This window comes from Bacillus sp. 16GRE42, assembly GCF_019837435.1.
Classification (GTDB): domain Bacteria; phylum Bacillota; class Bacilli; order Bacillales; family Bacillaceae_G; genus Bacillus_A; species Bacillus_A wiedmannii.
The window spans coordinates 1-57108 of the sequence record NZ_JADAXF010000008.1 but is presented as its reverse complement, the minus strand read 5'-3'; the positions used below and the strand labels follow the sequence as shown (position 1 = coordinate 57108).

Annotated in this window: 61 protein-coding genes, 4 tRNA genes and 1 riboswitch (1 of these 66 only partly in view); of the genes, 46 read left to right on the top strand and 19 right to left on the bottom strand. The window is 35.7% G+C overall.

Annotated features, from left to right (window positions below; translation table 11 throughout):
• Positions 1-220: the start of a YusW family protein gene (locus ILS93_RS26525; RefSeq protein WP_064474402.1), read on the bottom strand. The gene continues 248 nt to the left of window position 1, outside the view; the window shows 220 of its 468 coding nt (coding positions 1-220); its start codon is at positions 218-220; its stop codon lies beyond the left edge, outside the window.
• 172 nt (positions 221-392) lie between these two features.
• Between ILS93_RS26525 and ILS93_RS26520 the strand changes: the two genes are divergently transcribed.
• From ILS93_RS26520 to ILS93_RS26510, 3 genes are read left to right on the top strand one after another with little or no spacing between them, the layout of a single operon-like run.
• The gene (locus ILS93_RS26520) at positions 393-1292 is read left to right on the top strand and encodes a helix-turn-helix transcriptional regulator (RefSeq protein ID WP_064474401.1); all 900 of its coding nucleotides are present in this window, start codon (positions 393-395) and stop codon (positions 1290-1292) included.
• A gap of 11 nt (positions 1293-1303) precedes the next feature.
• A complete protein-coding gene (locus ILS93_RS26515; RefSeq protein WP_064474400.1) occupies positions 1304-1495 on the top strand; it encodes a hypothetical protein in 192 nt (63 codons plus the stop codon).
• 35 nt (positions 1496-1530) lie between these two features.
• Positions 1531-1839: an ABC-2 transporter permease gene (locus ILS93_RS26510; RefSeq protein ID WP_142314993.1), complete on the top strand. Its 309-nt coding sequence runs from the start codon at positions 1531-1533 to the stop codon at positions 1837-1839.
• Between the two features lie 42 nt (positions 1840-1881).
• Here ILS93_RS26510 and ILS93_RS26505 read toward each other — a convergent pair whose 3' ends face one another.
• From ILS93_RS26505 to modA, 7 genes are all read right to left on the bottom strand, one after another.
• Positions 1882-3522: a peptide ABC transporter substrate-binding protein gene (locus tag ILS93_RS26505; RefSeq protein ID WP_222661615.1), complete on the bottom strand. Its 1641-nt coding sequence runs from the start codon at positions 3520-3522 to the stop codon at positions 1882-1884.
• Positions 3523-3930: 408 nt separating this feature from the next.
• Entirely contained in the window at positions 3931-5571 is a 1641-nt protein-coding gene (locus ILS93_RS26500) for a peptide ABC transporter substrate-binding protein (protein WP_064474397.1), read from the bottom strand.
• A gap of 132 nt (positions 5572-5703) precedes the next feature.
• Positions 5704-5808, bottom strand: a riboswitch (SAM riboswitch).
• A gap of 153 nt (positions 5809-5961) precedes the next feature.
• Positions 5962-6795 carry an aldo/keto reductase gene (locus ILS93_RS26495; protein WP_064474396.1) on the bottom strand — a complete coding sequence of 278 codons (834 nt, stop codon included), beginning with the start codon at positions 6793-6795 and terminating at the stop codon, positions 5962-5964.
• Position 6796: 1 nt separating this feature from the next.
• A complete protein-coding gene (gene proC, locus ILS93_RS26490; RefSeq protein WP_222655843.1) occupies positions 6797-7600 on the bottom strand; it encodes a pyrroline-5-carboxylate reductase in 804 nt (267 codons plus the stop codon).
• A 212-nt stretch (positions 7601-7812) separates the two neighbouring features.
• Complete coding sequence (locus ILS93_RS26485; RefSeq protein WP_000353549.1) at positions 7813-8664, bottom strand: GRP family sugar transporter; 852 nt, start codon at positions 8662-8664, stop codon at positions 7813-7815.
• Positions 8665-8964: 300 nt separating this feature from the next.
• Positions 8965-9639, bottom strand: a complete 675-nt coding sequence (gene modB, locus ILS93_RS26480; protein WP_046956647.1) for a molybdate ABC transporter permease subunit — start codon at positions 9637-9639, stop codon at positions 8965-8967.
• A 5-nt stretch (positions 9640-9644) separates the two neighbouring features.
• Entirely contained in the window at positions 9645-10451 is an 807-nt protein-coding gene (gene modA, locus ILS93_RS26475; protein ID WP_137011016.1) for a molybdate ABC transporter substrate-binding protein, read from the bottom strand.
• Positions 10452-10584: 133 nt separating this feature from the next.
• Here modA and ILS93_RS26470 point away from each other — a divergent pair, with 133 nt between their 5' ends.
• Positions 10585-11532 (top strand): helix-turn-helix transcriptional regulator, encoded by a 948-nt coding sequence (locus ILS93_RS26470; protein WP_103656048.1) that lies wholly within the window; start codon positions 10585-10587, stop codon positions 11530-11532.
• 65 nt (positions 11533-11597) lie between these two features.
• Here ILS93_RS26470 and ILS93_RS26465 read toward each other — a convergent pair whose 3' ends face one another.
• Positions 11598-11699: a DUF3948 family protein gene (locus tag ILS93_RS26465; RefSeq protein ID WP_001060020.1), complete on the bottom strand. Its 102-nt coding sequence runs from the start codon at positions 11697-11699 to the stop codon at positions 11598-11600.
• A 255-nt stretch (positions 11700-11954) separates the two neighbouring features.
• Positions 11955-12821 (bottom strand): LysR family transcriptional regulator, encoded by an 867-nt coding sequence (locus ILS93_RS26460; protein WP_103656046.1) that lies wholly within the window; start codon positions 12819-12821, stop codon positions 11955-11957.
• 128 nt (positions 12822-12949) lie between these two features.
• Here ILS93_RS26460 and ILS93_RS26455 point away from each other — a divergent pair, with 128 nt between their 5' ends.
• Both ILS93_RS26455 and ILS93_RS26450 read left to right on the top strand, forming a co-directional pair.
• The gene (locus tag ILS93_RS26455) at positions 12950-13918 is read left to right on the top strand and encodes a DMT family transporter (protein WP_064474391.1); all 969 of its coding nucleotides are present in this window, start codon (positions 12950-12952) and stop codon (positions 13916-13918) included.
• A 21-nt stretch (positions 13919-13939) separates the two neighbouring features.
• The gene (locus ILS93_RS26450) at positions 13940-14080 is read left to right on the top strand and encodes a YrzO family protein (RefSeq protein WP_000894064.1); all 141 of its coding nucleotides are present in this window, start codon (positions 13940-13942) and stop codon (positions 14078-14080) included.
• A 60-nt stretch (positions 14081-14140) separates the two neighbouring features.
• On the opposite strand, the gene ILS93_RS26445 is transcribed toward ILS93_RS26450, so the two are convergent.
• Positions 14141-14233, bottom strand: a complete 93-nt coding sequence (locus ILS93_RS26445; protein ID WP_068967835.1) for a DUF3948 family protein — start codon at positions 14231-14233, stop codon at positions 14141-14143.
• Between the two features lie 336 nt (positions 14234-14569).
• Here ILS93_RS26445 and ILS93_RS26440 point away from each other — a divergent pair, with 336 nt between their 5' ends.
• Positions 14570-15175, top strand: a complete 606-nt coding sequence (locus tag ILS93_RS26440; RefSeq protein ID WP_000277789.1) for a lysophospholipid acyltransferase family protein — start codon at positions 14570-14572, stop codon at positions 15173-15175.
• A 73-nt stretch (positions 15176-15248) separates the two neighbouring features.
• Here the strand turns inward: ILS93_RS26440 and ILS93_RS26435 are convergent, their stop codons facing one another.
• A complete protein-coding gene (locus ILS93_RS26435) occupies positions 15249-15344 on the bottom strand; it encodes a DUF3948 family protein (RefSeq protein WP_001060010.1) in 96 nt (31 codons plus the stop codon).
• Positions 15345-15649: 305 nt separating this feature from the next.
• On the opposite strand from ILS93_RS26435, the gene ILS93_RS26430 reads away from it, so the two are divergent.
• The 5 genes from ILS93_RS26430 (at position 15650) to ILS93_RS26410 (ending at position 20131) form a co-directional block, all read left to right on the top strand.
• Complete coding sequence (locus tag ILS93_RS26430) at positions 15650-16627, top strand: LacI family DNA-binding transcriptional regulator (protein WP_064474390.1); 978 nt, start codon at positions 15650-15652, stop codon at positions 16625-16627.
• Positions 16628-16774: 147 nt separating this feature from the next.
• Positions 16775-17104 carry a PH domain-containing protein gene (locus ILS93_RS26425; RefSeq protein WP_064474389.1) on the top strand — a complete coding sequence of 110 codons (330 nt, stop codon included), beginning with the start codon at positions 16775-16777 and terminating at the stop codon, positions 17102-17104.
• Positions 17105-17221: 117 nt separating this feature from the next.
• Positions 17222-18058, top strand: coding sequence for a YitT family protein (locus ILS93_RS26420; RefSeq protein ID WP_000248056.1), 837 nt, complete (start codon positions 17222-17224; stop codon positions 18056-18058).
• A 138-nt stretch (positions 18059-18196) separates the two neighbouring features.
• Positions 18197-18553 carry a YxeA family protein gene (locus ILS93_RS26415; RefSeq protein ID WP_048563001.1) on the top strand — a complete coding sequence of 119 codons (357 nt, stop codon included), beginning with the start codon at positions 18197-18199 and terminating at the stop codon, positions 18551-18553.
• Between the two features lie 744 nt (positions 18554-19297).
• Positions 19298-20131, top strand: a complete 834-nt coding sequence (locus ILS93_RS26410; protein ID WP_098101581.1) for a TatD family hydrolase — start codon at positions 19298-19300, stop codon at positions 20129-20131.
• A 191-nt stretch (positions 20132-20322) separates the two neighbouring features.
• On the opposite strand, the gene ILS93_RS26405 is transcribed toward ILS93_RS26410, so the two are convergent.
• Positions 20323-21972 carry a DUF2334 domain-containing protein gene (locus ILS93_RS26405; RefSeq protein ID WP_088048230.1) on the bottom strand — a complete coding sequence of 550 codons (1650 nt, stop codon included), beginning with the start codon at positions 21970-21972 and terminating at the stop codon, positions 20323-20325.
• Positions 21973-22222: 250 nt separating this feature from the next.
• On the opposite strand from ILS93_RS26405, the gene ILS93_RS26400 reads away from it, so the two are divergent.
• The gene (locus ILS93_RS26400) at positions 22223-22756 is read left to right on the top strand and encodes a transglycosylase SLT domain-containing protein (protein WP_064474425.1); all 534 of its coding nucleotides are present in this window, start codon (positions 22223-22225) and stop codon (positions 22754-22756) included.
• A gap of 11 nt (positions 22757-22767) precedes the next feature.
• Here the strand turns inward: ILS93_RS26400 and ILS93_RS26395 are convergent, their stop codons facing one another.
• Positions 22768-23562 (bottom strand): DUF4931 domain-containing protein, encoded by a 795-nt coding sequence (locus ILS93_RS26395; RefSeq protein WP_064474386.1) that lies wholly within the window; start codon positions 23560-23562, stop codon positions 22768-22770.
• Positions 23563-23696: 134 nt separating this feature from the next.
• The gene (locus ILS93_RS26390) at positions 23697-23825 is read right to left on the bottom strand and encodes a hypothetical protein (RefSeq protein ID WP_064474385.1); all 129 of its coding nucleotides are present in this window, start codon (positions 23823-23825) and stop codon (positions 23697-23699) included.
• Between the two features lie 420 nt (positions 23826-24245).
• On the opposite strand from ILS93_RS26390, the gene ILS93_RS26385 reads away from it, so the two are divergent.
• Together ILS93_RS26385 and abc-f are read left to right on the top strand one after the other, a co-directional pair.
• Positions 24246-24380 carry an RAxF-45 family protein gene (locus ILS93_RS26385; protein ID WP_046956655.1) on the top strand — a complete coding sequence of 45 codons (135 nt, stop codon included), beginning with the start codon at positions 24246-24248 and terminating at the stop codon, positions 24378-24380.
• Between the two features lie 124 nt (positions 24381-24504).
• A complete protein-coding gene (gene abc-f, locus ILS93_RS26380; RefSeq protein ID WP_222661614.1) occupies positions 24505-26385 on the top strand; it encodes a ribosomal protection-like ABC-F family protein in 1881 nt (626 codons plus the stop codon).
• A gap of 245 nt (positions 26386-26630) precedes the next feature.
• Here abc-f and ILS93_RS26375 read toward each other — a convergent pair whose 3' ends face one another.
• Positions 26631-26828, bottom strand: coding sequence for a hypothetical protein (locus ILS93_RS26375; protein WP_000369259.1), 198 nt, complete (start codon positions 26826-26828; stop codon positions 26631-26633).
• A 237-nt stretch (positions 26829-27065) separates the two neighbouring features.
• On the opposite strand from ILS93_RS26375, the gene ILS93_RS26370 reads away from it, so the two are divergent.
• The 6 genes from ILS93_RS26370 to ILS93_RS26345 all read left to right on the top strand — a co-directional run bounded on the left by ILS93_RS26370 (position 27066) and on the right by ILS93_RS26345 (position 34688).
• Positions 27066-28766, top strand: coding sequence for an ABC transporter substrate-binding protein (locus ILS93_RS26370; RefSeq protein ID WP_222661613.1), 1701 nt, complete (start codon positions 27066-27068; stop codon positions 28764-28766).
• Positions 28767-29006: 240 nt separating this feature from the next.
• Positions 29007-30734 (top strand): ABC transporter substrate-binding protein, encoded by a 1728-nt coding sequence (locus tag ILS93_RS26365; protein ID WP_222661612.1) that lies wholly within the window; start codon positions 29007-29009, stop codon positions 30732-30734.
• A 108-nt stretch (positions 30735-30842) separates the two neighbouring features.
• Positions 30843-31799, top strand: coding sequence for an ABC transporter permease (locus ILS93_RS26360; protein ID WP_064474381.1), 957 nt, complete (start codon positions 30843-30845; stop codon positions 31797-31799).
• A 12-nt stretch (positions 31800-31811) separates the two neighbouring features.
• Positions 31812-32735 carry an oligopeptide ABC transporter permease gene (gene opp4C, locus ILS93_RS26355; protein ID WP_222661611.1) on the top strand — a complete coding sequence of 308 codons (924 nt, stop codon included), beginning with the start codon at positions 31812-31814 and terminating at the stop codon, positions 32733-32735.
• 10 nt (positions 32736-32745) lie between these two features.
• Positions 32746-33726, top strand: coding sequence for an ABC transporter ATP-binding protein (locus ILS93_RS26350; RefSeq protein WP_000030797.1), 981 nt, complete (start codon positions 32746-32748; stop codon positions 33724-33726).
• A complete protein-coding gene (locus ILS93_RS26345) occupies positions 33723-34688 on the top strand; it encodes an ABC transporter ATP-binding protein (RefSeq protein ID WP_098101587.1) in 966 nt (321 codons plus the stop codon). The genes ILS93_RS26350 and ILS93_RS26345 overlap by 4 nt, the downstream gene beginning before the upstream one ends.
• A 36-nt stretch (positions 34689-34724) precedes the next feature.
• Here the strand turns inward: ILS93_RS26345 and ILS93_RS26340 are convergent, their stop codons facing one another.
• The gene (locus ILS93_RS26340) at positions 34725-35597 is read right to left on the bottom strand and encodes a Cof-type HAD-IIB family hydrolase (RefSeq protein ID WP_142315334.1); all 873 of its coding nucleotides are present in this window, start codon (positions 35595-35597) and stop codon (positions 34725-34727) included.
• 451 nt (positions 35598-36048) lie between these two features.
• Between ILS93_RS26340 and ILS93_RS26335 the strand changes: the two genes are divergently transcribed.
• From ILS93_RS26335 to uvsE, 14 genes are all read left to right on the top strand, one after another.
• Positions 36049-36156: a DUF3948 family protein gene (locus tag ILS93_RS26335; RefSeq protein ID WP_000664237.1), complete on the top strand. Its 108-nt coding sequence runs from the start codon at positions 36049-36051 to the stop codon at positions 36154-36156.
• A gap of 41 nt (positions 36157-36197) precedes the next feature.
• Positions 36198-36305 (top strand): DUF3948 family protein, encoded by a 108-nt coding sequence (locus ILS93_RS26330; RefSeq protein WP_000664237.1) that lies wholly within the window; start codon positions 36198-36200, stop codon positions 36303-36305.
• 41 nt (positions 36306-36346) lie between these two features.
• Entirely contained in the window at positions 36347-36454 is a 108-nt protein-coding gene (locus ILS93_RS26325) for a DUF3948 family protein (protein WP_000664237.1), read from the top strand.
• 41 nt (positions 36455-36495) lie between these two features.
• Entirely contained in the window at positions 36496-36603 is a 108-nt protein-coding gene (locus ILS93_RS26320; RefSeq protein WP_000664237.1) for a DUF3948 family protein, read from the top strand.
• Positions 36604-36645: 42 nt separating this feature from the next.
• Positions 36646-36756, top strand: a complete 111-nt coding sequence (locus ILS93_RS26315) for a DUF3948 family protein (protein ID WP_001083700.1) — start codon at positions 36646-36648, stop codon at positions 36754-36756.
• Between the two features lie 310 nt (positions 36757-37066).
• Positions 37067-38185 carry a 4-hydroxyphenylpyruvate dioxygenase gene (hppD, locus tag ILS93_RS26310; RefSeq protein WP_098110814.1) on the top strand — a complete coding sequence of 373 codons (1119 nt, stop codon included), beginning with the start codon at positions 37067-37069 and terminating at the stop codon, positions 38183-38185.
• A 66-nt stretch (positions 38186-38251) separates the two neighbouring features.
• Positions 38252-39208 (top strand): fumarylacetoacetate hydrolase family protein, encoded by a 957-nt coding sequence (locus ILS93_RS26305; protein WP_076542525.1) that lies wholly within the window; start codon positions 38252-38254, stop codon positions 39206-39208.
• Entirely contained in the window at positions 39174-40346 is a 1173-nt protein-coding gene (locus tag ILS93_RS26300) for a homogentisate 1,2-dioxygenase (protein ID WP_064475237.1), read from the top strand. Before ILS93_RS26305 ends, ILS93_RS26300 begins: the two co-directional genes overlap by 35 nt.
• A gap of 231 nt (positions 40347-40577) precedes the next feature.
• Positions 40578-41993, top strand: coding sequence for a branched-chain amino acid transporter BcaP (gene bcaP, locus ILS93_RS26295; protein ID WP_000809356.1), 1416 nt, complete (start codon positions 40578-40580; stop codon positions 41991-41993).
• A 108-nt stretch (positions 41994-42101) separates the two neighbouring features.
• Positions 42102-43373 (top strand): MDR family MFS transporter, encoded by a 1272-nt coding sequence (locus tag ILS93_RS26290; RefSeq protein ID WP_064475236.1) that lies wholly within the window; start codon positions 42102-42104, stop codon positions 43371-43373.
• Between the two features lie 369 nt (positions 43374-43742).
• Positions 43743-44828: a D-alanine--D-alanine ligase gene (locus ILS93_RS26285; RefSeq protein WP_000161438.1), complete on the top strand. Its 1086-nt coding sequence runs from the start codon at positions 43743-43745 to the stop codon at positions 44826-44828.
• Between the two features lie 60 nt (positions 44829-44888).
• Positions 44889-46265, top strand: coding sequence for a UDP-N-acetylmuramoyl-tripeptide--D-alanyl-D-alanine ligase (murF, locus tag ILS93_RS26280; protein ID WP_064475235.1), 1377 nt, complete (start codon positions 44889-44891; stop codon positions 46263-46265).
• Between the two features lie 305 nt (positions 46266-46570).
• Complete coding sequence (cshA, locus tag ILS93_RS26275) at positions 46571-48157, top strand: degradosome RNA helicase CshA (protein WP_000206596.1); 1587 nt, start codon at positions 46571-46573, stop codon at positions 48155-48157.
• A 92-nt stretch (positions 48158-48249) separates the two neighbouring features.
• Complete coding sequence (gene uvsE, locus ILS93_RS26270) at positions 48250-49212, top strand: UV DNA damage repair endonuclease UvsE (protein ID WP_088048235.1); 963 nt, start codon at positions 48250-48252, stop codon at positions 49210-49212.
• Here uvsE and ILS93_RS26265 read toward each other — a convergent pair.
• Positions 49205-49777 (bottom strand): rhomboid family intramembrane serine protease, encoded by a 573-nt coding sequence (locus tag ILS93_RS26265; protein ID WP_064475233.1) that lies wholly within the window; start codon positions 49775-49777, stop codon positions 49205-49207. The two genes, uvsE and ILS93_RS26265, sit on opposite strands and share 8 nt — an antisense overlap.
• Before the next feature lie 92 nt (positions 49778-49869).
• Here ILS93_RS26265 and acpS point away from each other — a divergent pair, with 92 nt between their 5' ends.
• The 6 genes from acpS (at position 49870) to ILS93_RS26235 (ending at position 55812) form a co-directional block, all read left to right on the top strand.
• Positions 49870-50229: a holo-ACP synthase gene (gene acpS / locus ILS93_RS26260; protein ID WP_222661610.1), complete on the top strand. Its 360-nt coding sequence runs from the start codon at positions 49870-49872 to the stop codon at positions 50227-50229.
• A 156-nt stretch (positions 50230-50385) separates the two neighbouring features.
• The gene (locus ILS93_RS26255) at positions 50386-51336 is read left to right on the top strand and encodes a LolA family protein (RefSeq protein ID WP_142289421.1); all 951 of its coding nucleotides are present in this window, start codon (positions 50386-50388) and stop codon (positions 51334-51336) included.
• A gap of 118 nt (positions 51337-51454) precedes the next feature.
• The gene (gene alr, locus ILS93_RS26250; RefSeq protein ID WP_000390587.1) at positions 51455-52624 is read left to right on the top strand and encodes an alanine racemase; all 1170 of its coding nucleotides are present in this window, start codon (positions 51455-51457) and stop codon (positions 52622-52624) included.
• Between the two features lie 308 nt (positions 52625-52932).
• Entirely contained in the window at positions 52933-53220 is a 288-nt protein-coding gene (locus ILS93_RS26245) for an antitoxin EndoAI (protein WP_000004570.1), read from the top strand.
• Positions 53221-53224: 4 nt separating this feature from the next.
• Positions 53225-53575, top strand: coding sequence for a type II toxin-antitoxin system endoribonuclease NdoA (ndoA, locus tag ILS93_RS26240; protein WP_000635963.1), 351 nt, complete (start codon positions 53225-53227; stop codon positions 53573-53575).
• A 68-nt stretch (positions 53576-53643) separates the two neighbouring features.
• A complete protein-coding gene (locus ILS93_RS26235) occupies positions 53644-55812 on the top strand; it encodes a Tex family protein (protein WP_222661609.1) in 2169 nt (722 codons plus the stop codon).
• A 57-nt stretch (positions 55813-55869) separates the two neighbouring features.
• On the opposite strand, the gene cmpA is transcribed toward ILS93_RS26235, so the two are convergent.
• Positions 55870-55986 (bottom strand): cortex morphogenetic protein CmpA, encoded by a 117-nt coding sequence (gene cmpA / locus ILS93_RS26230; protein ID WP_001143642.1) that lies wholly within the window; start codon positions 55984-55986, stop codon positions 55870-55872.
• A 189-nt stretch (positions 55987-56175) separates the two neighbouring features.
• On the opposite strand from cmpA, the gene ILS93_RS26225 reads away from it, so the two are divergent.
• The 5 genes from ILS93_RS26225 to ILS93_RS26205 all read left to right on the top strand — a co-directional run bounded on the left by ILS93_RS26225 (position 56176) and on the right by ILS93_RS26205 (position 57086).
• Positions 56176-56640: a SprT family protein gene (locus tag ILS93_RS26225; protein ID WP_141669113.1), complete on the top strand. Its 465-nt coding sequence runs from the start codon at positions 56176-56178 to the stop codon at positions 56638-56640.
• A 114-nt stretch (positions 56641-56754) separates the two neighbouring features.
• Positions 56755-56829, top strand: a tRNA-Asn gene (locus tag ILS93_RS26220).
• Positions 56830-56832: 3 nt separating this feature from the next.
• Positions 56833-56923, top strand: a tRNA-Ser gene (locus tag ILS93_RS26215).
• Between the two features lie 8 nt (positions 56924-56931).
• Positions 56932-57006 (top strand) — tRNA-Glu (locus ILS93_RS26210).
• A gap of 4 nt (positions 57007-57010) precedes the next feature.
• Positions 57011-57086: transfer RNA gene (locus tag ILS93_RS26205), tRNA-Val, on the top strand.
• The last annotated feature ends 22 nt before the right edge of the window (positions 57087-57108 follow it).

Below are 57108 nucleotides of genomic sequence, written 5' to 3'. Positions count from 1 at the left end.
CTGCATTTTTATAATCAGCCTCGTAGTCTTTCTTCGTATCTTGATAGTCTGCATCTAAACTAAATTCATTGAAGTTAAGTTTTAAATCAGCAGGAGCTTCATTTTTTGCTTCTTCAGTAGTTTTCTTATTAGAAGTTGTATCTTCTTTCGCAGGAGCTTTACATCCTGTTAATACAGGTACTAGCATAAGCGCTAATAAAACTGATAGTAAAATTCTCATTATAATTTCCTCCTTATGTAAATTCGTTCTATACAAGTTTTTCCCAAAATCATGTAATTATGTATGTGTTGAAAATAAATTATTAACTTGTAGCCACAAAGTTTAATTCGCAATTTAAATCAAAAATGATTTGTATGTATATGGTAAATTAAGGTTGTGAGGGGGTACTAAAATGCATGAAGAATATAAAGAGATGATAAAACAAGCAATTGAATATATAGAGGATCACTTACATGAGGAGCTTACAACAGAAAGAGTGGCGTCTCACAGTGCAGTATCGATGTACCATTTTCATCGCATCTTTCAAAGATATGTTGGGATGAGTGTAACGGATTATATTCGAAAGAGAAGGTTAACTCATGCTGCGCAAGTTTTAGTGTCAACGGAGAGAGCTGTTATTGATATTGCAGTGCAATACGGTTTTTCCTCACAAGAGGCATTTACAAGAGCTTTTAAAAGAATGTTTCAATTGCCACCAAAGAAATATCGAAAGTACTTTCAGTCATTTTATATAGAAAGAGAGGGTGTTTCAATGCAAAAAGGTATACCGAAAGGATGGATCTTAAGTGGAAGTCATCCTGCTGAATATGAGATGGGTTTAGATTATGAAGTTGCCCATCAAGGAAAAGTATCTGCATACATAAAAGCAAAAGAGAATGTTACGCACGGAGGATTTTCAACATTAATGCAAATGTTCCGAGCCGATAGATATGTAGGTAAAAGATTACGTTTAACAGCATTTGTTAAGAGTGAGAACGTAAGAGATTGGGCAGGATTGTGGATGCGAGTAGACGGAAAAGATACAGAACCACTCGCTATGGATAACATGCAAAATCGCCCAATTAAAAATACGAATAACTGGCAATCGTATTCGGTTGTATTAGATATAAAAGAAGGAGCGCTTGGTATTGCATTTGGTGTCTTATTAGCAGGAGAAGGTTGTGTGTGGCTAGATAGTATTCGATTTGATGAAGTGGATGAAAAAATTCCTTCAACAGATTTGGCTGAAAACTTTTATGAAACACTCCTAGAAGAGCCGGTAAATCTGCAATTTGAAGAGATAGAAAAGTAAGGAGAAAAGATATGCTCAAATATGTAAAACTAATAAGTATTAGTTTAGTAGTATCGTCTTGTATTATGGGAATTAACTATTTCATTAGCTATCTTTGGTCAGGGCATATACCCTCTTTGACGTGGAGAACATATTTGATGTTTGTGTTTATATTTATGATGAGTTTTGGTTCAATGCAAAAAGAAGGGGAAGAGGATTATTAAAAATAGTCTTCTTCGCCTTTCTTTCATTAACACAAATGTTCATAACTGTTTTCGGAAATGCAGGTATGATCTTTAATATAATTTCACTATCGTTACAACTTGTAAGTTCGGGTGTAATTGTACCACACGAGATGCTTTCTAAAACATATGAAACAATCGGCGAATTATTTCCCGCAACATATGCAGCAAATGGCTATTATACAATAATATTCGGGGGAGTTAGTTTAGAAAAAAATATTATTTCATTATTAGTCATTATATTAGTTACACAATTGGTAGCAGTAATTACGGTATCTATAAAAGGAATAGTAAAGAGAAGAAGTCATGTAGTTAAAGAAGTATAAAATAAAAAAGGTATCCTGCGATTGGATACCTTTTTTATTTTATTATTTTGCAACTTCTGTCCACTTGTAGTTAAATTCACCGCCGAAGTCAGTTGTTACAAGCCCTTTAATAAATCCGCGTTGTAGGTAAGAACGACCTTGTTGGTATAAAGGAGCGACAGCACCGTCTTGTAATAGGATTTTTTCAGCTTGCTTCATTGCTTCAAAGCGAGCCTTTTCATCGCCAGCTAAATCTGTTTTCACTTTATGAATGAGCGCATCGTACTCTTTGTTAGAGTATTTATCGAAGTTATAAGCGCTATCTGTTGTAAATAAATCTAAGAATGTAATTGGATCAGCGAAGTCAGGGCCCCAGCCATCAATACCGATTTCATAGTCACCACTTAATAGTAGTTTCAGCTGTTGTTTACGTGGTTGTGGTTTTAACGTCACTGTTAATCCATCTAGATTCTTTTCTAGTTCACCTTTTAAATATTCACCAGTCTTTTTAGCTAAAGCATTATCACTTGTTAATAGTTCGATTGTTACTTTGTCAGTACCAAGTTCTTGTTTCGCTTTTTTCCAGTTTTCTTTTGCTGTTTTCACATCATCTTTGACTAGGTTTCCATTTTCTTTACGGAAGTCAGTGCCTTCTGGACTTTTCGCGAATTTCGCAGGAACCATTCCTTCAGCTGGAACAGCACCATTATTTAAAATTGTTTCTACGTATGCTTTTTTATTCATTGCTCCGTTAATAGCAAGGCGTGCATGTTGATTTTTTAATGTTTCATTTTTTTGATTGAGTCGTAAGAATTGAATACCAACTTCAGCGCGGTCCTTGAAGTTTGGATCGCCCTTATATTTATCAACAAACTCTGCAGTTAAAGCAACACGATCAATTTGTCCTGAATCGTATAAGTTAACTTCTGTAGACTTATCTTTAACGACATTGAAGTTGATTTCTTCTAATTTTACAGTTTTGGCATCCCAATAGTTAGGGTTCTTCTTCAATTGGAAGCTTTGCTCGTGTTTCCAGTTATCTAATGTGAAAGCACCGTTGTAAATTAAATGATTTGTTTCTAAACCATATTTATCGCCCTGAGATTTTAAGTAATCTTCATTAATTGGTAAGAATGTTGAGAATGTCGTTAAGCTTAAGAAGTAGGGAACAGGACGGTCTAGTTGTACTTCTAACGTTTTATCATCAAGAGCTTTGACCCCTAGTTGATCAATTGGTAATTGTTTCTGGCTTATTTGTTTCGCATTCTGTATATCGAAGAATAAGAATGCATATTCAGCTGCTGTATCAGGATTTACGGCACGTTGCCAAGCGAAGACAAAGTCCTTTGCTGTAACTGGAGTACCGTTTGACCATTTTGAATCACGCAGGTGGAATGTATATTTTGTTTTATCAGGACTAAGGTCAACCGACTCAGCAACACCAGGAATTGGTTTGTTATCTTCTCCCATTGCATATAAACCTTCAAAAACATTGCGCATTACGCTCATGGATTCCCCATCCGTTGCTTTTGCAACATCCATTGTTGGAATTTCTGAAGCGAATGATAAGTTAATTGCCTGCTTATCAGGTGCTTTATCATTTGCTTTCGCTCCGCTTGCATGATCTTTATTTCCCCCGCAAGCAGTTAGTAATAGACTTGCCCCTAAAACAGATGCAACAACAGGTACAACTTTTTTCTTCATTGTTCGTTCCTCCCTAAAAGTGTTGTTCGTAACGTCGTAATTTCCAAGTTTTGAAGTGTAGCTATAGAAGAAGAGAAAACCTATTATAGATATGTGTATGTAGTTAATCAGGTGTTCTATATGTATATACATGTTGAACTATAATCTATCGTTATATGTTTCAACGTAGTAGACGTTATATTTTGATGGTGAAATATTTCGTTTATTTGATTATTTAGAATATTAACACTGGAAATAACTATATGTCAATGATAAAAATAGATTGTTAATTTCTTAGAATAATATATTAAAAAAGCAGATTTCCTCGTATTAGGGAATCTGCTTTTCATATGTTTTGCTAAAAAAATAATTGGTGTGGGCTAATAATCAGTGGAGGATGAAGAAAAACCCACTGATTAAAGTTGCGCTTTATTTTTCAATTTTTGCCCATTTGAAGTTTAATTGACCTGCAAAGTCTACTTGCACAATTCCTTTCACATAAGAACGTTCTAAATAAGATTCGCCTTTTTGGTAAAGAGGAGCGATAACAGAGTCTTTAAATAATATTTTCTCGGATGCTAGTAATGCTTCCCAGCGAGCTTTTTCATCACCGGCTAAAGTCGTTTTCACTTTTGCTATTGTTTCATCAAACTCCTTATTAGAGTAATGATCTAAGTTGTAAGGGTTATTCGTTGTAAATAGCTCAAGGAATGTAATTGGATCCGCAAAGTCAGGGCTCCAGCCGTCAATTCCAATTTCGTAGTCACCTTTTAATAAAAGTGAAACTTGTTGTTTACGTGGTTGCGGCTTTATATTTACTGTTAATCCATCTAAATTCTTTTCTAGTTGTCCTTTTAAGAATTCACCAGTTTTCTTTTCAAGGTCACCGTCACTTGTTAATAGTTCTAACGTTATTTTTTCAGACCCAAGTTCTTGTTTTGCTTTTTTCCATAATTCTTGAGCAGATTTTGTATCAACCTTTGTTAAATCGCCGTTTGCAGCACGGAAGTCTGTTCCGTCAGGTCCTTTTGCAAAGTTTTTCGGCACGAGACTAGAGGTTGGGGTAGAGCCGTCATTTAATAACGTATTTACAAAGGATTTTCGATCAATTGTTTGATCGATTGCTTGGCGTGCAGAAACGTTTTGAAGTACTTTGTTTTGTTGATTCATACGTAGAAACTGTACCCCTACGTTTGGCCGTTCTTTAAAGTTAGCATCCTTTTTATATTTATCAACGAAGTCAGATGTTAGTTTGATACGATCTAATTGTTTTGACTCGAATAAATTTACTTCTGTAGATTTTTCTTTTACGACGTTAAAATTGATTTCTTCCAGTTTGACAGTATCTTTATCCCAATAGGTAGGGTTTTTCTTAAATTTAAAGCTTTGCTCATGCTTCCAATCGCTTAGTGTAAAAGCTCCGTTGTACAAGATTGTATTGTCTTCTAAAGCGTACTTATCACCTTGTGATTTAAAGAATTCCTCGTTAATTGGTAGAAATGTTGGGAACGCTGTTAAGCTAATAAAGTACGGAACAGGACGTTCTAATTCTACCTCAAACGTATGGTCATCAATTGCTTTTACACCAAGTTGATCGGCTGGAAGTTCTTTGTTGTTAATTTTTGTTGCGTTTTTAATATCAAAGAATAGAAATGCATATTCAGAGGCTGTTGCTGGATCGACAGCTCTTTGCCAAGCAAAGACAAAATCTTTCGCTGTGACAGGAGTACCGTTTGACCATTTTGAATCTCGTAAATGGAATGTGTATTTCGTTTTATCGCCACTTACTTCATGAGATTTTGCAACGCCAGGGACAGGTTTGTTGCCTTCACCAAGATTATACAAACCTTCAAATACGTTTCTCATTACTTGACCAGAATCAGTATCTGTAGCACGGGCTGTATCCATTGTTCGTATTTCAGTAGGTGAAGATAAGTTTAAAACCTGTTTACTAGGTGCCTCGTCTTTTGCATTTGCTTCGCTTGCTTCGTTTTTATAACTACCGCAACCAGTTAATAAAATACTTACTCCTACAACTGATGCAATACCGGGTACAAACTTCTTTTTCATTTGATTTTCCTCCTAAATAATTAAGTTTGGATGATGATGAGGGAAATGAAAAATAAAAAATCCCTCTTTTCATATTGAGAAAGAGGGATTTTTACGTACAAGTTATGCACCCGTATATAAACGAAGTCCCTCATTCTATCTTTCAAGCACAAAGCTTGCAGGAAGTGGCACAGTGTTCAAAATGAACCTGTTGCCGAGGTTTCAAAGGGCCAGTCCCTCCACCTCTCTTGATACAATGAGTAAACGAATAAATTTTATTAATTTTTGTGTTTCTTTGATAATTCAAAATCTTACACCTTGGATAATGAAGTGTCAACCAATTGAAATATAGTTTAAATTTTCAGTTTTCTTAAGTAGGAAAAACCACTGCATATGGCAGTGGTTTTTCTACTAGAAGTTAAAGTTATCTGGATCTGGACCAACGCGACGCTCTTCATTTAGAGCTTGAATTGCTTTCATGTCATCAGCACTTAATTCAAAATCGAATATATTTGCATTTTCAATAATGCGATGTTCTTTAATAGATTTAGGGATTGTTACAACTTCATTTTGTAAATCCCAGCGTAAAATAATTTGTGCAGTTGATTTATTATATTTTGTCGCAATGTCTTTTAATGTTGAGTTATCCAGTAGTTGTCCCTGCATTAATGGTGACCAAGCTTCAAGCTGGATGTTATGTTCTTTACAGAAAGCGTGTAGCTCTTCTTGTGCTAAACGTGGGTGGTATTCCACTTGGTTGACCATTGGCTTAATCTCAGCGATTTCAAATACGTCTTGTAAGTGGTGAATGTGGAAATTACTCACACCGATAGCACGAACACGGCCATCTTTATAAAGTTTTTCTAACGCTTTCCATGATTCAGTATATTTCCCTTTTACAGGCCAATGTACTAAATATAAATCTAAATATTCTAGACCTAATTTCTCTAATGTAGTTTCAAATGCTTGAAGTGTTGTTTCATATCCTTGATCGCTATTCCATACTTTTGATGTAACAAATAATTCTTCACGTGAAACACCTGATTCACGAATCGCTTGTCCAACGCCTTCTTCGTTTTGATAAATTGCTGCAGTATCAATGCTGCGATAGCCATTTTTAATTGCTGCTTTTACAGATTCAATTACTTCTGAACCATCTTCTACTTTAAAAACACCTAAACCGAACCAAGGCATTTTTACACCGTTATGTAATGTTGTATAGTCTTTTAAACTTGTTAAATTCATATTATTTCCCCCTAGCTTTTTTGTTTGTTGCTTCTACTGCTTTTTGAATTGCCTCTGAAAAATTATATTCATATAAAGCTTTGAGACCCTCAGCTGTGGAACCACCTGGTGTTGTCACTTGTTCGCGGAGGTTAGCTGGATCTTGCGTTTGTTCAAGCATAGAAGCAGAGCCGGAAATCATTTGAATGACAAGGTGTTTTGCGGTTGCTTCATCGACTCCATAACTTTTTGTTGCTTCAATTAAGCTTTCAGCAAAGTAATAAAGGAAAGCTGGTGCACTTCCAGTAACTGCAGTAAGCTGATGAACTTCTTCTTCAGTGCAAAGTTGCGAAGTGCCAATGCCTCTTAAAAGCAGTTGCAGGGTTTCTTGATGCATCTCGTTTACTGATCGTCCCATTGTATATAAGGAGATAGACTTTCCAATTTCAGCAGCTGTATTTGGCATAATCCAAGCGACAGGTGTTTCCCCGGGAAGTTTTTCTTCTAAATAAGATGGGCCAATGCCAGCAGCTACCGTTACGACAAGTTGATTCGATAGTAACGGAGATAATTCTGCTAATAATTCTTCATGTGCAGAAGGTGGCATTGCTAAAACAATCGTATCAACAGATGTAACATGCTGCTTCCAATCTGTTGTGATAGACACATTATATCGCGCTCGTAATTGTTCTAGCTTTTCTACGTTGCTGCGGTTAGAAACGATAATTTCTTCGATGTATTCTTTGCTTGTTTTAAGTAATCCGGAAAATATAGCTTCTGCCATACGACCAGCACCAATAAATAGAATTCGATGTTTAGTTAGCATATCCTTTATTCCTTTCTAGTGAAGATATGTTATAAAAAACGATACCATTTTTAAGAGGATTTTGTAAAAAGAAAAGAATTATCGTGAAAAGGATGAAAATGGAGGGAGGAGGGTTAATACAAATAAGGTTATAAAAATTATTATACTTAAAAAATAGTTGTAATAAAAAATCCCTGAAGCATAATTGCTTCAGGGATTAATAGATTATAAGTTTATGCTTTTGTCATACCTAACAATACAGCGCCGCCGATAATTAAAACACTACCTAGTGCAATAAAGATCAATTGACGTTTTGTTTTCTTTTCACCTAAGAAGACAATCGCACCGAATGTTGAGATAACGATTCCAGTTTGAGATAATGGGAAGCTTGTTGCTACTCCGACACGTGGTAATGAAAGAAGTAAGAATAAGTTTCCAGTTCCCCATAGTAAACCAGATAAAGCATTACGGATTGCATATTTGTTAAATGGTTTATGTTTAGATGTCAATACAACCGCACCGACAAACATACCAACTGCTTGTGGTAAAATAGCAGACCAACCATCGATATTATACCAACGAATAATAATTACATATACAAGGTAACCGAAAGTAGAAACAATTAAAGTAAGAAGTCCTTTTTTCAATTGTCCTGGTGGCTGTGCATTTTCTTTGTCATCTAGTGATGTGAATACAACACCAACTACGATTAATAGGATTGCAATCGTTCCCAGAACAATCGTTGTTGTAGTAGTCCACTCACGGAAAGCGATAACTCCAAAGATAGAAGTTGCAACAAGTTGCATACCAGTAGAAATTGTTACGGTAGTTGAAACACCTAGTTTTTCAACTGTTTTTAATTGGTTTACTTGTCCTAAAGCCCAGAATAAACCTGAAATAAAACCAACAATCAAGACTGTCATTGTTAAAGCTGGTTGAGTAAATACATACATAATTGTTGCGAAGAATAGAGCACCGATTGTCATACCTACCGTTTGGCTATATGCACCACCACCCATTTTTACGCTTACTAATAAGATGTTTCCCCATGCAATTGCAGGAAGAAGCGCTAATAAAATGTCCATTACAAGACTCCCTTCGATTTCCTATACCAATATAATTACATATCGTTCTAACGATCGGTAATGCCCCACTAATAGAGTAGAAGATTACCGATCGCTAAAACAGGATGAAGAATTCACGATATAAATGCGTTTTCATTTCTTCATTTTTTGAAACACCTCCATATAATAACAGGAAATTGCCTATTTTAGAAAGTGAATTCAAATAAAATGTATATTTTAATAAAATATAAAATTCAGTTATTTCCCATTGGTATATTTTATTTCCTAAGAAATAATGAAGCAGCTTCGACAAAAGCTGCTTTAAGGGTTAGTAATTCTTTTATTAATAAGCTGAATACATAGCAGAAATAGGAGTGACATACTAATAGTGATAACTACTAGTGTCCAAGCGAGTTGCATATTACTTGCATCAATCGCCATATAAATTGCAGTTGGGATTGTCTGTGTTTTACCAGGGATATTTCCAGCAAACATGAGCGTAGCACCAAATTCCCCTAGTGCACGAACAAAGCTTAAAATCATTCCGCTTAGTAAGGCCGGAAATGCAAGCGGAAGTGTGACGTGTAGAAAAACTTGATATTCACTTGCACCAAGGTCACGAGCACTTTCTTCAATTTGTACATTCGCGATAGAAAATCCTGTTTTTGCTGATTGGTACATAAGCGGAAATGCAACAACTGTAGAAGCAATGATCGCAGCAGTAGATGTGAACATAATAGACTGCTGAAATATTGATTCTACCCACGTTCCAATGGGACTATTATTTCCAAAAATGATAATGAGAAAAAAGCCGATTACGGTTGGCGGAAGTACCATTGGTAATAAGAAAATAGTTTCTAATATTACTTTATATCTCCATGAGGAGCGTGCTAGCGCTCGTCCGATTATCGTTCCTAAAATTGTAACGATAATGGTGGCGCATGCAGCTACTCGTAAAGATAGAAAGATCGGTGACAAAATGGCATCAAAGCTCATGGCAATTATGATAGGACTGTAAATCCATATTTCTTAAAGATAGATTGTGCATCTTTTGACTGCAAATACTCATAAAATGAAGTCGCCTCTTTCTTATGCTTAGATTCCTTTATAACACCTAAAGGATAGTGGATTGGCTCATGCGAAGTCGCTGCTGCTGTCTCGCCAATCTTTACTTTGTTTGAAATAAGAGCATCAGTTTTGTATACAATACCAGCATCGACATTACCTGTTTCTACATATGTTAACACTTGGCGAACATCTTTTGTAAATACGATTTTATTTTGAATGTCATTCCATAGATTTTCATGTGTGAGAGAAGCCTTTGCGTATTTTCCCGCAGGTACTGATTCAGGTGTACCAAGTGCGATTTTCTTGATTTTTTCATCTTTTAAATCTTGAATTTTTGTAAGAGAACTATCTTTTGGGACAACTAGAACGAGTTCATTTCCAAGAAGATTTTTCCCTTCTTTTTCATTAATAAATCCTTTTTTAACAAGGGTTTGGAATTTATCTTCGGCTGCTGAGAAGAATAAATCAGCAGGCGCGCCTTGTTCAATTTGTTGTTGAAGTGCACCAGAAGCACCGAAGTTAAAAGAAAGTTTAATATTAGGTTCTTTTTCTTTATATTTTGTTTCAATTTCTTTTAGTGCATCTTGTAAGCTTGCAGCAGCTGATATAGTAAGTTCTACTGCTTTTCCTTCTTTAGCAGTTGATTTTTCTTTCTTTTCGCCGCTTGTACATGCAGCACTAAATATAAGAAGAAAAGAAAGTATAAGTGCTCCGATGGATTGTAATGTAAACTTGTTCATAAAAAAATCCCCTTTCGTTTTGACATATTTAATTATAACTAATTATAACTAGATATAACTAGTTATAATTGAATATAATTTGAACGATATAGTTGTTTTTTAATATAGGAGAAATATTCTTTTCTTTGTTACAATGAAGAAAGAAAGTGAGGAATCGTCTATGGATCATCATTCCTACACAACGGAAGAAGTAGCGAAGCGATTAAAAGTATCAAAATTAACTGTATACGATCTAATTAAAAAAGGAGAACTGCCTTCTTATAGAATCGGTAGACAGATGCGCATTGATGCAACGGATTTAGAACAATATATAAAGCAAATGAAAACAGGGAAAATACAAGGAACTCCTGTAAAGAGTGAAGATAGTAGGGGCTTGGATACATTTATTATTAGCGGACAAGAACTAACGTTAGATATGTTGGCAAAACGTATAGAAAATCGCTTGCCAAGTTCAAATGTATTAAGGGCATATCAAGGTAGTTTAACGAGTTTAGTAAAGATGTATCAAGGAGAAGGAAGTATCGTTAGTCTGCATTTGTTTGATGGCGAAACGGGTACATATAATGTTCCGTATGTAAAACGTATTTTAGTTGGACAACCATGTACGATGATTAATTTATTAGCAAGGAACGTTGGGTTTTATGTGCAAAAGGGAAATCCAAAAAATATAAAAACATGGGCTGATTTATCTCAATCATCTATACGATTTGTAAATCGAGAAAAAGGTTCTGGCATTAGGGTGTTAGTGGATGAACAATTGCGCATTCAAAAATTAAATAAAGAGCGTATTAGTGGATATGAATGGGAAGAGTCGAATCATCTTGGTGTTGCCACGCAAGTCGCAAATGGAAAAGCTGACGTAGGAGTAGGGTCAGAAAAGTTTTCACAGATTGTAAACGTAGACTTTATTCCAATCATGAAAGAACAGTATGATTTAGTGATTTTGAAGAATAAAGAAAATGAAGAGCTGATCGAAGTTGTGAAAGATATTCTGCAATCGGAAGAATTTCGTAATGAATTAAAAGCGATTGGCGGATACGATATGACGAAAACAGGTCAAATTATATATGAAATAAACTAAAAAGCTGCTTGTCTATAAGACAAGCAGCTTTTTCTATATATAAAGGGGTTTGGGGAAACAAAGTATTAAACAAGACTTTGAGCAAGTGTATAAATGAAGGCCGTAAGAAGAGTAGCTCCACTTGCAAGTCCGATAAAGTCTGATTTGTTGAAAGTAATGTTGTTCATTATAATCTCTCCTTATTTGTTTAATGTAGTTGCAACGGCTTTTGCATCGACAAGTGCGGATAGCACCATGCCCATTGTATTTAAAAATTTGTTTAATTTCATTTTGTTCATCATGCGTATCCGCTCCTTTTCGAATTGTTGTTGCCCTGCTTTATGTCTTAATTATAGGAAATATGATCGCCTGCAAATATCGAATTAGCTTACGGGAGACTTACATTTTTGTAAGAAAAAAAGACATTCATGTAAGAATGTCCGTTAAAGCATATTGATATGATGATGCTCTTCAATTGTTTTTAAAAAGCTGCGCATTGAATTTGTCATGTAGCTATCTTTACGGCGTATGAAAACCGTTGAAATACTACCGTATTTTTCAGGAATTGCATGACAATGTACCTTACCTGCTTTAGAAAGATGATGGACAGCAGACTGTGGTACGAGTGTAATTCCAAGGCCGAGTGCAACACTGTTTAATATTGTCTCTAATATATTAAATTCCATAATTCTTTTTGGGAGCAAACCTTCATCTTTAAGCCATCGTTCTAGTTTGGAACGGTATCCACATCCGTGGTTAAAAACGAGTAGGGGCGTTGTTGTAAATTCTTCTATATGAAAAGCTTTATTTTGTGTTACAAGCATTAATTTTTCTGTACTAACATCGTATTGTTCAATTAGTGGATGTTTAATAGGCCCTGATATAAAGGCGCCATCTAATTGATGATCAAGTACTTCTCTAATCAATGCTTCTGTTAGACCTGCTTGTAATGATAAATCGACATTCGGATAGCGTTTATAGTAAGAAGATAAAATGGTAGGTAATGTACTTACTGTTTCGACTGTACCGATTTTTAATATGCCAGAGGGAGTTTCACTATCTAAAAATACTTGTTTTAGCTCGTCAACATCTTGCAAAATTTTATTAACATAAACGAGCATTTTTCTTCCTTCAGCTGTTAAAGTCATGCCTCGTTTATGACGATAAAAGAGCGGTGTTTTTAGCTCGTTTTCCAGTTGTTTAATACGAGCAGTTACATTTGATTGTACGTAGTTTAATTCCTTTGCTGCACCGCTTATACTACCGCGGTCGGCAACGCTTTGGAAGATTTGTAAGTCTCTTAATTCCATAGTATGATCCTCCTTGATGTTAACTATCATTATAAATGATAGTTAACATCATTTTGAATCATTTTACGTGATATATTTTTTCTTTTACAATTCTCTTTGTGCAAATAGAAAGAAGTGGGGGAATTGTGTTGAGAAAAGGTCAAATGATAGTAGGGGCTTTAGCATGTTTAATTGCAAGTATGTCATGGGGGGCGATGTTTCCGGTTGCTGATCATGCGCTAGAATACATAGATCCATTTTATTTTTCGCTTATTCGCTATGGAGCGGTGGCGATCGTACTGATTGTATTGTTGTTAATGAAAGAAGGAAAGCAGGCATTTCGTTTAGAGGGAAGAGGAAAGTTACTCGTCTTTTTCGGAACGATGGCGTTTACTGTATATAATGTACTTATATTTTTAGGTCAAATGTTAATGGGGAAATCAGGCGTGATGGTTGCTTCTATTATGGAAGCACTGATGCCGATGATTTCTATTTGTATTCTATGGGGATATAAGCATGTAAAACCGAAAAAGTATATGATAACGAGCATGATGATTGCTTTTGTAGGAGCTGTATTCGTTATTACGAAAGGTGATATGAGTTTCTTTTTAACATTGAAAGATAACATGTTTTCGCTGGCCTTTATATTTGTTGGTGTTGTAGGTTGGGTTATTTATACGATGGGTGGTCAAACATGTAGCGATTGGTCAACATTACGTTATTCTACGTTGACGTGTGTATTTGGTACGACTGTCACAGCGATTATAACTGTCATCATTACATCGTTTGGATACGTATCGGTTCCGAGTATGGGAACGATTTCTATCGTGAAATATGATTTATTGTTTATGATGACATTACCAGGTATCGTAGCGTTACTTGCTTGGAACTATGGTGTGAAAATTTTATCGTCCATTAATGGGATTTTATTTATTAATTTTGTACCAATCACGACTTTAGTTATTATGATGATGCAAGGATATCGAATAACAATGTTTGATATTATAGGGACTTTACTTGTTATTGCATCACTTATTCGCAATAACGTTTGTCAGAGAAAAGAAGAAAATATAAACAAGCGAATTTTACAAGAAGAGCAATTACGTCAAGCTGTTTAATAGGCAATTGGAGGATTTCACATGTTAGAAAGTTTATTGTTTTTCTTCGCCGTCGGAGTTGCCTGCGAGCTTGCAGCAATTAACCGAAATGGTCGTAAAAAGATAAAACAACAAGCTGAGCTGATACAGCTTTTAAAAGAATTAAAAGAAAGAAAAATGTAAAAAGACGACCGGGCATAGACGGTCGTCTTTTTCTATATAAAGGGGAAAGGGGACACAAAGTTATACAAGCGTAGCAGCGTAAATAAAAGCAGTAAGAAGAGAGCCGCTAGCTAATCCTAAAAAATCTAATTTGTTAAAAGTGATGTTATTCATGATGCATTCTCCTTACTTGTTTAATGTAGAAGCAACAGCTTTTGCGTCGATTAGAGCGGAAAATACCATGCCCATTGTATTTAAGAAATTGTTCGTTTTCATTTTGTTCATCATATTGATCCGCTCCTTTTCGAATAGTTGTTGTTTCTTTCTGACTTAATTGTATGAAATATTTTGGGAAGTAACTATCGAATTAGCTTACAAGAAAATTACACTTTTGTAAGAATTGAAATGTAACAATTAATACTTAAATTTATTACCAACTCCTAAAACTTAGTGTTATAATCGTTGTAAGAGAATGATTATAATTCGGATGTTCAGAAAGGAACGAAACAAATGTATAAACCAATTACATTTTTGTTGAAATATATATTTAAAACAGCTGGGAAAGTAGAAGTGCAAGGAAGAGAAAAGTTACCAGAAGGCGGCCCGTATGTTGTTGCGTGTACACATACAAGTTTTATGGATGTATTAATGTTAGCTACAGGGATGTATCCGACCCAAATTCATTACATGGCCAAAAAAGAATTATTTGAAGGGAAATTCAAAAATTGGTTCTTTAAAAATGTAAATGCATTCCCTGTAGATCGTGCGAATCCAGGACCGAGTACACTTAAAATTCCGTCACGCCTATTAAAAGAAGGGAAAGTAGTAGGGATCTTCCCGAGTGGTACGAGATCAACAGAAGACGTGTCATTAAAAGCTGGGGCTGTTACGATTGCACTGCGTTCTAATGTCCCGTTAGTACCGGCAGCTTATGTTGGTCCATCAAGTGTAAAAGAATTAATAAAAGGGAAAAAGGCACAATTAATTTTTGGCGACCCAATTCAAATTGATGCTGAAGAACAAATCGATCGAAAAACAGCTATGAAAATGATGACAGATCAATTAAATGAGAAGTTTGAGGAGCTAAAGGAAACTTTGCAATCAAATCAAAAATAAGAAAAGACGACCGGGCATAGACGGTCGTCTTTTCTATTACTATTTATAATAAAGGGGAAAGGGGACACAAAAGTTATACAAGCGTAGCGGCGTAAATAAAAGCAGTAAGAAGAACTGATCCGCTAGCTAGTCCTAAAAAATCTAATTTGTTAAAAGTGATATTGTTCATAATGAATTCTCCTTACTTGTTTAATGTGGAAGCAACAGCTTTAGCATCGATTAGAACGGAAAATACCATGCCCATTGTATTTGAAAAATTGTTTGATTTTATTTTGTTCATCATATGAATCCGCTCGTTTTCGAATAATTGTTGCCCTGTTTCTGACTTAATTGTATGAAAAAAAGCGGAGAGTAACTATCGAATTAGCTTACAGGAAAATTACACTTTTGTAAGAAAAACGAATGGAGATGTAATAATGAGAAGGTTTGACATATGTTCATGGAATTCATTAAGTTAAAAGTAGAGGTGAGTGTATGGCTAATATTAAAGATATTGCAAAAATGGCGGGAGTTTCAGTTACGACTGTTTCGAGAGTATTGAATGATCATCCGTATGTAAGTGAAGAAAAAAGGAAAGCGGTTATGGAGATAGTTGAGAAGTTGAATTACTCACAAAACGCAAATGCCGTTCATTTATCAAAAGGGAAAACGAATATTGTTGGTGTAATTTTACCGTATATTAATCATCCATGTTTTGATGCGATGGTGGGCGGGATGATGGAGGTGGCGTTAGCCCATAATTACAGAGTGCTACTTTGCCAAACGAATTATAATAAAAAAGAAGAAATGAAAAGTTTACATATGTTAAAAACAAAACAATTGGATGGCCTTATTATTTGTTCTCGTGCGAATGATTGGGAAACGATAGAGCCGTATGCTTCCTATGGGACAATCGTTGCTTGTGAAGATAATGATATTTCAAATATCTCAAGTGTATATACGAATCATTCGGCAGCTTTTCAATTAGGAATGGATTATTTGATTGAGAAAAGTTATAAAAAAATTGGTTATTGTACGGGAAGGAAATTAGGTCCGAGTAGTCAAAAACGTTTTGATGTTTATAAACAGCAATTGCAATCTATAGATGAAGAAGTGAAGGAAGAATGGATTTTCACAGAATGTTTTACATTAGAAGATGGTGTGAAAGTGGCTCATAAATTAAAGGGGATGCAGCATCTTCCTGAAGCATTAATAGTAGCAGGAGATGAAGTAGCGATTGGGGTTATGACAGAAGCTGAAAAATTAGGTATTCAAGTTCCTGAGGATTTAGCGATTATTGGCTTTGATAATCAACCTATTTCGCAAGTGTTACAACTTACAACCATTGATCAAAATTTAAAGGAAATAGGTAAAAAGGCCTTTGAAATGTTTTACAGGCAAATACGTGATGAAAGTTCTAAACAAGAAAAGGTGGAAATTCCATATGAACTTGTGGAACGCTCTACCGTTTAGCTTCAATCCGTTATGTGTAAATCACATAACGGATTGTTTTTTTTGAAATATCTTTGACAGGAAACGCGTTTCATACTTTATAAAGGAGTTACACCGGTCTGTAATAATCCATGGATTCTTTTCAAAATAGTATTTGGAGGGATATGCATGAATGAACTTTTATTGAGTATGAAAAAGTATATAGAAGATGATGAAAAGGTTTTGGCTTTTGTCGTAGGGATATTTGAGAAGGATAATTTTACGCTATCGTATCAACATGGGATTTTTGCTGCTACTACTAGACGTCTTCTCTTTTATGGGAAATTTCCATACTATCCTGCAACATTTAAAGATTATTCATATTTGCATATAGATAGCATAGATTTTCGTCCGCATTTCGAATGTACTTGTAGTCATGAAACCATTCGAGCTAAGTATATTCAGAAGGGGAATGTGGAGCGATTTGTCCGTACAGTTAGAGCGAATATGAATAATTAATCACCCCTTTGTTTAAACATAATATCCCGATCTTTAAGAGTAAAAATGCGCAATAAAAACAACTTCTAAACCTCTAGGAGATAGTGATACAATGTCAAATGGGGGGAGGTATGAACTATGGTTAATCAACGTATAAAGGAAATAACACTAATTACAATTGGTTCATTGTTATTCGCAATTGGTATTAATTACTTTGCAATTCCAAACCGTTTATCAGAGGGTGGAATTATTGGTGTAACGGTTGTTACGTACTATTTATTTGATTGGTCGCCGGGGATTGTGAACTTTGCTATAAATGCAATTTTACTAGCTATTGGTTATAAATTTTTTGATAAAAAAACGATGGTTTATACAATTTTAGGGATTGTAGAAACATCCTTGTTTTTATATGTTACGGAACATATTGAGTATCATGTAAATAGTGATACGTTATTAGCGGCTCTATTCGCTGGCTTATTTGTCGGTGTCGGATTAGGCTGTATGTTCAAAGCTGGAGGTACATCAGGAGGATCAGCAATTTTAGCTCAGTTAGCAAATCAATATTTAGGGTGGAGCGTTGGTAAAGGCGTACTTATTATTGATATTGTTGTAATTGCTGGTTCAGTATTTATCATAGGACAAGAAAAAGCAATGTACACACTTGTTGCAGTATTTATCGGAGCGAAAGTGATTGATTTCATTGTAGAAGGAATGGATACAAAAACAGCTGTTACAATCATCTCAAATCAACCAGATTTAATACGTGAAACTATTACGAAAAACATGACACGCGGTGTCACTGTATTAGAAGGACGCGGCGGATATACTGGTAAAAATAAAGAAGTGTTATATGTTGTTATAAATAAACAAGAGCTTGTTAAGTTAAAGCAAGTTATTAGTCGAGTAGATGAAGATGCTTTCGTTGTTATTCATGATGTACGTGATGTACTTGGCGGTGGCTTTAAAGCGAGCTAAAAGGTGAACGAGTAAATTCGTTCACCTTTTTTAATTCTTACAAAAATGTAAGTGTAATGTAATGAGATTCAATAGTAGATTTTATTCCTTCTTTTTAAAATGGATGTATATATATCCTGCAGAGGAGGAAGATTGATTATGAAGAAAAAAATGATCACTACTATAATAGCGATGATAGTGATAGTAGTAATGTTACTGCCTACGAAACTTGGACCAGTTATCGATAAATATAATCCACTTTATAAGACGAAAGAATACTATACGGTCGTGAATACAATTGGTCAGCATATTGGTGATGAGTGGTATGAATATGAATTTATTGCATTTGACGAACGTGGAAGAGAACAAAAAATAAAGAAGACTGTTAAGCATATGTTAAAGAGAGATGAAGCGTTAAAGGTGTATGCAAAAGGACGCTACGGAGAGGCGATTGAAGAAATTGAAGCTGTAAATATTCCTATTAATGCGAAGAGTAAACTTTTAACGATGAGATAGATGGTTATACCCCCGCCTATTTTTTGTCGAAAATAAAAATACTAGGTAGGGGTATTTTAGAGTTCATGAAAAAGCCTTAGTCCGTATGGACTAAGGCTCTTTTTATTATATAAAGGGGAAGGGGGTACATTGTAGTAGCATGAGTGAAAGGTATAAGAAGAGTAGCTACTAGCAATGTAATTTGGTTATGTGAGTGTTCTTCTTATTTGGCTTGCTTTCTAACTTTATTGTACGAGATATAGGTAAGAGAAACTATCGAATTACATTACACATAGCTTACAAACATGTAAGTCTTCTGTAATGTAATTCGATGGTTAAAAGATAGTGAATTTCATATAGTGTAATTAGAAAGTCTCACTGTATTACTTTCTGTTTGTAATATTAATGAAGAATGAAAAACCAACTACTTTTTAATAGCCCTCATCTTTATTTGGATGAGGCTCTTTTTATAAACCTTACAACATTGTAAGGTTTACGTAAGTTAATTCGATAGTAAATTTGTCATATTTTTTGCATAATAGATACAAATAGATAAAATAATTAGGGATATAGTAAGAAGGGAGAAAATTGGGATGCGTAAAGAAGAAGTAGTGAAGTTTCCAATTAAAGATTTCTGTAGCTACTTTACTGTTGCCGTAGTATGTATTGGATTATTTGATATCATAACAAACTTAATTGTTAAATAATATAGATGATAAAACAAGAAGGGGGATCCTTTCTTGTTTTTTTTATGGGGGAATAAAGATGAAATGGATTGATAGTCATATACATGTTGATCAATATAAGGATGAAGAAAAAAGCAGGTTACTTAAAGATGTGGAAAATAGTGAAGAGATAAAGGGGCTTATTGCGGTATCTATGAATTATCAATCATGTAAAGAAACTTTATCTTTAGCAAAGCGATATCCTTTTGTACATCCAGCAATAGGTTTTCATCCGGAGCAACCGATTCATAAAGAAGAATGTGAGCAAATTTATAAATTAATTGAAGAGCATGTAGAAGACATAGTTGCGATTGGTGAAGTAGGCTTACCGTATTATTTAAGAAAAGAAGATGAGCGCATTACTATCGATTCATATATACCAGTGTTACAACGATTTGTTGAACTAGCTAGTATATATGATTTACCCATTATATTGCATGCAGTGTATGAAGATGCTGATATTGTATGTGATTTACTGGAGAAATATAAAGTTTCACGTGCACACTTTCATTGGTTTAAAGGAAGTGAAACAACAATGAAACGGATGATGAGGAACGGTTATTATATTTCTATTACGCCAGATGTTTTACATAAGGAGAAAATTAGAAAAATTGTTTCGTATTATCCACTTGAATATATGATGGTAGAAACAGATGGACCGTGGAAATTTCAAGAGGATGTTATGACGCATCCGATAATGATTCGAGAGGTATTAAAGGAAATTAGTGTTATAAAAAACATATCTGTTGATAAGGTTGCGAAAACGATATATGAAAATACGATTCAATTTTACCCCGCATTAACGGGCAGTAAGACTCCCACCTCAAAATTCGACGAATGCGGAGGCGTTAGGTGGGAAATCAACTGCCCGTAAAAACCCGATTGGTGAGGGCTGATAATCAGTGGGGGATGGACAAAACCACCACTGATTAAAGTTTCACTTTATTTGAAAGGATAGGAGCGTTACTCTTGTCCTTTTTATTATGAATAATTTTTCTAATATTTTCTATAATTTATGAAAATAATCAATGGGTTATTAATAACATGCCACGTTTTGGTTTTATATTAGGATTCTAATTTTTTTGCACGTCTTAATAATAAAAGAAAGACAATGATGAAGAAACCAAGTATAAGGAAGAACCCATATTGTTTTACATAATCCATTACGTCACTTACGCTTGTTGGTTTTTCAACGTGAATGCCGTCTTTATTAGTAGTAATATGAATATCTTGCATTTTCACTTCATTTGCTTCTTTTTGTAAATCAATCCATTCTATATTTGGAATGCTTTCTAGATCCTTTAATACTTCTTTTAATGGTTTCACACCTAAGTAAGGATGATAGAATGCACCAATAACTCCATCGGATAATTTAGCAACAGATACAGCATTAGCTTTCATCTTTGCGATAGCTTGTGGCTTATCTTCTTCAATAAAGCCAACTGTTTCAGGCATTAATTTCATTCCATGTAAGAAGGATGGTGTGCTTCTGTATGCTGGAGAGTGCATGGATTTCCAAGTTGTATCACTTAACTGTAGTTGTCCTACATAAGTTGAAAAGTACTTTGATAATATTTCATATCCTTTTTGAGACATCGTGTAATGGGGTGCTTCAAAAGCGACAGGATACAGTTTGGCATCTACAAGTTCTTGAATGCCTTTTTCAATATGCTCAGTCGTATATTTTTCTTCAAACTCTTCCCCTTTTTTTACATATGCATTATATGCTTCGATATTAGGAAAGTCATCTTTTGTTTTTGGTTTTTCATGCTTTGGTTGACGAATTGGTTGATCTGTTTTTACGTCCCAAAATTCAAAACCTTCCCCAGTTTCACTGTCATAAAATTGGTGCGTATAACCATGCATAATAATTGCTGCACCATCATCTTGCATAGAGCGTAAAAGATCGACTAGTTCGGGTTTATCTTTTAAATGCAGTGTTTTACCTGTATTTGGATCTGTATATACAGGAATAACAGTAATCATGTAGGGAATCTTTTTCTCTTTTAGTAATTCAGCAATTTCTTTTAATTGATTTGTATCTGCGGCTGGATGAACATCCTCAAGGCGTAAATAAGTCTCTACTTTATTTGTCGTTGGCTTTTGACCAAAGTAAGAAAATAACATTTCGCCGACATAATGAGACATCCAGTTAAAGAGATTTGACGTTGCAACGTAATAAGATGTTTCGTGCCGAACGATTAGTGGGCTTTTGCTATTTGAGCTTAAAGCGTTAGCAAGAACAGTTCCGTTTGTATCAAAAGATTGAACCAATCGTTCCTCTTCTAAAGTGTTTTTTAGTTTATTACTTGGATATTCGATTTTATTAACTCGTATATCATCAGCCTTTAGGGTAATGAAAGAAAAGCGATTAGATAATTGTTCAACATTTTGTCCTAAAACTAATACTGGACCTGAGAAATTTTCTAGAAGTTGCTTTGTTTCAATAGGAAACTCCTCTTTTTGTTCACCGATATAAACAATATGTGTATAAGAAGATGAATTAGTAATTTCATTAACCCTTTTTAAACTTTTCGTAGTTATATCGTTTGTAAAATGTCCTAATTGGGTATTAAGGATTTGAATATTATTTGTAATTTTATCGTCTTGTGTACTGTATAAAACAAGTACTTTTGGTTTTGACGGTGTTTGTGCAGAGGTGTGGATAGGGATAAGTAGTAAAACGCTGAACAAGAGTATTATGCACTTTTTCATTTGGTCTGCTCCTATTCTATATGTAGAGTTCAATTTACAATTATATACAAAAAATACGTTGTAGTCTATGAAAGTTACATTTTTGTACGTATTTACCAGCTGTTTTTTCACAAAATCGGTCTAAAGCATGATGATAATATATATAGTTATTTGCTATGATAAAAGAGTAAGAGAATGATAGAATGTGGGTAATTGTAAAGGGAAGAAGGCTGAAAGGGGACAAATTTCAGCGGAGAAAGAGGTAGTGGTAGTGAAGAAATTCTTTGTAGGATTTTTAGTTGTTCTTGGGGTGTATTTATATTTCCAAGGAAAGTCTGAAGGAATGGGCAAGTTAGTGAATGAGACAAGCTATGTTGACTCAGAAGAAGCAAAACAGATGAAACAAATTATTATAGAGGAAGCAAAGAAAGTCAATCTTCCAGAATGGATACCTCTTACAATTGCCGAACATGAAAGCCGGTTAAATCCAAGAAGTGTTGGAGATAACGGAACTTCATTCGGATTGTTTCAATTGCACCGTGGCGGTGGCCTTGCACCAGATCATTTAACTGATGAAGAGTTGAAAGATCCGCGCATAAATGCGCAAATTGCAATGCCGCATTTAATGAAAGGATATAAGCGTGGGGTGCAAAAAGGTTTGACTGATTTTGCATTACTAAAATATGTAGCAAATACATCTGGATGGCCAGGGAATTTAGGGCCGGAGTGGACGGATAATAATATGAAGTATAACGTCGGGTTAGAAGATGTGTACTATCGAAATAAAGGTGTAATTAAAGAGTAGGTTTTTGAGACCTACTCTATTTTTTTGTGGATAATCGCGTCGTTTTGTTTTGTGAAATACTCCGCTAGTTGTATTTTCACTTCTTCTAGTTTTGTGGAAACTTGTGGTATTTTATATCCTACATATAACGGTGAAACGACAAATCTAGGAACAACTTTACAAATGATTTTTCCGTTTGTGTGATAGAAGAATAAGTTATAACTACTACATCCTTTATGGAAATCTGTCAGTATGTAACGTACAGTTTGCTGAATATAATTTGCCAGTTCATCTATGCATTCAACATCTTCAATGATGATATTAAATTCAGTAAAACCGATAATAGGGCGATCTGAAATATTGAGTTCAATGCGTTCGTTTTTTTGTACAATGACTCCTCGGAAGTTTTCCTGTTCTACGTTACCGAGATAGTCTACATATTTCATTCCGATAATCTGCATGTGTGCATGATGCAAACTTCCGCCGGAGAATGGACCATGATTTTTATATAAAATCACAGATGTGAATTCTTCATTCTTCTGCAAATCTAACCAATGTTTAATGGAAAAACGAATTAGCGATTTCATATGTTCTTCTGTATATGTCGCAATATGTTCTTCACAATTATCTGTTTCGATTAGCACCGTTTGAAATGTATCTTTTAATGTAGGAAATTTGTTTTTTAGCCAAATAATTGATCCTTCAGTTGCTAAAATATCCGTTAAATTTTCTCTGTCACAAAAAGGACATGCCGCGCTTCTATTCCGGATGCTTTCTGGTTTTTGTTTGCCGATATCGTTTAAAAAGTATAGTTGTTGTGTATCCATTTGTATATATGCCCCTTTAAAATATGTGTAAAAATCCCGCTTAATACATTCGGGAAAAGGAGAAGGAAATCCTTTAAAAGGAATGGGAAAAATAAAAGACAAGATATCCTCATTAAGATAGGGTACCTTGTCTTTTATTTTTTCTTTAATAATGTGTATGGATAATATAGATCATTTTTATTGTGCTTCTTTTTTCTATTTTTTATTGTGTATAAGGCAATTGCTGAACTTGCGATTACAATAATGGCTTTCTTCATATTCATTTACCCCTTTTTTATTGTTGGTTTAATTCTTGGCTAACTGCTTTTGCATCAACTAGAGCGTGTAAAATCATTTTTACCATGTTCATCATATTCCTTCACTCCTTTTTATAGTTCGTTTAGTTCTTTTACAACTGCTTGTCCGTTCACTAATACTTCAAAGATTGCTTTCACAATTTCTTTCATCATGATTGTTTCCTCCTTTTGTTGTCTCTCTTGTTTACATCTTTATTGTATAGGGAGGCATCTTTTCGTACTATCGCTTTCCATTACGTGAACATAACAGTTTTGTAAGATTTGATGTCACTTATTGAAATGTTTAGTCTATCTTCATTATTTTCAGAAAAATGACTATTCAAACATGAAATGGGAAAGTATAATAAAGAAGTAAGTATTAAATTCCGTACGAAAGAGGTGAATGAGATGAAACGTTCTTTAGCTGCACGTGCCAAATTTTTAGATTATATCTATTTTTGTCGTGCGATTTTTCATGATGTAGTTGTTAACGGGATACGTCTGTCCTTTTTTAACAACTGCATAGTAGCTATTGAACGATAGAAATCTCTTCACCCATTTTTAATAAACGTGTGAAAAGGGAGCTATTTGGCTTCCTTTTTCTATGTTGAAAACCATGGGGAATGTTTCTTTCCCATGGTTTTTTATATTGAAAGGAGTACGGAAAATGACAATTTGTAGTGTAAATAATGTAACGAAATCTTTTGGTGGAAACATCATATTTGAAAATATATCGCTTGAAATAAAGAATGGTGAACGTGTTGGATTAGTTGGTCGTAACGGTAGTGGGAAGACAACAATCTTTCAGCTTCTAACTGGAATGGAAAGTTTAGATGCAGGAGCCATTCATATGAAGAAAGGTACACGTATTGGTCATGTGGCACAAATTCCGAAATTTGATGAGGGTATGACTGTATATGATGTATTGAGTTCGGCTTTTAAAGCTGAAAAGGAATTAGAAAGAGAAATGCGTACTTTAGAAAAAAATATGGCGGAAGAACAGGAAACGTTTGCTTTACAAAAATTAATGGAGAGATACGGAGTAATCCAAGAAAAATTTGCGTTTCTCGGTGGTTATGAAATAGAAGCGAATATGATGAAGGTAGCAAATGGTCTACAGGTGATAGAACTATTTCCTCGATCATTTCTGGAGTTAAGTGGTGGGGAACAAACAAAAGTAAGCCTTGCGTACATGCTATTGCAGAAACCAGATTTACTTCTATTAGATGAACCAACTAATCATTTAGATTTATTCGCCGTAGAATGGCTAGAGCAATTTTTAAAAGAATACAATGGAACGGTTATGGTCATTTCACATGATCGCTATTTTCTTGATGAAGTTGTAACGAAGATTTTTGATTTAGAAGATGGAGAGATTCACGTGTATCATACGAACTATTCTCAGTTTGTTGAGGAAAAGGAAGAACGGTTGCTTCAGGAGTTTCAGGCTTATCAAGAACAGCAAAAGAAAATAAAGAAAATGAAAGAAGCAATTAAGCGACTACGTGAATGGGCAAATCAGGCGAATCCTCCGAATGAAGGATTGCATAAGAGAGCGAGAAGTATGGAACGTGCACTGGAACGTATAGAGAAACTAAAGAAACCTATTTTAGAACGAAAACAAATGGGACTTCAGTTTGAAGGGCAAGAGAGAAGTGGGAAAGATGTTGTTGTAATGAAAGAAGTGAGTAAAGGGTTTGCTGACCACCCTTTATTTAACGAAGCGAATTTACATGTTCGTTTTCAAGAGCGTGCGGCGATCGTTGGTCGTAATGGTACAGGAAAGACAACGCTACTAAAGTTATTATTAGAAGAAATAGAGCCAGACGTTGGAGAAATCCGGATTGGTAGTAGTGTGAAAATCGGTTATTTATCACAACATGCGTACGGAAATATGAAGAGTAGTGTATTAGAGGCTTTCAGGGAATATGTAGCTGTAACAGAGGGAGAAGCGAGACATATATTAGCTAAGTTTTTATTTTATGGTCCAGCGGTGTTTAAGAAAGTAACGCAACTGAGCGGTGGAGAAAAAATGAGGTTAAGACTTGCGCGACTTATGTATCAAGATATCAATTTTTTAATTTTAGATGAGCCGACAAACCATCTCGACATTGAATCAAGGGAAGTTTTAGAGGAAGCTCTTGAGCAATATAATGGAACGATTTTAGCTGTTTCACATGATCGTTATTTTTTAAATAAGTTATTTGAAAAGACGTATTGGATTGATGAGCATAAATTATTTGAGTTTGCAGGGAACTACGCATGGGCTCGTCAAAAGTGGGAAGAAAAGCTCGAGAAACAAGTAATAAAGCAGCAACGCCAAGGAAGAAAAAGTATGGAAACAGCTCCTGTAAAAAAGAAAGAAGTTAGGAATGTTGAGGATATTGAAACGGAGTTAATGCATGTAGAAGAGGATATATATATGCTTGAGTGTAAGATGGAACATGTAGTTGATGTTGAAATGCTTGAACAATTGTATGAAGAAAAAACGAAGAAAGAGTTGTTACGAGCGGAGTTATATAATGAGTTAGAGAATATTGTGGAGTAAAAAGTAGAAAGCGAATCCTTTCAGCTTTGCTGAAAGGATTCGCTTTTTTTATACTGATATTTTACTTTAAGAGAAAAATAAAAATTGTGTTTCACGTGAAACAGTAAATTTGATACATCTTTGTTCCGTAATTTACATAGATTGTAAAACATAAATGATATTAGGGATTTTTTGGATTGGTTACTTATTTCCCGAGACATAAGTATGTGAAACGGCGGATCAGGATTGAAAATAAAAAAGCAGAGTTACAGCTTTACGCGCTGAACTCTGCTTTCTTTTTGTGTCGTATCTTCCCTTGTTGAAATGATAATGGCGATCCCGAGCATAATAAAAAAAGCTAAAAAGAGGACGAACTTTGGGAAGAATGGGAATAGTAATAGAGCCCCGACTATCATAATTGTTAATAATACGTAGTGCAGGACGTATTGGAATAGGTTGTCCATGTTTTCGCCCCCTTTTTGGTAATTGGTTATTAGTATTCTATGTTTCATACTGAACGAATAGAATTGAATTTTTAATTTTTTAATACGAAATAAAAGAGAACGATTGACATGTTTAAAGGAAAGGAATAATCTTGAAATTAAATCATACTATTTTTATAGGAAAAATAAAGATAGTTACAGGGAGGAGGCCTATGTTCCTGCATCGATAAAAATTAGGAAGGTAAAGGTGAGAGGGCAATGAAAAATGCTTTTAAAGGAGCACTTGCTACATTTCTTAGTGTGTCAGTATTACTAGCCGGATGTGGTCAAGAGAAAGCAAGTACAAATGAAGCCGGGAACGTACTAAAAGTAAAAGATGAATTTATTAAGGCGAGCGACAAATCAAAAAGTCCTACAAAAGTAAATGAAAGAAAAGATATTTTTGTAGTTGGAATGCCGAGCCCTGGAGGGATATTCCTTCCGCACTTTATGGAGAATGGATGGGATGGTAATATAACGCAAGCTATCTTTGCGCCTCTCGTTGGACTGGATAAGGAAGGGAAACCAATTCCCATTTTGGCGAAGAGGTGGGATATTTCGGAGGATCAGCTTACATATACATTCCATTTGAAAGATGATTTGAAGTTTAGTGATGGTACACTGTTAACTGCGGAGGATGTAGCGTTTACATTAACGTTATTACATGATCCAACTTATAGTGGTGCGACTGATATAAGCCAAACAGCAATAAAAGGTGGGCAAGCATATAAAGAAGGAAAAGCGAATTCTATTGAGGGGATTCAAGTCATTGATCCGAAAACAATTACGATTACGACTGAAAAAGTAAATGCTCAAACGCTATCATTAATCGGTGGAGAAGTTATATCTAAAGCGTATTACGGGAAAGAGTATAAACAAGGACACTTGGAGTATTTAAAAGAGTTGTATGGGAAGCCGGTGGGAGCAGGAGCTTATAAGTTAGATAAATATATTCCTGGTCAAGAGGTTCGATTTGTAGCAAATGAAAATTATTTTGAAGGAAAACCGAAGATTGAGCACTTTATTTATAAAATTACAAAGGGTGATACGAAGTTACAACAATTTCAAGCAGGAGAAGTAGATTATGATGGTTTTACGACAAACGTGGAGACCATTGAGCAATTAAAAGATTTAGGTTTTGCTAATATTAATGTGTATACAGGAAGCTCTTATGGCTACATTAAAATGAATTATAAGAAGCCATACTTTAAAGATAAACGTGTCCGCCAAGCATTTATTTACGGATTAGAGCGTCAAAAGGTTATTGATACGTATTTCCAAGGATATGCGTCACTCGTTAATGTACCGATTACGCCAGTTTCATGGGCGTATACAGAAGAGGGCATTAATAAATATGAGTATAATTTAGAGAAGGCGAAGAAATTACTGGATGAGGCTGGATGGAAAGCAGGTTCGGATGGAATTCGTGAAAAAGATGGACAAAAATTGAAAGTAAGTTATTTTGCCTCATCAGCAAGTAAAATAAATGATGTAATGATTCCTGTGATGAAAGAAGATTATAAAAAGTTGGGTGTAGAGTTTAACCCAGAATATATGGACTTTAATACGATGATTTCAAAAGTGATAAAAGGTGATTATGATTTAGCAATGGTATCTACGCCAATGATTGATGATCCGAGCGGAACGATTGAAGAGTTTGTTTCAACAAGTAAACGAAATTATGATGGATATTATAATCCGAAAGTAGATGAATTAGCTAAGCAAGCATTAGAAACGTTGGATATTGAAAAACGAAAAGAAATTTATAAAAAGTTATATCAAGAGTTAAGTGAAGACCCGCCTGTAATCTTCTTGAATAATAGCAAAGTGGTGTCTGCACATCATGCACGAATTCAAGGATTACAAGAAGATAACTATAACGGTATTTTATTAAGTTTACCTAAATTAAAGATAGAATAATAATTTTTAAAAAATTCTCAAAATATTTATTTAGAAAGAATTGACAAAATATAACGGACGATATAAGCTAATAACCATAAAGTCTACCGGAAAGGTCGGAATAGGATTGTTACCCCTCAAAAACATCTATTTTTTACGATTAAAACCGACTTTTCCGATTGGCTATAAATATGCTGTGGGAGGCATACATAAGCTAATAAGTTCGAAGGGTATAACTATTAAACAGTTAGGGTGGGGACAATGAAGAAAAAGACAAAAAAATGGGCTGGTGTATTTTCGGTATTACTGAGTAGTTCGCTTGTGTTATCTGCTTGTGGGGGACAGGAAGATACGGCTTCTACAGAACCGGTAAAAAAGCAGGATTTAAAAGACGCTAAGATTGAATCAATTCCAGCTACAGATAAAAAGAAAAGTCCAGAGAAAGCAAATCAGCGAAAAGATACTTTTATTACAGCCATTTCTAAGCCAGGGGGAGTTTTCCTTCCGTATTTTCAAGATAATGGTTGGGATGGAAATGTAACGTCTGTTATTTTTGCGTCACTGGTAACAACAGACAAACAAAGTAAACCTATTCCGGACCTTGCAGAAAAATGGGATATTTCTGCTGACCAGTTAACATATACATTCCATTTACGTAAAAATTTAAAATTTAGTGATGGTTCGTCTTTAACAGCGGATGACGTAGCATTTACATTAACACTACTTCATGATAAAGCGTATGAAGGTGGATTGGATATTGCTCAGTATGCTGTTAAAGGCGGGAAAGAATATAAAGAAGGAAAAGCAACTTCTATTGAAGGAATTCAAGTTGTTGATCCACAGACAATTAAAATTACAACTGAAAAAGTTAATTCACAGGCGCTAACGAATTTAGGTGGCCCAGTGCTATCAAAAGCTTATTATGGAAAAGATTATAAACAAAATACAAGTTTAGACTATTTAAAAGCATTATATGGGCAACCAATTGCAGCGGGTCCATATAAATTTGAAAAATATGTTCCAGGTCAAGAAGTACGCTTTGTTGCTAACGAAAATTATTATGCAGGTAAACCAAAAATCAAAAACTTTATTTATAAAATCACATCAGGTGATACTGGATTCCAATTATTCCAAACAGGTGAACTGGACTATAGTGGATTTAGAGCAAATCCTGAGAATATAGACCAATTAAAAGGATTAGAGTTTGCAAATATTAATCTTGAATCATCAAGTGATATTGCTTATATCTATGTAAATAATAAGAAATCGTATTTGAAAGATAAAAAGGTACGCCAAGCACTTACTTATGGATTAGACCGTAAGAAGTATGTGGATACAGCTTTACAAGGATATGGCTCTGTTGCTAACGTACCAATTGCGCCAGTTTCATGGGCATATACAGAAGAAGGTATTAATAAATATCCACACGACGTAGAAAAGGCTAAAAAATTATTGGATGAGGCTGGTTGGAAAGTAGGTTCTGACGGGGTTCGTGAAAAAGATGGTCAAAAATTAAAATTAACATACTACGCATCAAATACAGGTAAAACAAATGATATCTTTATTCCGATTGCAAAAGAAAGTTACAAAGAAATTGGTGTTGAATTAAATCCAGAATTGATGGACTTTAATACGATGCTTTCAAAAGTAGGAAAAGGTGACTACGATTTAGCAGCAGTTTCAACACCAGGAATTAGTGATCCAAGTGAAGTTGTAAGTGAGTACTTATCAACTAATCCAAAAAGTGATACGGGTTATAATAATCCGAAAGTAGATGATTTGATTGTAAAAGGTATAGGAACGACAGATATTGAAAAACGTAAAGCGATTTATAAAGAGCTGTATAAAGAGTTAAGTGATGATCCACCAGTTATTTTATTAAACTATCGTAAACTACTTTATGCTCATAATGCACGTATAAAAGGAATTAATCCAGAAAAGTACGATAGCATTAGTTCCAATTTACCAGTGTTATCTATTGAACAATAAGGGTTGACCTAAATAATAGAAGACGTTTTTTCACACAGCAATGGAATGGTAGCTGTTTTGAAAAAATGTTCTTCTATTTTTAAGTAAATAGGATTGGGGAGACAAAAGGTGAAAACATATATCATTCGTAGGTTCCTTCAAATGATCCCTACATTGTTTGGTACATCTATTATTATTTTTTTCTTATTTGCACTTTTGCCGGGAGATTATATTGATTCAAATCCAAAGTTAACACCAGAGAGAGCCCAAGAATTAAGGGAATTATACGGCTTAAATAAACCAATTATTGAAAGGTATTTTCATTGGTTAGGGAATGCTTTGCATGGTGATTTTGGATTTTCTTTACAGTATCAAGAACCTGTAACTTCATTACTTAATAAATTTATTTGGAATACATTTATCGTTGCTGTTGCTGCTTTATTTTTCACTTGGATTATCGCTCTTATTATTGGGGTTATTTCTGCAACAAAGCAGCACTCTTGGTTTGATAGATTGGTAACAATCGGTGTCTTTGCAGCAATGTCATTTCCATCATTCTTTATAGGACTATTTTTAATTAAATTATTAGCAGTTGATTTAAAATTACTACCTATTGGTGGCATGATTGATATTGGGAGTAACTCAACAGGGATAGCATACATATTAGAAGTATTACGTCATATGATTCTACCTGTATTTATTTTAACGCTTCTTGGTGTAGGATCATTAACACGATATTTTAGAACCAGCATGTTGGATGTTGTTAGGCAAGATTACATTCGTACTGCTCGTGCAAAAGGCTTAAAAGAAAGAACCGTTATTTATAAACATGCATTGAAAAATGCAATTTTACCAGCAATTACATTACTCGCTTTTGAATTACCAGGTTTATTTTCAGGGGCTATTATTATTGAACAGATTTTTAACTGGCCAGGGATTGGGAGTATTCAATTAGAAGCATTAAACTTCCGTGATTATACGGTATTAATGGCTTTTACGATGTTTCTTTCGTGTTTAACAATTATGGCTAATTTCTTAGCAGATATTGTATATGCGTTTGTTGATCCAAGAATTCGATTGAAGTAAGGGGGGAAAGATATGGAGACTATTACACCACTAATAAAGAAAAAGAAAGAACGGAAAAAGGGTAACGAATCATCACCATGGCGCCAAGCGTATAAAAAAATTAAGAAAAATAGGATGGCATTGTATGGCCTATACGTTTTAATATTTATGTTTTTATTTAGTTTTATCGGTCCGATCTTTTCACCGTATGCTGATGGGAAAGTACAAGTAACACAAATTAATAAACCACCCAGCTTGTCACATTGGCTTGGAACAGACCAGTTGGGACGAGATATTTTAACTAGACTTATGCAAGCAGGACGTATTTCATTAACAATTGGTTTAGCGTCGATGCTACTATCCGTTATACTAGGTGCTCTATTAGGAGCAATTGCTGGTTTTTATCGAGGGGTTGTTGATCATCTAATTATGCGTGTTGCGGATGTGTTAATGTCCATTCCGGGATTACCGCTACTTATTATAATGGGAGCAATTTTATCAGAATGGAAATTACCATCGGAATACCGTTTATATGTTGTAATGATTATTTTAAGTTTAGTAGGATGGCCAGGACTTGCCCGGCTTGTGAGAGGACAAATTTTAACATTGCGGGAGCAAGCCTTTATGCAAGCAGCAGATGTATTAGGATTAAAGGATTCTCGGAAAATTATTCATCATTTAATTCCTAACGTCTTTCCGTTGCTTATTGTTGTAGCAACTTTGGGTGTTGCAGGTTCAATTTTAAGTGAATCCGCACTAAGTTACTTAGGTCTCGGCGTCGTTCCACCTACACCATCATGGGGGAATATGATTAGTGCAGCTAACTCGTTAATTGATTTCCAAAAGCGTCCGTGGTTATGGATTCCGCCTGGTTTTGCAATTTTTATAACAGTTGTATCCATTAATTTACTTGGTGATGCACTTCGTGATGCGTTAGATCCAAAGATGAGACGGTAGGTGAGAAGGTATGAGTAAAGCGGTAGTAGAGCTGAAAGACTTACAAACACACTTTCAGACAGAAGAAGGGACAGTAAAAGCTGTGAATCATGTTAGCTTTACAGTTCGAGAAGGTGAAACTGTTTGTGTTGTAGGCGAATCAGGTTGTGGGAAAAGTGTAACAGCTTTATCTATTATGGGACTTATTGCTGAATCAGGCAGTGTAGTAGGTGGAGATATTTTATATGAAGGAAAAAGTCTTTTAGGAATGAAAGAGAAAGAGCTTCGTAGTTTACGAGGTAATGATATTGCGATGATTTTCCAAGAACCGATGACATCGCTGAATCCAGTCTTCACTGTAGGGGAACAAATCGTAGAGACGTTAAGGGAGCATGAATTACTTAGTAAGAATGAAGCGTATAAGAAGGCAATTGAGTTAATTCGTAAAGTCGGCATAGCTCGTGCGGATGAAATCGTCCATTCATATCCGCACGAACTGAGTGGTGGTATGTTACAACGTATTATGATTGCTGTTGCACTTAGTTGTAATCCGAAGTTATTAATTGCGGATGAACCGACAACGGCTCTTGATGTTACGATTCAAGCTCAAATATTAGACTTATTAAGACAAGTAAAAGAAGAATTTAAAACATCCATTTTATTAATTACACATGATTTAGGCGTTGTAGCAGAAATGGCTGATTACGTTGTCGTTATGTATGGTGGGAAAGTAATTGAAGAAGCACCAGTACTAGAAATATTCCAAAATCCGAAACACCCGTATACGAAAGGCTTGCTGAAATCAAAACCAGTGATGGGGAAACGAATAGATAAACTATATTCTATTCCAGGGCAAGTTCCTAATTTAGTCGGTTTGGATGAATTTTGCTACTTCAGCGGTCGTTGTGAGCATTGTATGGAAATATGTAAAGAAGAAGCGCCAAATCTGAATGTACATGATGAGAATCATAAAGTAGCTTGCTGGTTATATGAGGAGCGTGCGGGACAATGAGTGAACCATTATTAGAAGTAAAAAACTTAAAAACATATTTCCCAATTAAAGGCGGCATATTTAGTAGAACGATTGGACATGTGAAAGCAGTTGATGGAGTAAGTTTTACTATTAATAAAGGTGAAGTTTTCGGTCTCGTTGGTGAATCAGGAAGCGGAAAAACGACGATAGGAAAAACAATTTTACGTCTCGTTCAAAAAACGGAGGGAGAAGTGAAGTTTAAAGGACACGATGTTCATTCTCTATCAAAAGAGGAATTGAGAAAACATCGTCCTAATATGCAGCTTGTGTTTCAAGATCCATTTAGCTCATTGAATCCGAGAATGAGGATTGGAGAAGCACTTGGCGAGCCGATGTTGGCTCACGGACTAGCGACGAAAGAAAATGTTCGTGAAAAAGTGACAGAAGTATTAGAGTTATGTGGCTTAGCCCCATATCATATTGACCGGTATCCTCACGAGTTTTCTGGTGGACAACGTCAGCGTATCGTTATCGCAAGAGCTATGGTATTAAATCCGGAATTTATAGTAGCTGACGAACCTGTGGCAGCACTAGATGTATCTATTCAAGCACAGATCATTAATTTATTTAGTGAGTTACAGGAGAAAAAGGGACTATCTTATTTGTTCATTTCACATGATTTAAGCGTAGTAGAGCACTTATGTACGAAAATTGGAATTATGTATTTAGGAACGATTGTGGAAACAGCGCCGCGTGATGAGTTATTTGCGAACCCACTGCATCCGTATACAAAAGCATTGTTATCAGCTGTGCCAATACCAGATCCAACAGTGAAGCGAGAGCGGATTATACTAGAGGGTGATATTCCAAGTCCAGCAAATCCACCTTCGGGTTGTCGCTTTCATACACGTTGCCCGTTTGCAACAGATATTTGTAAACAAACGGTACCAGAATTCCGTAATGTTGGTGAAGAGCATTTTGTTGCTTGTCATCATGTATAAAAGAAAAGGACCCTTTCAAATTGAAAGAGTCCTTTTTTATTTACTAGATGAAGTTTGTTGCAATACAAATTTCTCGATTGCATGAGCAACACCATGCTCATTATTTGTTAATGTTACGACATCACATAATTTTTTTACATCTTCTTCAGCATTTCCCATTGCAACTGATAAGCCAGCTACTTGTAACATTGGCACATCATTAAAGTTGTCCCCAATCGCAATAGTATCTTCAATTGGTATATTGAAATAAGCAGCCATTTCTTGTAGACCGTTCCCTTTATGACCATGCTTATCCATAATTTCTAAATTAGTAGGAGCTGATGCCGTAACTGAAATATCAGTGTCTTCTTGTAACATGCTTAATAGCTGTGCACGATGCGCTGCATTAAATGTCAAAATGAAGAATTTAGATATTTCTAATTCTGGATTATTTACAACATCTTCTATTTTTTGGAAATCAGTAATTAAGTTTGATTTCTTTTGTTTTTCTGTAATTCTTTCAAGTTCTTCAAGTGTAACATCTAGTGCATGCTTGTTTTCTTCGAACGCTTGCATGACTTGATCTTGCCATGTATATGGAGAATAAACTCCTTTATTCGTATATAGCTTATAAGGAAAACCTTCAGATTCTAGTAATTTTGCAAGCTTGTATACTTTATCGTTTTGTAAACAACGCGAGTTAATTACTTTTCCATCCACATAAACAATTGCCCCATTGCTCGCTCCAACTGGAAGAGATAGTTTATATTCTTCCAATAATTTCAAAGCATCCTCTTTTGCACGACCAGAACAAATCATGACTATATGACCAGCCTCTTTTGCAGTTTGGATAGCTTGTAAGTTCTCTTTGGAGATTTCAAGATTAGATGATAGTAGCGTACCATCCATATCTAATGCGATTAATTTCAAAATGACCACCTCTTTGCTTTTATTATACATAGTTATATAGAGGAAACATATAAACTTATCTTGGAAAGATCGTATTTTATCTCGCGTGAACCGTCAGTAAAAATTTGATAGGCGCCATCTTATTACTTTGAATATGTACTTTAATTTGTAACAAAAATAGAGGTATGTATGAGGGTGTTTCGTTATATGACTGTAATGTTACAATAACATTACAAATGTCAGTTTAGTAGAAAGTGCATTAAAACGGGGTTTTTAAGGGTGTTTATAAAAAAACGTAAAAAAAGTGTAATAAAATTTACGTAATTATATTGCAACGTAGCAATAGTTATGTTACATTAATGTTACAAACGTTACGTTAATAACTTTAATGTAACGCTAACATAAAAACTATGAAATAAACATTTCTTAGAAATTACATATAGATAACTTATTAAAAAGGAGGATACATAAAATGAAAGAGCAAGTATTACAAGTAACAAAAGGTGACTTCGTAGGATCAGCAAGTGGAGCAGTAGTATTAACAGCATTAATCGTATTTCTATCAAGCGTATTAGTATAATAGAAGTTTTGTAATAAAAGAAAAAGAGAGGAGAATGCAAAATGAAAGAGCAAGTATTACAAGTAACAAAAGGTGACTTCGTAGGATCAGCAAGTGGAGCAGTAGTATTAACGGCATTAATCGTATTTCTATCAAGCGTATTAGTATAATAGAAGTTTTGTAATAAAAGAAAAAGAGAGGAGAATGCAAAATGAAAGAGCAAGTATTACAAGTAACAAAAGGTGACTTCGTAGGATCAGCAAGTGGAGCAGTAGTATTAACGGCATTAATCGTATTTCTATCAAGCGTATTAGTATAATAGAAGTTTTGTAATAAAAGAAAAAGAGAGGAGAATGCAAAATGAAAGAGCAAGTATTACAAGTAACAAAAGGTGACTTCGTAGGATCGGCAAGTGGAGCAGTAGTATTAACGGCATTAATCGTATTTCTATCAAGTGTATTAGTATAATAGAAGTTTTAAATCATACAAAATGAAAGGAGAATGAGGAATATGAACAGTGAACAAGTGTTACAAGTAACAAAAACAGATTTATTAGGATCATTAGGTGGAGCGGTAGTATTAACATCATTTATTTTATTCCTTGCAAATGTATTAGTATGAGACATATAAATACAATCATTCAAAAAAAATAAAGACTCTAGCATATTAGTAAGTAGTTAATATGTTGGGGTCTTTTTTGTTTTCCTCTCATATATATCTTCAAGTATTAATATTCCCTCCGTCATGTAAAGAGAAAAAAGTCGAATTTTATATGTAAGAAAAAAAGAGGAATTTGACAGAAAAGATAGAAAATTTTAAAGGTCAGAATTTGTTAGCTTGCTAACTAATTTCTATTAATTGATGTTGGAAGCGTTTTCGGTTGGTTTTAAATATGGACCATTTAATCTATTTACAGGGGGATGAGAATTTTATGAAACAAAAATCTATGGATACGCTAGCTGCACAAATGGAGGACTTTTTTCCGGTACGTGATGTAGATCATTTGGAATTTTACGTAGGAAATGCAAAGCAATCAAGTTATTACTTTGCGAGAGCATTCGGTTTCAAAATTGTGGCTTACTCTGGATTAGAAACTGGTAACCGTGAAAAGGTATCTTATGTTCTTGTGCAAAAAAATATGCGTTTTGTTGTGTCTGGAGCTTTAAGTAGCGATAATCGTATCGCAGAATTTGTAAAGACACATGGTGATGGTGTAAAAGATGTTGCTTTACTTGTTGACGATGTTGACAAAGCATACTCGGAAGCTGTGAAACGTGGTGCCGTCGCGATTGCTCCACCTGTGGAATTAACAGACGAGAACGGTACATTGAAAAAAGCAGTTATTGGTACGTATGGTGATACAATTCACACGCTTGTAGAGCGTAAAAATTATAAAGGAACATTTATGCCAGGATTCCAACAGGTGGAGTTTAATATTCCGTTTGAAGAGTCAGGTTTAATTGCTGTAGACCACGTAGTTGGTAATGTTGAGAAAATGGAAGAATGGGTTAGCTATTATGAGAATGTTATGGGCTTTAAACAAATGATTCATTTTGATGATGACGATATTAGTACAGAGTATTCAGCATTAATGTCGAAAGTTATGACAAATGGAAGTCGTATTAAGTTCCCTATTAACGAGCCAGCAGATGGAAAGAGAAAATCGCAAATTCAAGAATATCTAGAATTCTATAATGGAGCAGGTGTACAACATCTTGCTTTATTAACAAGCGATATTGTTAAAACAGTGGAAGCGCTTCGTGAAAATGGCGTGGAGTTTTTAGATACACCTGATACTTATTATGATGAGTTAAGTGCGCGAGTTGGGAAAATTGATGAAGAAATTGATAGGTTAAAAGAATTAAAGATTTTAGTAGATCGCGATGAGGAAGGATACTTACTACAAATCTTTACGAAACCAATTGTAGATCGTCCAACTTTATTTATTGAAATTATTCAACGTAAAGGTTCTCGCGGATTTGGAGAAGGGAACTTTAAAGCATTATTTGAATCAATTGAAAGAGAACAGGAACGTCGCGGAAACTTATAAGATTTGTATCCACCAGCAAAAGTCTCTTTGCTGGTGGAAATTTCATTTTTATAGGGAGGAATCATGATGAAATTTGTTACATTTCGTCTTCCTTCGAAAGAAATGCGAGCTGGATGGCTTGAAGGTGACAAAGTAATTGATATGAATCTTGCTAGTGATGGAAAATTACCTTCTTCTATGTTCGCCTTTTTAGAGAAAGCGGATGAGTATGTAGAAGTATTGCGTAATATAGAGAATCCAGAAAAGGGTATATATTCCTTAGAGGAAGTGCAATTAGCGGCGGCAATTCCTAATCCGAGTAGTATTCGGGATTTTTACGCGTTTGAACAGCATGTAAAAACGGCCCGCGGCCGGAGAGGGCTAGAGGTTGTACCTGAATGGTACGATATCCCGGTTTTTTATTTTACGAACCATCGTGCTGTAATTGGTCCGGATGATTTTGTAATTGGTCCGAAGAAATCTAAAAAGCTTGATTATGAGTTAGAGATCGCTTGCGTAATTGGGAAAGAAGGAAGAAATATTTCTCGTGAGCAAGCAGAGGAATACATTTTTGGTTATTGTATTATGAACGACTGGAGTGCAAGGGACTTACAAGCAACAGAAATGAAGGTAGGACTTGGTCCAGCAAAAGGAAAAGATTTTGCAACTTCATTAGGAGCGCACCTTGTTACGAAAGAGGAATTGGATGTTTATCGTAACGGTGACCGTTATGAGTTAGAGATGACTGCTCATGTAAATGGAAAGCTATTATCAAAGGGGAACTTCCAAGATATTTACTATACATTTGCTGAAATGATTGAACGTGCTTCGGAAGACGTTACGTTATATCCAGGCGATGTGATTGGTTCTGGGACAGTAGGAACAGGTTGTGTTTTAGAACTGGGTACGGAAGAGTGGCTGCAAGATGGGGATGTTGTAGAACTTACGATTACTGGTTTAGGTACGTTACGTAATACGGTCAAAAAAGAAATGGAAGCAGGTGATGGGCATGTTTTATCGTCACATGGGGGAGCTACCTCATAAACGACATGTACAATTCCGTAAAAAAGATGGGTCGCTTTATCGCGAACAGGTAATGGGAACAAAAGGTTTTTCTGGTACGCAATCTATTTTGTACCATCATTATATGCCAACGGAAGTAGGTCATGCGGCATTATCTCATTCTTGTCAGTTGCAGTATGAAGAAGATGTAGCTCTTGCTCATCGTCATTTTCGCACAAAAGAAAATAAAAAAACTGGCGATGCAGTAAGCGGAAGAAATTTTATGCTTGGGAATGAGGATTTATTAATTGGAATAGTGGCTCCAACAGAAAAAATGGACTATTTCTACCGTAATGGTGATGGTGATGAAATGTTATTTGTTCATTATGGAACAGGGAAAATTGAAACGATGTTTGGAACGATTCACTATCGAAAAGGTGATTATGTAACAATCCCAATTGGAACGATTTATCGTGTTATTCCAGATGAAGGAGAGACTAAATTTCTTGTTGTAGAGGCAAATAGTCAAATCACAACGCCGCGTCGCTATCGGAATGAATATGGACAATTGTTAGAGCATAGTCCGTTTTGTGAGAGAGATATTCGTGGTCCTGAAAAATTAGAGACGTATGATGAAAAAGGTGAGTTTGTCGTAATGACAAAGTCGCGAGGGTATATGCATAAACATGTTTTAGGGCACCATCCGTTAGATGTTGTTGGTTGGGATGGCTATTTATATCCGTGGGTCTTTAATGTAGAGGACTTTGAACCAATCACAGGTCGTATTCATCAGCCACCTCCAGTACATCAAACGTTCGAAGGTCACAATTTCGTTATTTGTTCTTTCGTACCACGTTTATACGACTATCATCCAGAATCTATTCCGGCACCATATTATCATAGTAACGTGAATAGTGATGAAGTACTGTACTATGTAGAAGGAAACTTTATGAGCCGGAAAGGTGTGGAAGAAGGTTCTATTACACTTCATCCGAGCGGAATTCCTCATGGGCCGCATCCTGGTAAAACAGAGGGAAGTATAGGGAAGAAAGAAACACTTGAACTAGCTGTTATGATAGACACGTTCCGTCCGCTTCGTATTGTAAAGCAAGCACATGAAACAGAAGATGAAAAATATATGTATAGCTGGATTGAAGAAGGTTCACATACTATGAAATAGGTAAAAAGAGGCATGCTCAATAAGTGAGCATGCCTCTTTTGTGGAATCGACATGTATAATAATACCAAAAAAAAATACGGAAAGATATATAGAAACAACGATAAGGATATTGTATGTTCTGAAAGATTTCTACTTATTTCGACAAAAGTATTGACTGGGGAAAGTACAATGAGTAAAATAAAAAAGCGAATTAAAAATTTTCAGAAAATTTAAAACTTGGAGGAGCATGCTATGAAGCAAATTTTTCAAAAGAAGCCTATTGCAAAGCTAATGCAAGAGAGTAAGCAAAAGACGTTAGCAAGAACATTGGGTGCATTGGATTTAACTATGCTTGGAATCGGGGCAATTGTTGGAACAGGTATTTTTGTTCTAACGGGCGTGGTAGCAGCAAAACATTCTGGACCAGCTATTATATTATCATTTGCGATAGCCGCGTTAGCCTGTGCCTTTGCTGCATTTTGTTATGCTGAATTCGCTTCTTCAGTTCCTGTCTCAGGCAGTGTGTATACGTACACATATGCGACGATGGGAGAGGTATTCGCATTTTTAATTGGATGGGACTTAATGCTTGAGTATTTACTCGCTACATCTGCTGTAGCAAACGGTTGGTCCGCTTATTTTCAATCTTTATTAAAGGGATTTGGGATCCATATTCCTACCATTCTCTCCTCGGCCCCTGGTACAGGAAAGGGTGGAATAATTGATTTGCCTGCGGTTCTAATTATTTTAGTGATGACAGTTCTTTTATCTAGAGGTGTTCGTGAAAGTGCACGAATAAATAACATTATGGTGTTTATTAAATTAGCGGTTGTTCTCATCTTTATCTTTGCTGGTTTTAATTATGTAAAACCTGAAAATTGGACACCTTTTATGCCGTTTGGCTTAGATGGTGTAATGGCTGGAGCTGCGACAGTGTTCTTCGCATTCATAGGATTCGATGCAGTTTCAACGGCAGCAGAAGAAGTGAAACGTCCACAACGTGATTTACCAATTGGCATTATTGCATCTTTATTAATTTGTACGGTTCTTTATATTGTTGTTTCACTTATTTTGACAGGAATTGTTCCATACGGACAGTTAAATATATCAGATCCAGTTGCTTTTGCACTTCAATTTATTGGACAAGATAGTTTAGCGGGAGTAATTTCAGTAGGAGCAATTACAGGAATCACAACAGTAATGTTAGTTATGATGTATGGGCAAGTACGTGTTTCGTATGCAATGAGTAGAGATGGATTATTGCCGAAGCGCCTTGCTAAAGTCCATCCAAAATTTAAAACACCATTTTTAAATACATGGACAACAGGAATTATTGCAGCACTTATTTCAGGATTAATAGATTTAAATGTGTTAGCGCATCTTGTAAATATGGGGACTTTATCAGCCTTTGCACTTGTAGCTGTTGCTGTTATTGTAATGAGAAGAACTCATCCGGATTTACCAAGAGCATTTAAGGCACCGCTTGTACCATTTTTACCAGCATTAACGGTGATTTTTTGTTTATATTTAATGCTTCAGTTATCCGGAACTGCTTGGATTAGTTTTGGGGTATGGATGGTTATCGGTATTGCGGTTTACTTCTTATATAGTCGAAAACATAGTGCTTTAAATAATAGTAAAGACGAAGAAGATGCAGCAAATTTATAAGTTGAAAAATCCATTCTAATTCTGTTAGGATGGATTTTTTATTCTGAAAATTTACATTTTTCTGATTGTGTATATAATATAATTGTTGGGGAACTGAGGGGGGAATGTATGAAAAATACGTGGCGTGAGTTAAGGGAGATGGACCGAAACATATGGATTCGGTTTATTGGCGAAACGTTAAATGGAATTGCAATGATGATGTTGATGCCTTTTTTTGCACTATATTTAAAAGATAAGGTGGATTCGTTATTGGAAGTAGGGGTTATTATGGCACTTTCTCCGATTGCCGCAAGTTTCGGTTCTCTTCTTGGTGGGAGGATTGCTGATATATATGGAAGAAAGCCAATAATGATCTTTTCAATGGTGAGTAATGCTTTGTTCATGCTAGGTTTTTTATTTATAGAAGGATTTATTCCTTATGCTATTTTATCTATTTTTTTAGGACTCAGTAATTCATTATTCCATCCCGCTGCATCAGCGATGGTTGCGGATGTAACAGCACCTGAAAAAAGAACCGAGGCATACGGTTTATTGCGGATGGGGTACAATATAGGTGCTGCAATTGGCCCGATAATGGGTGCTTCAGTAGTTATGTTGTCGAAGAACCTTGTGTTTATTATTGCCTCGTCTACGATGTTATTTTATGCATTACTTGTATTCATTCTTATTCAAGAGACAATGCCAAAGGGCGCGAATAAAGAAGAGAATAAAGAAAAGGAATCAGGGGCGGTTTGGAAAATTGTAATGAGAGATAAGGCACTAATGATTTATTTGTTAGCAGGTATCATTATTTCGATGGGATTTTCTCAAACAGAAGGTATGTTGCCGCTGCACTTTGATAATGAAATGAAAGGCATTTTTGGAACTAACAATCCATATCCATATTTAATGGCTTTAAATGGACTATTAGTTGTGTTGTTCCAATTTCAAATTTCAAAATGGGCCACAGATAAACCTGTCGGAAAGACGATGTTATATGGTGCATGTTTGTTCGGGATTGGTTTGTTCTTTATAGGATGGTTACCGAAGTGGTTTGGAGAATTTGATGCAAATGCTACGATTATTTTAATAACGTTGCTGTTCGTTTATGCCATATATACGTTAGGTGAGATGATTATGTCGCCTGTACAGATGACGTTTGTAGCGAATTTGGCTCCTGAGCACTTGAGAGGGACTTATATGGGAGCTGCAAGTTTGCAGTGGATTACAGGAGGCGCATTCGGTCCACTTCTTGGTGGTTTTTTATTGGATCGATTACTTGGCCACTTTCTATTTACAATTTTAGCTGTAGGATGTGTAGTTGCAGGTATTGTATATGTTTCTTTAGATCGTCTCGTTGAGCAAAGGCAAAAAGGCAAACTGACCAAACAATCTTCTTAATGAGTAGATGACATACACAAAAAGGGGATTTCTACATATTTTAGGTACATAACTAGATTGGATTACAATTTTATCCCACTATTTGTGGGCAGTAAGACTTCCACCTCAAAATTCGGCGGGAGATAACTGCCCGATTGGTGCGGGCTGATAATTAGTGGGGATGGCCCCTCGTTAATGAAAGTTTCACTGTATTTTAGAATTTAATTTTGTATATTTATGAAGAAAGTTAAGTAGAAAAAGTATAGAAAACCAATAAGTGGTGTCATTTAATTATTTGTGGAAGTTACATTTTATTTCAAATAGGAACTACCTATTTTTATAAAAAGTGCTAAAATAGAAAAATGAAAACAATTGGTTAGGGTGATTTCAGTGACAAAAATTAAATTAGGTTTATTATATGGTGGAAAATCAGCTGAGCATCAAGTTTCGCTACAAACGGCTCTTGCTGCTATTAAAGCATTAAATCAAGATAAATTCGAGATTCATCCAATTTATATTACAGAACAAGGTCAATGGGTGCGCGGTGAGCGTATTGAAGGTGAAGTAACAGATGTTGAAGTTCTAAAAATGAGCGGCGCAGAAAATGCGATTTCTCCGCTATCATTAAGTACAGAAATCATTCCATCTGCAGCTTCTGAAGAAAATGCTATTGACGTTATTTTCCCATTATTACATGGACCAAATGGTGAAGATGGAACGGTTCAAGGATTATTAGAATTAATGAACATTCCTTATGTAGGAAATGGTGTTCTAGCATCAGCTGCTGGTATGGATAAAGTTGTTATGAAAAACATCTTCGCAGAAGCTGGATTGAAACAAGCGAAGTATGCATCGTTTATTCGTAGTGCATGGGAAAAAGATTGTGAAACAGCATATGAAAAAGTAGAAGAAGTTTTAGGATATCCTTGCTTCGTAAAACCAGCAAACCTTGGTTCAAGTGTTGGTATTAATAAGTGTAAAAATCGTGAAGAGCTTGAGAATGCATTTGAAGAGGCATTCCAATTTGACCGCAAAATTATTGTAGAAGAAAATATCGTTGGACGTGAAGTAGAAGTTGGTGTATTAGGTAATGATGAACCGAAATGTTCAGTTGTAGGTGAAATCGTACCGAAAAAGGACTTCTATGATTATAAGTCGAAATATATCGATGGCGATACAGCATTAATTATTCCGGCTGAAATGACAGAAGAAGAGTCTAATGTCATTAAGCGAGATGCAATTATTGCATTCCAATCGTTAGATAGTGCTGGCTTAACAAGAGCTGATTTCTTCTTAACGAAAGATGGAGAAGTATATATTAACGAAGTGAATACGATGCCAGGGTTTACGCCGTTTAGTATGTTCCCTCTACTATGGCAACATACTGGATTACCGTATCCGGAATTAATTGAAGAGCTAATTCGTTTAGCGATTGAGCGTCACGAAGAAAAACAAAAAATTAAATATACAATCTAACAAAAAAGGAGGAAGCACTATTCGCAGGAATAGTGCTTCCTCTATGTAAGGAGTGTTCTCATGATAAATCGAACGTTAAAACAAGTAGAACAGATGGTAAATGGTACGGGATTAGCAGAGCAATATGAGGGAATTACTATACAAGGAGTGTCTATTGATACGAGAAAAATCGAAAAAGGCAACCTATATGTTCCGATTCAAGGTGAACGTTTCGATGGACATGCTTTTGTAGATAAAGCCGTTGAAAATGGAGCTGTGGCGACATTATGGATGAAAGATGTAGCAAATCCACCTAAGAATCTTCCCGTTATTTTTGTAGAAGACACGCTATCGGCATTACAAATGTTAGCGAAAAACTATCGCGATCAATTGGATGTGAAAGTTATTGGTGTGACAGGGAGTAATGGTAAAACATCTACAAAAGATATTGTAACAAGTCTTCTTGCAACTAAATTCAAAGTTCAAAAAACAGAAGGCAACTTTAATAACCATATCGGGTTACCTCTTACTATTTTAAACTTAGAAGAAAATACAGAAGTAGCTGTATTAGAAATGGGTATGTCAAGCCAAGGGGAAATTGAATTCTTATCTAAGTTAGCTCGTCCAAATGCAGCTATCATTACGAACATTGGTGAGGCACATTTAATGGACTTAGGCTCTCGTGAGGCAATTGCTGAAGCGAAATTAGAAATTGTGACAGGATTACAAGAAGGTGGAGTGTTCGTATATAACGGAGATGAGCCATTATTAACAAATCGTGTTCCTGAAATGAATTTAATAGCTGAAACAGTTACTTTTGGCGATGCTAGAGCAAATGATTACTATCCAACGACTGTAACATTACAGGCAACTGGGACACATTTTAAAATGAATAGAGAAGAAAATATTTCATTTTACTTACCAGTATTAGGAAAACACAATGTGTACAATACGCTTGCTTCAATGGCAATTGCGAAATATTTTGGTGTAACGTGGGAAGAGATGAAAGAAGGTTTAGTAACACTTCAAATGACAGGCATGCGTATGGAAATTGTAAAAACAAATAGTGGATTAACAATTATCAATGATGCTTATAATGCAAGTCCGACAGCTATGGAAGCAGCATTCCACTTAATGAACGGTTTAGATGGATTTGCTAAGAAGATCGTTGTACTCGGTGATATGTTAGAGCTTGGAAATCAAGAAGTACAGTTTCATTATGAAGTCGGTAAATTAATCGATCCAGCAAAAATTGCATATGTGTTCACATATGGTAAATTAGGGGCTCAAATTGCTGAAGGAGCAAAAATTAATTTCCCTATTGAGCGTGTAAAAGCGTATGATAATAAAGAAGAGCTAGTAAAAGAGTTACAAGCAGTAGTTGATGTTAAAGATGTTGTATTAATAAAAGCATCTCGCGGCATGAAATTGGAAGAAGTAATTACGATGTTGAAATAATTGGTGTATATAAATAGGGATGATAGATGCGAAAATAGAAGAAACTTATAATAAGCGCTTACAGTAAATATAAAAAAATAAAAGTGAAGAAAAAAACTCTGAATATGAAAATAAGGTAACAGTTGGGTTTGCTTTTTGCACATACAAAACTTATAATTGATAAAGTGTAATAACGTTTAGAAGTATTTTCGCGAAGAATATACGCCCGTTTATATACGTGAGCATTCAGGAAAAGGGCTTTTCCGCAAATTCGGAAAACGCCTTTTTTTAAATGATAAGTATAGGATAGAAAAGGAGAAGTAACATTGACAACATTTCGAGAATTAGGATTAAGTGAGTCTTTACTACAATCTGTTGAAAGTATGGGCTTTGAAGAGGCTACGCCGATTCAAGCTGAAACAATTCCACATGCATTGCAAGGTAAGGATATTATTGGGCAAGCGCAAACAGGTACAGGGAAAACAGCAGCATTCGGATTACCACTATTAGATAAAGTGGATACAAATAAAGAAGCAGTTCAAGGTATTGTTATCGCGCCAACGCGTGAATTAGCAATTCAAGTTGGAGAAGAGCTGTACAAAATTGGTAAACATAAACGCGTTCGTATTTTACCAATCTATGGTGGTCAAGATATTAACCGCCAAATTCGTGCTCTAAAAAAACACCCACACATTATTGTTGGTACGCCGGGTCGTATTTTAGATCATATTAACCGTAAAACACTTCGCTTACAAAACGTAGAGACAGTTGTTCTTGACGAAGCGGATGAAATGTTAAACATGGGCTTCATTGAAGATATTGAAGCGATTTTAACAGATGTGCCAGATACACATCAAACATTATTATTCTCAGCGACAATGCCAGATCCAATCCGTCGTATTGCTGAGCGTTTCATGACTGAGCCTCAACACATTAAAGTAAAAGCAAAAGAAGTAACAATGCCAAACATTCAGCAGTTCTATTTAGAAGTGCAAGAAAAGAAAAAGTTTGACGTATTAACACGCTTATTAGATATTCAATCTCCAGAGCTTGCAATCGTATTCGGTCGTACAAAGCGTCGTGTTGATGAATTATCAGAAGCATTAAACTTACGTGGTTATGCAGCAGAAGGTATTCACGGTGACTTAACACAAGCGAAGCGTATGTCTGTATTACGTAAATTTAAAGAAGGTGCTATTGAAGTTCTTGTTGCAACAGACGTTGCTGCACGTGGTCTTGATATTTCAGGCGTAACACATGTATATAACTTCGATATCCCACAAGATCCAGAATCATACGTTCACCGTATCGGTCGTACTGGCCGTGCAGGTAAAAAAGGTATTGCAATGTTATTTGTAACACCACGTGAATCAGGACAATTAAAAAATATCGAGCGCACTACAAAACGTAAAGTTGATCGTATGGAAGCACCGACACTTGACGAGGCATTAGAAGGTCAACAACGTTTAATCGCTGAAAAACTTCAAAGTACAATTGAAAATGATAATTTATCATACTACAAGCGTATTGCAGAAGAAATGTTAGAAGAGAATGATTCTGTAACAGTAGTAGCTGCTGCTTTAAAAATGATGACAAAAGAGCCAGATACAACTCCAATCGCTTTAACATCAGAACCACCAGTTGTTTCAAGAGGTGGCGGTTCTAAAAAACGTGGCGGTAACGGAGGCGGATACCGTGATGGTAACCGTAATCGTAGTCGTGACGGACGCGGCGGTGGCGATGGTCGTAACCGTGATCGCAATCGTGATGGTGGTAGCCGTGGTGGCGATGGCCGTAACCGTGATCGCAATCGTGATGGTGGTAGCCGTGGTCGTAAAGGTGAAGGTCAAGGTCGCCCTGGATCTTCAAATGGACGTGGCGAAAGAAAACATCATAGCCGTCCACAAGCTTAATAAAAAAGAGAATGCCCTTTGCTGGCATTCTCTTTTTTTATTTCTGTAATTGTACATACTACATAATAACTTGTGTAGAAAAGAGGTGCTACATGCTTGTAAGACTTGGGTATGTTGCGATGAGTGTACATTTAAAGAATGCATCTCCATCTCAAACGATGACATATGCGCAGTTTCAACGAATTGATGATCGGGAGGCTGCAATTCGTAAACTCGAAAGAATTGCTAATTCGAATTTAGAAAATTGTTTACGGTTATTAAAGCATAATAAAGGGCATGATATATCTTTCTTTCGGCTTAGTTCCAAACTTGTTCCTTTGGCGAATCATGAGGAGTTGTTAGAGTGGAACTATATTCGCCCCTTAAAAGAAAATTTAAAAGTGCTAGGTGATTACGCTATTCGAATGAATATGCGTATTGATTTTCATCCAGATCATTTTGTTGTGCTGAATTCACCTGAGAAGAATATTTTTAAACAATCTGTAAAGACATTGCAGATGCATAAAAAATTATTAAAAGGTATGGGAATTGCACATAAGCAACGATGCGTATTACATGTGGGTGGAGGTTATAACGATAAGGAACTCGCATTAGAACGATTTATAGAAAATTGGTCAAGTGTTCCAAGAAGTATCCAAGAGATGATCATATTAGAAAATGATGATACGACTTTTTCTTTAGAAGAAACATTGTATTTAGGTGAAAAATTAGATATTCCAGTCGTGTTTGATTTGCATCACCATATGATGAATAATGATCGAGAAGATTGGCATGAAGATTGGGCGCGTGTTGTACATACGTGGGAATCGTCTTTGTTACCGGTGAAAATGCACATTTCTAGTCCTAGAGAGGGAAAAGACCCGAGAGCACATGCGGACTTTATTAATGTAGATACTTTTTTATCTTTTTTAAAAAAGATAAAGGGAAGTGTTTCGCAAATTGATTGTATGATTGAAGCGAAGAAGAAGGATGAGTCTTTATTTCAATTAATGAGAGATTTAAGTAAACAAACAGATGTAGAAATTGTCGATGGTGCGAGCTTTTATATTAAATAAGCTCTGCACCATCGAATTTTTTTGTTAATAAAGGGGTGCAAATACCGCCAATGATCAATCCTGTTAAATGGCTTATAGGGTTAGCAGAGGGATTGAAGAAAGTGAATAGTAGTAATATACATATCATGATTGAAAAAATAGCGATGTCTCTTGGATTGGAAGAACGATATCGACTATACAATAGAAATAATTGTGCACCTAGCAATCCGAAAATACCACCAGATGCTCCGGCATGAATATATTCAAGAGGCATAATGAGATAAGAAGAAATATTTCCAAGAATACCAGAAAGGAAAAAAATAATAATGAAAGAAAAGTGTCCTAGTTGTTTTTCAATAGAAGAGCCAAGCACAAATAAACAAATACTATTAGAAAGGAAATGTTGTAAGTCTACATGTACAAGTAAGGAAGTTATGAGACGCCACCATTCTCCTTTAGCGATATATTCATTGTAGGATGCCATAGGAAAGAGAAGGAAGTCGCTTGACATAATCATGACTAATTGTATGAGAAGTAAAGCGATGACGATTGGTTGTAAGGAAATGCGGGCAGAAGGTATTAGCATGTTGTGAGTATCACTCCTTTTGCATCAGAAAGATTCTCTGTTATTCTTACAATATGAAAAAAGAAAGCTAAATAGAAGAAGGGGATTTTGAAATGATTGTAGGAATTGGAATCGATATTATTGAATTGAATCGAATTGGAAAAATGCTAGATGGAAAACTTAAATTTATGGAGCGTATTTTAACTGAAAGTGAACGTAATGTTGCTAAGGAGCTGAAGGGAAGTCGCCTTACAGAGTTTGTAGCTGGAAGATTTGCAGCGAAAGAGGCGTATTCAAAAGCGGTAGGAACTGGTATTGGAAAAGAAGTAAGTTTTTTAGATATTGAAGTAAGGAATGATGATAGAGGTAAGCCGATTCTCGTTACAAGTACAGAGTATATTGTTCATTTATCAATTAGTCATAGTAAGGAATTTGCTGTTGCTCAAGTTGTTTTAGAAAGCTCGTCACGCTAGTCTGCATATTTTATATCTTTGTCTCATATATTTGATGTAGCGATAAGGAAGGTACATCTTCCATTCATTTATAGGGGCAAAGGGGCTGAAGTGATGAAAAGGCGTCTGTTTTTAGTTCTTGTCGGTTTATTAACCGTTTTTGTGTTGGCGGGTTGTATGGAAAAGAAACAAGATGATGTTGTGAGAGATTTAGAGGCGAAAGTAAAAGGGATAAAAAGTTATCAAGCTGAAGCGAAATTATCTATTAAAACAGGAAATGAGCCTCAGGAGTACAAGGTAGAAATATGGCATAAGGAACCTTCTTTTTATCGTGTGAATTTGCAGAATGCGAAAAAAGATCAAAGCCAAATTATTTTAAGAAATGAAGAAGGGGTATTTGTATTAACGCCAGCACTTAATAAGAGTTTCCGTTTCCAAAGTGATTGGCCGCAAAATAGTAGCCAGGCTTACTTGTATGAATCCCTTGTGAGAGATATTTTACAGGATAAGAAAAACCTTACTTTTGAAAAAACAGATAAGTATTATATTTTTAAAACAAAAACAAACTATCAACATCAAAACATGTTGCCGAAACAAGAGATTACATTGAAGAAAAGTGATTTAACACCAGTTTCGGTGAAGTTAATGGATAATGATCAAAATGTTCTTGTGAAAGTAGATTTCTCAAAAGTGAAATTTGATGCGAAATTTGATAAAGGTGCATTTGATACGAAACAAAATATGTCTAGAGCGCAAGTAGATGTTCAAACAACAGCGAAAGAAGACAAACCATTTGCTATTTTGTATCCGCGTGATACGCCGCAAGGTATGGTTTTGAAAGATGAAAAAGAGTTGAAGACAGACAGTGGCAAGCGTGCGATACTCACATACACTGGAAGTAAGAAATCCTTTACTTTGATACAAGAAAAGGCAAAAGTTGCAGAGGCTTCGTCAGCGATAAGTGTGAGCGGAGAATTGGTTGATCTTGGCTTTACAATTGGGGCATTGACGAAAGATTCTTTAACGTGGTCGCATAACGGAGTAGAATATATGCTCGTGTCTAAAGGTTTAGAGCCGAAGGAGCTATTAATGGTTGCTCGTTCAGTTACAGAGAAGCAAGTGAAGTAAACTTCTTAGACGTGGTGATATATGTGCACCACGTCTTTTCTTAGTTTGAAGGGTGGATTTCATAAAAGAAGCATATAAAAGAATAAGCTTCGCATATCGTGTATAAGGAAGTGTATTTATGGAAGAAGCACCATTTTACCGTGACACTTGGGTGGAAGTGGATTTAGATGCGATCTATAACAATATTACACACATTAAAGATTTCATTCCAAGTGATGTAGAGATTTTTGCTGTAGTCAAAGCGAATGCATATGGACACGATTATGTACCGGTAGCTAAAACGGCATTAGAAGCAGGGGCGACAAGGTTAGCGGTTGCCTTTTTAGATGAAGCTCTAGTGCTTCGAAGGGCTGGTATTACTGTACCGATTTTAGTGTTAGGTCCTTCCCCGCCTCGTGATGTCAATGTAGCTGCTGAAAATGATGTAGCGTTAACTGTTTTTCAAAAAGAATGGGTAGATGAAGCGATCAAACTTTGGGATGGTTCATCTACAATGAAATACCACATTAATTTCGATAGTGGTATGGGGAGAATTGGAATACGCGAACGAAAAGAATTAAAAGGGTTTTTAAAGAGTTTAGAAGGTGCGCCGTTTTTAGAATTAGAAGGAGTTTATACACATTTTGCAACAGCGGATGAGGTGGAGACTTCTTACTTTGATAAGCAATATAACACATTTTTGCAGCAGTTAAGTTGGTTGAAAGAGTTCGGAGTGGATCCTAAGTTTGTCCATACAGCTAATAGTGCTGCAACGCTACGTTTTCAAGGGATTACATTTAATGCAGTACGAATTGGCATTGCGATGTATGGGTTATCCCCGTCTGTAGAAATACGCCCTTTTTTACCGTTTAAATTAGAACCGGCGCTATCGCTGCATACGAAAGTTGCTCATATTAAACAGGTGATTAAAGGGGATGGGATTAGTTATAACGTCACTTACCGAACGAAAACGGAAGAATGGATTGCAACTGTTGCGATTGGATATGCAGATGGATGGCTTAGAAGATTACAAGGGTTCGAAGTGCTTATAAATGGTAAAAGGGTACCGATTGTAGGTCGAGTAACAATGGATCAATTCATGATACACCTTCCTTGTGAAGTGCCGCTTGGTACGAAAGTTACACTCATTGGAAAACAAGGTGATGAGTATATTAGTGCTACTGAGGTTGCTGAATATTCCGGGACTATTAATTATGAAATTATTGCAACGATAAGCTTCCGTGTGCCGAGAATATTCATACGGCACGGCAAGGTTGTAGAAGTAATCAATTATTTGAACAATATATAGAATGTAGTATGATTTGCTTCTTGTCATTTGAGAGGACTGTTCATTGGTTAAGAATAAGCTCATTTTGATGAGAAGCTTTTTACTTATCATTACTTTTAACATAATTTAACGTGAATTTTGCAGGGGAACTCTTTCGTTTCTTGTTTGTAATAAGATAAAAATAAAAGAATATGAATGTTTTGTTTGTGAATTGGAAAACATAAGCAAGGAATAAGGAAGTCTTTGCAACAGGCTCCATACAATGGTATTATTACAATAGGTGTCATATATATATTTGGGTGTGTAGTTGACGGTGGAGGTGTATTTTTGTGTCCGAATCAAGTGTAACTACTGAAATCGTGGTTCGGTTGCCAAAGCAAATGGTAACGGAATTGGACGGAATTGGAAAACAAGAGAATAAGAATCGCCATGAACTAATTTGCCAGGCAACACAACTGTTATTGCGTCAACATAAGACGAAGAAACGCTACCAACATGAATCAATGCGACGTGGGTACATTGAAATGGGAAAAATTAATCTTGGTATTGCATCGGAAGCTTTCTTAGCAGAGTATGAAGCAGCTCATACAGTAGAACGCTTAGTTAGCGGGGGGTAATATTTTGATTGTAAAACGCGGCGACGTGTATTTTGCAGACCTTTCCCCAGTTGTTGGTTCTGAGCAAGGAGGCGTTCGTCCGGTTCTTGTCATTCAAAATGACATCGGAAATCGTTTTAGTCCAACGGTGATTGTAGCGGCTATTACTGCACAGATTCAAAAAGCTAAATTACCCACTCATGTGGAAATTGATGCGAAAAAGTACGGTTTTGAGAGAGATTCTGTTATTTTACTTGAGCAGATTCGAACAATCGATAAGCAGCGCTTAACGGACAAAATCACTCACTTAGATGAAGTGATGATGATTCGTGTAGATGAAGCGCTACAAATTAGTTTAGGACTAATAGATTTTTAAATCGGCAGTTTAAGTTGCTCTCTTTACAGGGCAACTTTTTTTTATTATAGAGGAGGTTACGGTTGTATATGGAGATGGTAGATAATCGACAAGCGTTAATGAAAATGTTAGTGAAGGAATTAGGCTTTACCGAAAAGCAAGTTCGTCATGTTATTCAATTAACAGAAGAAGGTAACACAGTTCCATTTATTGCTCGTTACCGAAAAGAATGGACAGGCTCTTTAGATGAAGTGCAAATTCGTACAATTTTAGAGAGATGGCAATATATGATGCAGCTTGAAGATAGGAAAGAAGAGGTTCTTCGTCTTATTGATGAGAAGGGGAAACTGACAGGAGAGTTACGTCAGCAAATTGTTAAAGCTGTAAAGTTGCAAGAAATAGAAGATTTATATCGTCCATATAAAGAGAAAAGAAGAACGAAAGCAACGATTGCAAAAGAAAAAGGACTAGAGCCGTTAGCTGAATGGTTATTGTTATATAAGAAAGAAGATCCAAATCAGAAGGCAGTGGAGTTTATTAACGCAGAGAAAGAAGTGCAATCTGCAGAAGAAGCATTACAAGGTGCCCAAGACATTATTGCAGAAATCGTTTCAGATGAAGCAGCTTATCGTAGTTGGATTCGTAATGTTACTTTTAGAAAAGGTGTTATGTCTTCGTCCGTAAAAGATGAAGAGAAAGATGAAAAGAATATATATGAAATGTATTACAGTTATGAAGAACCGTTGCAGAAAGTAGTACCGCATCGTGTATTAGCGATGAATCGCGGTGAGAAAGAAGATATATTGAGAGTTTCTGTTGTTCCACCAGTAGATGAGATAGTAACTTTCTTATATAAGAGAGTAATTCGTGATAAAGATTCTAAAAGTGCACATTATGTAAAGTTAGCAATTGAGGATGGTTATAAACGATTAATTCAATCCTCCATTGAAAGAGAGATTCGAAAAGAATTAACAGAAACAGCTGAGGAACAAGCGATACATATTTTCTCTGAGAACTTACGTAATTTGTTATTACAACCTCCAATGAAAGGAAAGGTTGTGTTAGCTTTAGATCCTGCATATAGAACGGGTTGTAAATTAGCTGTTGTAGATGATACGGGGAAGGTTCTATATATTGATGTTATTTATCCGCATCCACCTGTTCGTAAATATGAAGATGCAAAAACGAAAGTTCTTTCCATTATAGATAAATATCAAGTTGAAATGATTGCGATTGGGAATGGTACAGCTTCTAGAGAGTCGGAAGAATTTATAGTTGATGTATTGCAAAATGTGAAACAAGAAGTCTTCTATATTATTGTGAACGAAGCTGGTGCGAGCGTGTATTCGGCCTCCGATTTAGCTCGTGAGGAATTTCCGAATTTACAGGTTGAAGAAAGAAGTGCTGTTTCTATTGGGAGACGTCTGCAAGATCCACTTGCTGAACTTGTGAAGATTGATCCTAAATCAGTTGGGGTTGGACAATACCAACATGATGTATCTCAAAAGAGATTGAATGAATCATTAACATTTGTAGTAGAGACGGCAGTTAACCAAGTCGGTGTGAATGTAAATACAGCTTCAGTTGCGTTATTGCAATATGTTTCGGGTTTATCGAAAACTGTTGCGAAAAATATTGTGGCAAAGCGTGAAGAAGAAGGGAAATTTACAAAACGAACAGACTTAAAGAAAATACCGCGTTTAGGTGCGAAGACATATGAACAATGCATAGGTTTCTTACGTATATTAGAAGGGGCAAATCCGTTAGATCGAACGGGTATTCATCCAGAACAATATAAAAATGTTGAATTGTTATTGAAGAGTCTAGGGTTATCAAAAGATGACGTAGGACAATTGCAATTACAAAAGAGCTTAGAAGAAGTGGAGATTTCTAAGTTATCGCAAGAAACGGGAGTTGGGGAGCCGACATTAGTTGATATTATAGATGCGCTCATTAGTCCAGAGCGAGACATGAGGGATGAGTTGCCTAAACCGCTTCTGAAAAAAGGGATTTTGAAATTAGAAGATTTAAAACGTGGTATGGAACTGGAAGGAACAGTTCGTAACGTTGTTGATTTTGGTGCTTTTGTTGATGTAGGTGTAAAACAAGATGGTTTAGTACATATTTCTAAACTAAGCAAACAGTATGTGAAGCATCCGTTAGATATTGTATCTGTCGGACAAATCGTCAAGGTATGGGTAGATGATATTGATACGAAAAAAGGTCGCGTTGCACTATCCATGTTGCCGATTGAATAGTAAGAGAAGAGAGCAGATGAAACTGCTCTTTTTTTATGGGATAAAACGTGTAATGGATTATGAGCTTTGATGTATTTTGCTATAATAAAACCAGCATTCATTTAGTAATTTAATTTGATACCGGTTTTTTTCAAAATATGCGCGTTGCATTTGTTTTTTTAGCCACGTAGGCATAGGAATCCCTCCTTGTTTAATCCTACTCTCAAAAATCTAAGGTACTATTGATGAGAGGTTGGTGAGTGGATTTCTATTCATGCTATATTTTTAGAAACCACGCTTCTTGAATGAGGATGGGTATATGTACTATTTAATATATGTATAAGGGAGGAGAAAAGTGTAAAAATATTTTTTAGTTTAGGAGGAATGAGAGTGGATGAGCAAGAAATACAGCGTCTGGTGGAAGAAGTATCACTACAATACTTCGGAATGCCATTTTTACATAGAGCTATGTTCAACAGTAGGTTGCGAACAACTGGTGGACGTTATCTATTGAATACACACAATATTGAACTGAATTATCGATATTACGAAATGTATGGGAAAGAAGAGTTAGTCGGAATCATTAAACATGAGCTTTGTCATTATCACTTACATATTACAGGAAGGGGCTATAAGCACCGGGATAGAGATTTTCGTGAATTGTTAAAAGAAGTTGATGCGCCACGCTTCTGTAAACGAATAATTAATGAAGAGAAGGAAAAAAAGGTTTATACGTATGAATGTATGGGCTGCTCGCTTCAATATGTAAGAAGACGTCAAATAAATACAAAAAGATATGTCTGCGGAAAGTGTAAAGGGAAACTGAACCTGATAAAGAAAATATCTTGACAGTGAAAACGCAATCCAGTATATTATAAACATGTCACGTTTGTACAAGATGTTGTGAAAAAACGTCTTGACTTACGATAAGAAATTTTATAAGATACAAATTGTCTTTATTATTCCGCAGTAGCTCAGTGGTAGAGCTATCGGCTGTTAACCGATCGGTCGTAGGTTCGAGTCCTACCTGCGGAGCCATACAGAGAAGTACCCAAGTGGCTCAAGGGGCTCCCCTGCTAAGGGAGTAGATCGCTAACGCGGTGCGAGGGTTCGAATCCCTTCTTCTCTGCCATATATACTGGCCCGTTGGTCAAGTGGTTAAGACACCGCCCTTTCACGGCGGTAACACGGGTTCGAATCCCGTACGGGTCACCACTTCGGAGGATTAGCTCAGCTGGGAGAGCACCTGCCTTACAAGCAGGGGGTCGGCGGTTCGATCCCGTCATCCTCCACCATATAAATTATATAAATAGTATC

What these genes read in the sequence shown, in the direction of transcription:
- ILS93_RS26375 (WP_000369259.1), bottom strand. Translation starts at nt 26,828, where the DNA reads ATGGACAACCTATTCCAATACGTCCTGCACTACGTATTATTAACAATT.
- ILS93_RS26405 (WP_088048230.1), bottom strand. Translation starts at nt 21,972, where the DNA reads ATGAAAAAGTGCATAATACTCTTGTTCAGCGTTTTACTACTTATCCCT.
- ILS93_RS26365 (WP_222661612.1), top strand. Translation starts at nt 29,007, where the DNA reads ATGAAGAAAAAGACAAAAAAATGGGCTGGTGTATTTTCGGTATTACTG.
- ILS93_RS26390 (WP_064474385.1), bottom strand. Translation starts at nt 23,825, where the DNA reads ATGAATATGAAGAAAGCCATTATTGTAATCGCAAGTTCAGCAATTGCC.
- ILS93_RS26510 (WP_142314993.1), top strand. Translation starts at nt 1,531, where the DNA reads ATGTTCATAACTGTTTTCGGAAATGCAGGTATGATCTTTAATATAATT.
- ILS93_RS26415 (WP_048563001.1), top strand. Translation starts at nt 18,197, where the DNA reads ATGAAGAAAAAAATGATCACTACTATAATAGCGATGATAGTGATAGTA.
- ILS93_RS26305 (WP_076542525.1), top strand. Translation starts at nt 38,252, where the DNA reads ATGAAATTTGTTACATTTCGTCTTCCTTCGAAAGAAATGCGAGCTGGA.
- murF (WP_064475235.1), top strand. Translation starts at nt 44,889, where the DNA reads ATGATAAATCGAACGTTAAAACAAGTAGAACAGATGGTAAATGGTACG.
- uvsE (WP_088048235.1), top strand. Translation starts at nt 48,250, where the DNA reads ATGCTTGTAAGACTTGGGTATGTTGCGATGAGTGTACATTTAAAGAAT.
- modB (WP_046956647.1), bottom strand. Translation starts at nt 9,639, where the DNA reads ATGAGCTTTGATGCCATTTTGTCACCGATCTTTCTATCTTTACGAGTA.
- ILS93_RS26440 (WP_000277789.1), top strand. Translation starts at nt 14,570, where the DNA reads ATGTATAAACCAATTACATTTTTGTTGAAATATATATTTAAAACAGCT.
- ILS93_RS26255 (WP_142289421.1), top strand. Translation starts at nt 50,386, where the DNA reads ATGGAAAAGAAACAAGATGATGTTGTGAGAGATTTAGAGGCGAAAGTA.
- modA (WP_137011016.1), bottom strand. Translation starts at nt 10,451, where the DNA reads ATGAACAAGTTTACATTACAATCCATCGGAGCACTTATACTTTCTTTT.
- ILS93_RS26395 (WP_064474386.1), bottom strand. Translation starts at nt 23,562, where the DNA reads ATGGATACACAACAACTATACTTTTTAAACGATATCGGCAAACAAAAA.
- ILS93_RS26445 (WP_068967835.1), bottom strand. Translation starts at nt 14,233, where the DNA reads ATGAATAACATCACTTTTAACAAATTAGATTTTTTAGGATTAGCTAGC.
- ILS93_RS26470 (WP_103656048.1), top strand. Translation starts at nt 10,585, where the DNA reads ATGAAGAAAGAAAGTGAGGAATCGTCTATGGATCATCATTCCTACACA.
- bcaP (WP_000809356.1), top strand. Translation starts at nt 40,578, where the DNA reads ATGAAGCAAATTTTTCAAAAGAAGCCTATTGCAAAGCTAATGCAAGAG.
- ILS93_RS26315 (WP_001083700.1), top strand. Translation starts at nt 36,646, where the DNA reads ATGAACAGTGAACAAGTGTTACAAGTAACAAAAACAGATTTATTAGGA.
- ILS93_RS26265 (WP_064475233.1), bottom strand. Translation starts at nt 49,777, where the DNA reads ATGCTAATACCTTCTGCCCGCATTTCCTTACAACCAATCGTCATCGCT.
- hppD (WP_098110814.1), top strand. Translation starts at nt 37,067, where the DNA reads ATGAAACAAAAATCTATGGATACGCTAGCTGCACAAATGGAGGACTTT.
- ILS93_RS26505 (WP_222661615.1), bottom strand. Translation starts at nt 3,522, where the DNA reads ATGAAGAAAAAAGTTGTACCTGTTGTTGCATCTGTTTTAGGGGCAAGT.
- ILS93_RS26495 (WP_064474396.1), bottom strand. Translation starts at nt 6,795, where the DNA reads ATGAATTTAACAAGTTTAAAAGACTATACAACATTACATAACGGTGTA.
- ILS93_RS26460 (WP_103656046.1), bottom strand. Translation starts at nt 12,821, where the DNA reads ATGGAATTAAGAGACTTACAAATCTTCCAAAGCGTTGCCGACCGCGGT.
- cmpA (WP_001143642.1), bottom strand. Translation starts at nt 55,986, where the DNA reads ATGCCTACGTGGCTAAAAAAACAAATGCAACGCGCATATTTTGAAAAA.
- ILS93_RS26420 (WP_000248056.1), top strand. Translation starts at nt 17,222, where the DNA reads ATGGTTAATCAACGTATAAAGGAAATAACACTAATTACAATTGGTTCA.
- abc-f (WP_222661614.1), top strand. Translation starts at nt 24,505, where the DNA reads ATGACAATTTGTAGTGTAAATAATGTAACGAAATCTTTTGGTGGAAAC.
- ILS93_RS26425 (WP_064474389.1), top strand. Translation starts at nt 16,775, where the DNA reads ATGAATGAACTTTTATTGAGTATGAAAAAGTATATAGAAGATGATGAA.
- ILS93_RS26300 (WP_064475237.1), top strand. Translation starts at nt 39,174, where the DNA reads ATGTTTTATCGTCACATGGGGGAGCTACCTCATAAACGACATGTACAA.
- ILS93_RS26225 (WP_141669113.1), top strand. Translation starts at nt 56,176, where the DNA reads ATGAGAGTGGATGAGCAAGAAATACAGCGTCTGGTGGAAGAAGTATCA.
- ILS93_RS26235 (WP_222661609.1), top strand. Translation starts at nt 53,644, where the DNA reads ATGGAGATGGTAGATAATCGACAAGCGTTAATGAAAATGTTAGTGAAG.
- proC (WP_222655843.1), bottom strand. Translation starts at nt 7,600, where the DNA reads ATGCTAACTAAACATCGAATTCTATTTATTGGTGCTGGTCGTATGGCA.
- ILS93_RS26430 (WP_064474390.1), top strand. Translation starts at nt 15,650, where the DNA reads ATGGCTAATATTAAAGATATTGCAAAAATGGCGGGAGTTTCAGTTACG.
- ILS93_RS26500 (WP_064474397.1), bottom strand. Translation starts at nt 5,571, where the DNA reads ATGAAAAAGAAGTTTGTACCCGGTATTGCATCAGTTGTAGGAGTAAGT.
- ILS93_RS26345 (WP_098101587.1), top strand. Translation starts at nt 33,723, where the DNA reads ATGAGTGAACCATTATTAGAAGTAAAAAACTTAAAAACATATTTCCCA.
- opp4C (WP_222661611.1), top strand. Translation starts at nt 31,812, where the DNA reads ATGGAGACTATTACACCACTAATAAAGAAAAAGAAAGAACGGAAAAAG.
- alr (WP_000390587.1), top strand. Translation starts at nt 51,455, where the DNA reads ATGGAAGAAGCACCATTTTACCGTGACACTTGGGTGGAAGTGGATTTA.
- ILS93_RS26435 (WP_001060010.1), bottom strand. Translation starts at nt 15,344, where the DNA reads ATGAACAATATCACTTTTAACAAATTAGATTTTTTAGGACTAGCTAGC.
- acpS (WP_222661610.1), top strand. Translation starts at nt 49,870, where the DNA reads ATGATTGTAGGAATTGGAATCGATATTATTGAATTGAATCGAATTGGA.
- ILS93_RS26335 (WP_000664237.1), top strand. Translation starts at nt 36,049, where the DNA reads ATGAAAGAGCAAGTATTACAAGTAACAAAAGGTGACTTCGTAGGATCA.
- ILS93_RS26330 (WP_000664237.1), top strand. Translation starts at nt 36,198, where the DNA reads ATGAAAGAGCAAGTATTACAAGTAACAAAAGGTGACTTCGTAGGATCA.
- ILS93_RS26320 (WP_000664237.1), top strand. Translation starts at nt 36,496, where the DNA reads ATGAAAGAGCAAGTATTACAAGTAACAAAAGGTGACTTCGTAGGATCG.
- ILS93_RS26385 (WP_046956655.1), top strand. Translation starts at nt 24,246, where the DNA reads ATGAAACGTTCTTTAGCTGCACGTGCCAAATTTTTAGATTATATCTAT.
- ILS93_RS26410 (WP_098101581.1), top strand. Translation starts at nt 19,298, where the DNA reads ATGAAATGGATTGATAGTCATATACATGTTGATCAATATAAGGATGAA.
- ILS93_RS26350 (WP_000030797.1), top strand. Translation starts at nt 32,746, where the DNA reads ATGAGTAAAGCGGTAGTAGAGCTGAAAGACTTACAAACACACTTTCAG.
- ILS93_RS26325 (WP_000664237.1), top strand. Translation starts at nt 36,347, where the DNA reads ATGAAAGAGCAAGTATTACAAGTAACAAAAGGTGACTTCGTAGGATCA.
- ILS93_RS26370 (WP_222661613.1), top strand. Translation starts at nt 27,066, where the DNA reads ATGAAAAATGCTTTTAAAGGAGCACTTGCTACATTTCTTAGTGTGTCA.
- ILS93_RS26465 (WP_001060020.1), bottom strand. Translation starts at nt 11,699, where the DNA reads ATGAACAACATTACTTTCAACAAATCAGACTTTATCGGACTTGCAAGT.
- ILS93_RS26450 (WP_000894064.1), top strand. Translation starts at nt 13,940, where the DNA reads ATGTTAGAAAGTTTATTGTTTTTCTTCGCCGTCGGAGTTGCCTGCGAG.
- ILS93_RS26515 (WP_064474400.1), top strand. Translation starts at nt 1,304, where the DNA reads ATGCTCAAATATGTAAAACTAATAAGTATTAGTTTAGTAGTATCGTCT.
- ILS93_RS26485 (WP_000353549.1), bottom strand. Translation starts at nt 8,664, where the DNA reads ATGGACATTTTATTAGCGCTTCTTCCTGCAATTGCATGGGGAAACATC.
- ILS93_RS26520 (WP_064474401.1), top strand. Translation starts at nt 393, where the DNA reads ATGCATGAAGAATATAAAGAGATGATAAAACAAGCAATTGAATATATA.
- ILS93_RS26290 (WP_064475236.1), top strand. Translation starts at nt 42,102, where the DNA reads ATGAAAAATACGTGGCGTGAGTTAAGGGAGATGGACCGAAACATATGG.